Below are 57,071 nucleotides of genomic sequence, written 5' to 3' on the forward strand. Positions count from 1 at the left end.
TTCTTCAAAAAGACCCCGATGGGAATTTCATTCCCCTCGGGGTCTTTTTCGTGCCCATGTCCACTACGCCCCGGTGCGGGGCCTGTGCGGGCCTACCGGTAGAGTCATGGAGCATCATCGGCCTGTTTCTCACGGGAGGCTCCCGGGTGGAGGTACAGGAGACACGCGTCCAGACGGACCGTGTGCTCACCATCCCGAACATCCTCAGCGCGGCGCGCCTCGTCGGCGTGCCGCTTTTCCTGTGGCTGATCCTCCGGCCCGAGTTCGGCGGGCCCAACAGTGACGCCTGGGCGCTGCTGGTTCTGGCGTTGAGCGGTATCAGCGACTATCTCGACGGGAAGCTGGCCCGTCGCTGGAACCAGATCAGCAGTCTCGGCCGGCTTCTCGACCCGGCGGCCGACCGTCTGTACATACTGTCGACTCTTGTCGGTCTCACCTGGCGCGAGATCCTGCCCCTCTGGCTCACCGCGGCCCTTCTCGCGCGAGAGCTGGTCCTGCTGGTGATGGTGGGCATCCTCCGGCGTCATGGCTATCCGCCGCCCCAGGTGAACTTCCTCGGCAAGGCGGCCACCTTCAACCTGATGTATGCCTTCCCGTTGCTCCTTCTGAGTGAGGGAAGTGGCTGGCTTCACACGACCGCCGCTATTTTCGGATGGGCGTTCGCCGGATGGGGTACAACACTCTATTGGTGGGCAGGAGTCCTCTACGTGGTTCAGGTCCGCCGACTCGTCAGGGCGGACACCGCGGCCGACTGAGCTCGCCGTAGCGGCGTCCATAGAGGCCGGGGCCCGTAGCGACTTCAGGTGTAAGGGCCATCGGGCGTGCGCGGTCGGCATGACCGTCGTCTCTTCAAGGAGGACGCTTCCGATATGAAGGCCGTCGTGATGGCAGGGGGCGAGGGGACTCGTCTGCGCCCGATGACCTCGACCATGCCCAAACCGCTGCTGCCCGTGGCCAATCGGCCGATCATGGAACATGTGCTGCGGCTGCTCAAGCGGCATGGTCTCAGCGAGACCGTGGTGACAGTCCAGTTCCTCGCCTCCCTCGTCAAGAACTACTTCGGTGACGGCGAGGAGCTCGACATGGAGCTCACGTACGCGAATGAGGAGAAGCCACTCGGCACCGCCGGAAGCGTCAAGAACGCGGAGGAAGCACTCAAGGACGACACCTTCCTTGTGATCTCGGGTGATGCCCTGACGGATTTCGACCTCACGGATCTGATCAATTTCCATAAGGAAAAGGGCGCCCTTGTCACCGTCTGCTTGACCCGCGTTCCCAATCCGCTCGAGTTCGGTATCACCATCGTCGACGAGGGCGGAAAGGTCGAGCGCTTCCTGGAGAAGCCCACTTGGGGCCAGGTCTTCTCGGATACCGTCAACACCGGCATCTATGTCATGGAGCCGGAGGTCTTCGACTATGTCGATCCCGATGTCCCGGTCGACTGGTCCGGAGATGTCTTCCCCCAGCTGATGAAGGAGGGCAAGCCCATCTTCGGCTATGTCGCCGAGGGCTACTGGGAGGACGTCGGGACCCATGAGAGTTATGTGAAGGCCCAGGCGGACGTTCTCGAGGGCAAGGTCGATGTCGAGCTCGACGGATTCGAGATCTCGCCCGGTGTATGGGTCGCCGAAGGGGCGGATGTGCATCCGGAGGCCGTGCTCCGCGGTCCGCTCTACATCGGCGACTACGCCAAGGTGGAGGCCGGTACCGAGATCCGTGAGCACACCGTCGTCGGCTCCAATGTCGTGGTGAAGAGCGGCGCCTTCCTCCACAAGGCGGTGGTGCACGACAATGTGTACGTCGGCCAGCAGAGCAATCTGCGCGGCTGTGTCATCGGCAAGAACACCGACATCATGCGTGCCGCCCGGATCGAGGACGGGGCCGTGATCGGCGATGAGTGCCTGATCGGCGAGGAGTCGATCGTCCAGGGCAATGTCCGGGTCTATCCGTTCAAGACCATCGAGGCGGGCGCGTTCGTCAACACCTCGGTGATCTGGGAGTCCCGGGGGCAGGCCCATCTGTTCGGCGCCCGCGGCGTCTCCGGCATCCTCAATGTGGAGATCACCCCGGAGCTCGCGGTGCGGCTCGCCGGGGCGTATGCGACGACGCTCAAGAAGGGCTCGACGGTCACCACGGCGCGTGACCACTCCAGGGGCGCGCGGGCGCTCAAGCGGGCGATGATCTCCGCCCTCCAGACCAGCGCCATCGACGTACGGGACCTGGAGAACGTGCCGCTGCCGGTGGCCCGGCAGCAGACCGCGCGCGGCAGCGCCGGCGGCTTCATGATCCGGACCTCGCCCGGGGTGCCCGACTCGGTCGACATCATGTTCTTCGATGAGCGGGGCGCCGATCTCTCCGCGGGCGGTCAGCGGAAGCTGGACCGGGTGTACGCCCGCCAGGAGTACCGCAGGGCGTTCCCGGGCGAGATCGGTGACCTCAGCTTCCCGTCGAGCGTCTTCGACTCGTACACGGGCTCGCTGGTGCGCGCCGTGGACATCAGCGGTATCGCCGAGGCCGGGGTGAAGGTCGTCGTGGACGCGGCCAACGGCAGCGCCGGACTGGTGCTCCCCAGCCTGCTGGGCCGGCTCGGGGTGGACGCGCTGACCATCAACCCGGGCCTGGACGAGTCGCGTCCGACGGAGACCGCCGACGCCCGCCGGTCGGGGCTGGCCCGGCTCGGCGAGATCGTCGCCTCCGCGCGTGCCGCGTTCGGAGTGCGGTTCGACCCGGTCGGTGAGCGGTTCTCGCTGGTCGACGAGCGCGGCCGCATCGTGGAGGACGACCGGGCGCTGCTGGTGATGCTGGACCTGGTGGCCGCGGAGCGGCGGAGCGGGCGGGTGGCGCTTCCGGTGACCACGACCCGTATCGCCGAGCAGGTGGCGGCGTACCACGGCACACAGGTGGAGTGGACGACCACCGCGGCGGACGATCTGACCCGGGTCGCCCGGTCGGAGTCGACCATCTTCGGAGGCGACGGGCGCGGCGGGTTCATCATCCCCGAGTTCAGCAGCGTCTTCGACGGTACGGCCGCCTTCGTCCGGCTGATCGGGTTGGTGGCGCGCACTCAGCTGACGCTGAGTCAGATCGATGCGAGGATTCCGCGGGCGCATGTCCAGCGGCGTGACCTGGCCACCCCCTGGGCGGTCAAGGGCCTGGTCATGCGGCATGTGGTGGAGGCCGCGGGGGACCGTTCCGTGGACACCACCGACGGGGTGCGGGTCGTGGAGACCGACGGCCGATGGGTCATGGTGCTGCCCGACCCGGCCGAGGCCGTCACCCATCTGTGGGCGGAGGGCCCGGACGACGCGTCCGCGCAGGCCCTGCTGGACGAATGGTCCAGCGTCGTGGACAGCGCGGGGCGCTGATCCCGGGGCCGCCCGAGCACGTCTGAGCGCGTAGGGCCGCCGTCCCGAGGTCCCGGATCCGGCACGCCGGAGGGGCCATTCGGTGGCGGCGGCCCCCACGTGCGACGATGTGCGGCATGTCGCAGCAGCCCCCCGTTCGGAGCACAGCATCGCCGCGCCCGCGCCCGCGCCTCGACGCGTCCATGTCGCTGCTGACCAATGTGATGGACCACAGCCTTGACGACGGCTACGCCGAGGCCGCCGCGCGGCGTGGGGAGACCGGTCGCTCGGGCCTGCCGCGCACCGTGCGGGCCAAATTGGGGCTGGCCTTCGGTCTCGTCCTGGTCGCGGTCGTCATCACCATCGGGGCAGCCGAGGCGCGGATATCGGCGCCGACGCTGGCCAAGGAGCGGGGAGAGCTGATCGACCGCATCGAGACGGGGAACTCGAACGCGGACAAGCTCGCCCGGGGCGTGGACAAGCTCCGGGGCGAGGTCGGGGAGAAGCAGCGGCAGGCACTGGAGAAGCACGGCGGGGCCAGGGCCGATCTGGTGGCGCTGCTCTCGGGGGCCAACGAGGTGACGGGCCCCGGGGTGAAGCTGGTGGTCGACGACGCCAAGGGCGCGGCGGGCAGCGGCGGGGGACCACGGGAGAGCGCGGACTTCTCCGACACCGGCCGGGTGCGCGACCACGATATGCAGCGTGTCGTCAACGGCCTGTGGGAGTCGGGCGCGGAGGCCGTCTCGATCAACGGGCAGCGGCTGACGGCGCTCTCGGCGATCAGGGCCGCGGGAGACGCCATACTGGTCGACAACAAGCCGCTGGCGCCGCCGTATACGGTGCTCGCGGTGGGGGACGGGCGGCGGCTGAGCACCGCTTTCCAGAACAGTGCGGACGGACAGTACCTGCATGTACTGCAGCAGAACTATGACATCCGTACGAGCATTTCCGCCCAGGACTCGCTCCGGCTTCCGGCCGCGCCGAGCCTGATCGTACGCACCGCGGAACCGATAGCCGGTGGCTCCGGCAAGGGTGACGCCGACACAGGGAAGGGCACATCGTGATCGCCGTATTGGGGCTCATCGTGGGAGTCGTGGTGGGACTTGTGGTCCGACCCGTGGTGCCGACGGTGGTCGAGCCCTATCTGCCGATCGCCGTCGTGGCGGCACTCGACGCGGTCTTCGGGGGCTTCCGGGCGATGCTGGACGGGATCTTCGACGACAAGGTCTTCGTCGTATCGTTCCTGTCCAATGTGGTGGTGGCCGCACTGATCGTCTTCCTCGGTGACAAGCTGGGCGTCGGTGCCCAGCTGTCGACGGGAGTCGTGGTCGTGCTCGGTATCCGGATCTTCTCCAACGCGGCCGCGATCCGCCGCCATGTGTTCCGGGCGTGAGGCCGATGACGACCGACGACACCCCGGAGAAGCCCGACAGGGCACAGTCGGCCGAAAACCGACCGCAGGCCGACACGCCGCGAGGACCGGTCGACACGCCGCGGCAGCCGGTCGAAACGTCGCGGCAGTCCGCCGACACGCCGCGACAGGAGCCGGCCGACACGCCGCGGCAGTCGGCCGACACGCCGCCTCCGGCCGAGAGGGACGCGAAGGCCGAGCAGCCCGCGAAGGCCGGGCGAGCGGCGAAGGGTGAAACGGCCGAGAAGGCCGCTGAGCCGCCCAGGCGGTCTCCCGAGCCGCCGCGTCGGCCGGAGACGCCCGAGCGGCCCGCGCGCCCCGGGGAGCCCCGCGAGCGGGTCGAGCCGAAGCGGGCCGAGCCCAAGCGGCCGTCGGCGGCCGGACCGCCGCGCCCGGGCGCCCCGTCGCCCGTCCGGAAGCCCGAGCGCCGTGACGCGCCGGCGACGCCCGCGGAGCGGCCGGGCCGGCCCGCCACGCCCCCGCCGGGCGGCTTCAAGGACCTCGCGCTCAGGACGCCCCTGCCCAAGGCCGTACTGCCCGAGGCCCTGCCGCCGCAGGCCCAGGGCCGGTCCGTCACGGCGGACACGCCCGGGGCGCGTGCCGAGGGCCCCGGGCCCGCCGACGGGTCCCGGAGCGGTCCCGGAGAGCGTGTGGGGCCCGCTCCCCGCCCCGGGGGCCCCGGGTCCGAGCGGGGGTCGGCGGACGCCCTGACCGGTCGCCAGCGGCTGGTGAAGGGCGTATGGCCGCCGCGGCTCACCCGTGCGCAGCTGATCGTCGCCCTGCTGCTCTTCGGCCTCGGCCTGGGTCTCGCCATCCAGGTGCGGTCGACCAACGAGAGCAGCGTGCTGCGCGGCGCCCGGCAGGAGGACCTGGTCCGGATCCTCGACGAGCTGGACTCCCGGACCCAGCGGCTCCAGGACGAGAAGCGCCGCCTGGAGAACCAGCGCACCGAGCTGGAGAACAGCTCGGACCAGGCCGAGGAGGCCCGGAAGCAGACGCTTCAGAAGGAGCAGCAGCTGGGCGTGCTCGCGGGTACGGTGGCAGCACAGGGTCCTGGTATCACGATCACCATCGACGACTCCCGGGGCTCCGTGGAGTCGGACATGCTGCTCGACACGGTCCAGGAGCTGCGCGCGGCGGGCGCCGAGGCGATCCAGATCGGCAAGGTACGCGTGGTCGCCGGCACCTACTTCTCGGACAGCGGTGGCGCGATCCGGATCGATGGACGGAAAGTGACGCGACCGTATGTTGTGAAGGTGATCGGCAAGCCGGAGGATCTGGAGCCGGCCCTGAACATCCCGGGCGGGGTGGTGCAGAGCCTGGAGAAGGAGCAGGCCACAGTGTCCGTGCAGCGGGACAAGAAGGTCGTTGTGGATGCCTTGCGATCGGCGAGGCGGCCTGACTACGCTCGGTCGTCATCACGGTGAGGCGGTTCGAAATGAGGGTCTCTCGGGGAGACCATGTGGACGCGGGGGGTCAACGCACCAGAAGATCCGCGCGTGGTGGAAACTGTCTGGTGGTCACGGACGTTGTGAGGATGTCCGGACCGTCTGGTGTGTGCATCGAGGGTTTGTCCTGCCCCACGGGCGGGTCTGTTTCAGTCAAGGGGAATCGCCCGTGAAGTTGTTCGGGAAGTTGTTCGGTAAGAGTGCCCGCCAGGATGGCGGCAGCAGCACCGCTCGCCACCGCGCCTCGCGTGCCGCGGAGGAGAGCGGAGGGGGAACCGGGGAGCGCCCGCTCTTCCGTGACCAGGTCGGCGGGCAGGGCGCGTCTGTTGACCCCTCCGCGGCCGGGCCCATAGGTTTCGGGGACCCATCGGCCGCTCACAGTGGTGGAGGGCCCGGTTTGCCGGTCTGTCAGCGGTGTGGCCACCGGAACGCGGAGGCCAGCCGGTTCTGCTCCAATTGCGGTGCCCCGCTGCGGGGCGGCACGCCCGAGCGTGCCTCGGAGACCACTTCGACCATTTCGATCTCGGGTCTCGAGGCGTACGACTCCGAGGTGACCGGGCAGACGCCGCTGCCGTCACTCAGCCCGGAGGCGCAGGCCGCCGTCGAGGCGCTGCCCCTGGGGTCGGCCCTGCTGGTGGTCCGCCGCGGGCCGAATTCCGGCAGCCGCTTCCTGCTGGACAGTGATGTCACCACGGCGGGCCGTCACCCGCAGAGCGACATCTTCCTGGACGATGTGACGGTCTCCCGCCGCCATGTGGAATTCCGCCGCGGCCAGGACGGCAGCTTCACCGTCTCGGACGTCGGCAGCCTCAACGGGACGTATGTCAACCGGGAGCAGATCGACGCGCCGGTGGTCCTGGTCAGTGGGGACGAGGTGCAGATCGGTAAGTACCGGCTGGTCTTCTACCCGAGCCAGCGGGGCGTCGGCATCTGACCCGTCAGGGGAGGTCCATGCTTCAGACACCGTCGGGCGGTGCCGATACCGGCACCGCCCCCGCGGGCAGCCGGTCGATGAGCATCGGCACCGTGCTGAATCTGTTGCGGGACGAGTTCCCCGAGGTCACCATCTCCAAGATCCGCTTCTTGGAGTCGGAGGGGCTGGTGGAGCCGCGGCGGACGCCGTCCGGCTACCGCAAATTCAGCCAGCAGGATGTGGAGCGGCTCGGCCATATCCTCCGGATGCAGCGTGACCACTACCTGCCGCTCAAGGTCATCCGGGAGCATCTGGAGGCCCTGGAGCGGGGCGAGCCGTTGCAGCTTCCTGCCGCTTCGCAGGGAGCTCAGCAGCCCGGGTCGCTCGACGGCGGCCCCGGCGCGGCCCCGGACGGCCCCACGGCCGCCCGGGTCGGCCGTGCCGAGCTGCTGGCAACGGCCGAGGTCAGCGAGGCGGAGCTGGCCGAATGGGAGTCGTACGGACTGCTCGCGCCGACCGCGGACGGCGGGTACGACATCGAGGCGGTGACCGTCGCCCGGCTCATCGCCGAACTCGGTCGTTTCGGCCTGGAACCACGTCATCTGCGAATCATGAAAGCCTCCGCCGAGCGCGAGGCCGGAATGGTCGAGCAGGTGGTCGCCCCGCTGCGGTTGCATAGAAATCCGCAGACCAGAGCGCATGCGGAGGCCAGTGTGCGGGAGCTCGCCACGCTCTCCGTACGGCTGCACGCGGCCCTGGTGCGATCGGCTCTGAGGGTCCAGGAGCGGTGACCGACCGGGCCCCGACTATCCAAACCGGCCGGGCACGTCCTAGGGTTGCTGTGTGAACGAGCTCGACGTCGTGGGTGTCCGGGTGGAAATGCCCTCCAACCAACCGATCGTGCTCCTGCGTGAAGTGGGAGGCGACCGCTACCTCCCCATCTGGATCGGACCAGGTGAGGCGACCGCGATCGCCTTCGCTCAGCAGGGCATGGCTCCGGCGCGCCCGCTGACCCATGATCTTTTCAAAGACGTACTCGAAGCGGTCGGCCAGCAGCTCACGGAGGTCCGGATCACGGATCTGCGCGAGGGGGTCTTCTACGCGGAGCTGGTCTTCGCCAGCGGCGTGGAGGTCAGCGCCCGGCCGTCCGACGCCATAGCGCTCGCGCTGCGCACCGGAACGCCGATCTACGGCAGCGACGGCGTGCTGGACGACGCCGGTATCGCGATCCCGGACGAGCAGGAGGACGAGGTGGAGAAGTTCCGCGAGTTCCTCGACCAGATCTCGCCCGAGGACTTCGGAACCAGCAGCCAGTGAACCGTATGCCGGTCCTCGCGCGCGCATTCGAGTAGCCTTTCCCGGACGAGGGACACGGGAAACCACCCTTAGGGTGATTATCACTCGGCGTGCCGAGTGTGGCGATCGTTGACGCACCCCGGGTGACTGCCTACCTTCAAGATGGCAGGTCGAGGACGGAGGTCGGCGTGAGAAGCACCGGCGACGGCACGGCGGCCGGAGGTCCGTATGCGCTCCAGGGGAGCGCATCGGCCGATCCGGCATTGAAGGCTCGGGTCGCGGCACAGGCCGCACCGCCGCGTGAGCCCGCCGCAGGGGGGACGGAGCGGATCGGATACCGCGGACCCACTGCGTGTGCGGCCGCGGGCATCACCTATCGCCAGCTGGACTACTGGGCGCGTACCGGGCTGGTGGAGCCGAGCGTCCGGCCGGCGTACGGCTCGGGCAGCCAGCGGCTCTACAGCTTTCGGGACGTGGTCGTCCTCAAGATCGTGAAGCGGCTGCTGGACACCGGGGTGTCGCTCCAGAACATCCGGGCGGCGGTGGTGCACCTGCGTGCCAGGGAGCTCGACGACCTGGCCCAGATGACGCTGATGAGCGACGGTGCGACCGTCTACGAGTGCACCTCGCCCGATGAGGTCGTGGACCTCCTCCAGGGCGGCCAGGGCGTCTTCGGGATCGCCGTGGGCGTCGTCTGGCGGGATGTGGAGAGCGCGCTGTCCCAGCTGCACGGCGAGCGGGTGGACACCGGCGAGACGCTGGTCCGGCACAACCCGACCGACGAGCTCGCGGCGCGCCGCAACCGGGCGGGTTAACACCGTCGGGCGCCCCGGTGGTGAACCGAGTGGCGCCCCCGGGCCCGCCCCCGGCCGTTGATGCCGCCCCATTGTCAGTGGTGTGCGGCAGCATCGGAGGGGTGAGGGGTGCGCCGACGATTCTCCATCTGGACATGGACGCCTTCTACGCCTCGGCGGAGCAGGCGGCCAAGCCCAGCCTGCGCGGAAAGCCGGTGATCGTGGGGGGCCTGGGGCCGCGTGGTGTGGTGGCCACGGCCTCGTACGAGGCCCGGGTGTTCGGGGTGCACTCCGCGATGGCGATGGCCCAGGCCCGCCGCCTGTGCCCGAACGCGGCGTTCCTCATCCCCCGCTTCGCGCTCTACCGCAAGGTGAGCGACGCGGTCATGGCCCTGCTGCACACGCTGTCGCCGCTGGTGGAGCCGCTGAGCCTGGACGAGGCGTTCGTCGATCTGGAGGCGGGCGGCACCGAACCCACCGTGGAGGCGGCGCGCGCCGTGGCGGAGCGGCTGCGGGCCGACATCAAGGCGGTCACCGGGCTGACCGGATCGGTGGGGCTCGCCGGATCCAAGATGCTCGCCAAGATCGGTTCGGAGCAGGCCAAGCCGGACGGTCTGGTGGTCATCGAGCCCGGGACGGAGCGTGATCTGCTCGGCCCGATGTCGGTGCGGACGCTCCCGGGCGTCGGTCCCGCCACGGCGGAGACGCTGCGCCGGGCCGGGATCCACACCGTGGCCGAGACCCGGGAGGCGGGCGAGGCCGAGCTGGTGCGGCTGCTGGGGCGGGCTCACGGCGCGTCGCTGTTCCTGATGGCCGAGGGACGGGACGAGCGGCCCGTCGTCGCCGAGCGGGACGCCAAGTCCATCTCGGTCGAGGACACCTTCGACGTCGACCTCACCGACCGCACCCGGGTGCAGCTGGAGATCGCGCGGCTCGCCGACCGCTGTGTGCGGCGGCTGCGCGAGGCGGGCCGCTCCGGGCGGACGGTCGTGATCAAGGTGCGGCGGTACGACTTCTCCACGCTCACCCGTTCGGAGACCCTGCGCGGGCCGACCGACGACCCGGCGGTGGTGCGCGAGGCCGCGGCGCGGCTGATCGACGGGGTGGACACCACGGCGGGTGTCCGGCTGCTGGGGGTCGGCGTCAGCGGTCTGGCGGACTACACGCAGGAGGATCTCTTCGCACAGGCCGCCCAGGCCGCGCAAGCCGCCCAGGCCGCGCAAGCGGCTCAGACCGCTGACGCCGCTCATGAGGCCGTGGGGGACGCCGGACGCCCGCCGGGCCCCGAGAGGCCGGAGCCCGTGGGAGAGGCCGCGGGAGAGGCTTCTGAGGACGCTGAGAAGCCGCGACGCTGGCTCCCGGGCTCCGATGTACGGCACGCCGAGTACGGGGCGGGCTGGGTGCAGGGGAGCGGAGTGGGCCGGGTCACCGTGCGCTTCGAGGAGCCGTGGTCGCCGCCGGGCCGGGTGCGGACGTTCCCCGTGGACGACCCGGCGCTGCAGCCTGCCGACCCGCTGCCGCTGCTGCGCCCGGACGCGGATGCCGGCGCTGAAGCGGCCGAGGTCCCGTCCGGGCAGGACCCGGAGTCCGGTGGTGGGTCCGAGCGCGGGCCCGAGCCCGGCCGGGGGCGGGGTCAGCCCGTGACGTCCAGGCCGTAGTGGTGGTAGAGCTGAAGCTCCTGCTCGGGGGAGAGGTGGCGGCCCACCCCGAAGTCCGGGGCGTCCTTGATCAGCGACCGGTCGTACGGCACCCGCAGGGTGTCGCCGACGACCTCGCTCGGTTCGAGCGGTACGAAGACGTCCCGGCTGAACAGCCCGGTGCGTACCGCCGCCCATTCGGGCTCGCCGGTCGCGTCGTCGAGATAGACCTCGTCCACGGTGCCGATCTTGGCGCCCTCGCGGTCGAATGCCTTGCGGCCGATCAGGGTCCGCGGGTCGATATCGGTCTGCACGCTCTCTCCCACAGGTGGCAAACAGATGACAAGCAAGTGGCAAGTGCCCATTGCTCCCTACAAAAAGCCACATCGCCGCACTCGGCCACTCGAACGCCCGCGGCCGTCCCCCGCGGCAGACGCGACCGTCCCCCGCGGCAGAACCGCTGGTACGCTGACTGTGGCTGCAGACCCCGTGCGGGAGAGTCCTCCGCCGACGCTGTCGGAGGCGCCGAAGGAGCAAACCCTCCCCGGAATCTCTCAGGCACACGTACCGTGCGGGTGAGGTCACTCTGGAAAGCAGGGCGGGCCACGGGCGAGCAGAGTTCCGGAACCCCTCCTCACCGACGGTGAAAACCGGTCAGGCGGTATGTGGGCCGGTGAAGCTCTCAGGTTGAGATGACAGAGGGGGAGGCCGTCCGGGCACCCGAGCCGCGGTGCCCCTCGTAGGTCGTCACAGACCAGGAGGCCCCCGCAGATGACCGCCAATCGCATCGCACTCTCCGACTTGGAATCCAGTACTCCGTTCGAGCGGCGTCACATCGGCCCGGACGGCGAGGCACAGGCCAAGATGCTCGCCCAGGTCGGCTTCGGCTCGCTGGACGAGCTCACCGAGGCAGCCGTACCGGACGTCATCAAGAGCACCGGGGCGCTGGACGCCCTGCCGTCGGCCCGCAGCGAGCCGGAGGTCCTCGCCGAGCTGCGCGCGCTCGCCGACCGCAACCAGGCGCTGCCGTCGATGATCGGCCTCGGCTACTACGGCACCCACACCCCGCCGGTGATCCTGCGCAATGTGCTGGAGAACCCCGCCTGGTACACCGCGTACACGCCCTACCAGCCGGAGATCTCCCAGGGCCGGCTCGAGGCGCTGCTGAACTTCCAGACCGTCGTCGCCGATCTGACCGGGCTGCCCACGGCCGGTTCCTCGCTGCTGGACGAGGCCACCGCGGCCGCCGAGGCGATGGCGCTGTCGCGGCGCGTCGGCAAGGTCAAGGAGGGCGTCTTCCTGATCGACGCCGACTGTCTGCCGCAGACCACCGCGGTCATACGGACCCGCGCCGAGCCGACCGGTGTCGAGGTCCTCGTCGCCGACCTGGCCGAGGGCATCCCGGACGAGATCGCCGAGCGCGGGGTCTTCGGCGTGCTGCTGCAGTACCCGGGCGCCTCCGGCGCGGTGCGCGATCCGCGCCCGGTCATCGAGCGCGCCCATGAGCTGGGCGCCGTCGTCACCGTCGCCGCCGATCTGCTCGCGCTCACCCTGCTCACCTCGCCCGGCGAACTGGGCGCGGACATCGCGGTGGGCAGCAGCCAGCGGTTCGGCGTCCCGATGGGCTTCGGCGGACCGCACGCCGGTTTCATGGCGGTGCGCGACGCCTACGCCCGCAACCTCCCCGGCCGGCTGGTCGGGGTCTCGGTGGACGCCGACGGCGACAAGGCGTACCGGCTGGCGCTGCAGACCCGTGAGCAGCACATCCGCCGGGAGAAGGCCACCAGCAACATCTGCACCGCTCAGGTGCTGCTGGCCGTGATGGCCGGGATGTACGCCGTCTACCACGGCCCGGACGGACTCGCGGCGGTCGCCCGCCGCACCCACCGCTACGCCTCCGTGCTCGCCGAGGGGCTGCGGGCCGGTGGCGTCGAGGTGGTGCACGGCGCGTTCTTCGACACCCTCACCGCGCGGGTGCCGGGCCGGGCCGCCGAGGTCGTCGCCGCGGCCCGCGAGGCGGGGGTCAACCTCCGGCTGACCGACGCCGACCACGTCGGCATCGCCTGCGACGAGACCACCGGCCGCGCGCAGCTCGCCGCCGTATGGTCCGCCTTCGGGGTGGACGGCGGCAACGGCGACGCCTCCGGGATCCCCGGGATCGACGAGCTGGACGCCTCGGCGCCGGACGCGCTGCCCGCGACCCTGCTGCGCCAGGACGGCTATCTGGCCCACCCGGTCTTCCACCAGCACCGCTCCGAGACCGCGATGCTGCGCTATCTGCGGCGCCTGGCCGACCGGGACTACGCCCTGGACCGGGGCATGATCCCGCTGGGCTCCTGCACCATGAAGCTCAACGCGACCACCGAGATGGAGCCGGTCACCTGGCCCGAGTTCGGCGCGCTGCACCCCTTCGCACCGGCCGAGCAGGCCCAGGGCTATCTGACCCTGATCCGTGAGCTGGAGGAGCGGCTGGCCGAGGTCACCGGCTATGACAAGGTCTCGCTGCAGCCGAACGCGGGGTCCCAGGGCGAGCTCGCCGGACTGCTGGCGGTGCGCGCCTACCACCGGGCCAACGGGGACACCCAGCGCACCGTCTGCCTGATCCCGTCCTCCGCGCACGGCACCAACGCCGCCAGCGCCGTGATGGCCGGTATGAAGGTCGTCGTGGTCAAGACCGGCCAGGACGGCGAGGTGGACACCGACGACCTGCGCGCCAAGATCGAGCAGTACGGCGACCAGCTGGCCGTCCTGATGGTCACCTACCCCTCCACCCACGGGGTGTTCGAGGAGCACATCACGGAGATCTGCGCGACCGTGCACGACGCGGGCGGCCAGGTCTACGTGGACGGCGCCAACCTCAACGCGCTGGTCGGGCTCGCCGAGCCCGGCCGGTTCGGCGGCGATGTCTCGCATCTGAACCTGCACAAGACCTTCTGCATCCCGCACGGCGGCGGCGGCCCCGGCGTCGGCCCGATCGCGGTGCGCGAGCATCTGGCGCCCTACCTCCCCAACCATCCGCTGCAGCCCGCCGCCGGACCGGCCACCGGCGTCGGCCCGGTCTCGGCCGCGCCGTGGGGCTCCGCGGGGATCCTGCCGATCTCGTGGGCGTACATCCGGCTGATGGGTGCCGAGGGGCTGCGCCGCGCGACCCAGGTCGCGGTGCTCGGCGCCAACTACGTCGCCAAGCGCCTCGAGCCGCACTACCCGGTGCTCTACACCGGCCCCGGCGGCCTGGTGGCCCATGAGTGCATCGTGGATCTGCGTCCGCTGACCAAGGCCACCGGTGTGACCGTGGACGATGTGGCCAAGCGCCTGATCGACTACGGCTTCCACGCGCCGACGATGTCGTTCCCGGTGGCCGGGACGCTGATGATCGAGCCGACCGAGAGCGAGGATCTGGCGGAGCTGGACCGGTTCTGCCAGGCGATGATCGCCATCCGGGCCGAGATCGAGAAGGTCGGCTCCGGCGAGTGGGCCAAGGAGGACAATCCGCTGCGGAACGCCCCGCATACGGCGGCGTCGCTGACCGCGGAGTGGGACCACCCGTACTCCCGGGAGGAAGCGGTCTTCCCGGCCGGGGTCTCGGCGGCCGACAAGTACTGGCCGCCGGTGCGGCGGATCGACGGGGCCTACGGGGACCGTAACCTCGTCTGCTCCTGCCCGCCGCTGGAGTCCTACGAGGGCTGAGAGGCCTTGAGCCCGGCGATGCGTCAGTGGGGCCGGTTCGGCGAATGCGCCGGGCCGGCCCCTGATAGTTACGTGCCGTCGACGGCGGAGGTCAGGCCGCGGTGACGACGTGCTCGGAACCCAGCGGTCGGCATGGTGCGATCACACGCCCGTCCGGCAGCAGCTCACCGGTGTCCTCGAAAAGCAGGACGCCGTTGCACAGCAGGCTCCATCCCTGCTCCGGGTGGTGCGCCACGAGATGGGCGGCCTCCCGGTCGGCGGAGTCGGCTGACGGGCAGGGTGGTTGATGCTGGCACATGACAGGGTTCTTTCGCTGCGGAGTGGTGAAGGTCCTGCGGCTCGCTGCGGCGTTCATGGCCGCCCCCCGTGGTTGAGTCGGTCGATTGCTCCAGTGTTGCCCTGCGGCCTGGAATCCGCAGGGATTTCGCGGTACCGGTCTCGCTAGATAATGACGCATCACCCGTCCGGACGGTTCATCGCGGCCGGACTGTTACGAGGATGCTGCGGAGCGCCCCGTGACCCGGCGGTCACGGGGCGCTCCCAATCTGATGAAGGACCAGGTCAGACAGGTGAGCCAAGCAAGGGAGCCCGGGTCAGCCGATGGGTGAGGACGGGCAGCAGATCTGTTGCGCGGTGCGCCCGGTGGGCCGCGATACCGGGTGGGGCCGGGGCGAGCGGCACCAGCAGGTCCCCGGCGCCGAGGCCGCCTTCGGCGCCGTCCGCGGTCAGGTCGCCGTGCAGCCAGAGCGTGACCATGTAGAGCTCGGGGATGGACAGCAGCCGCGGCTGATACGCCGAGGGCAGTGACTCGGCCTCGCTCAGGGCGAGTTCGGCCGAGCTGACGTAGGGGCCCTCGGAGAAGTGCGAGAAGGCCCAGCCGTCGGCGGTGAGCATCGCCTCGGCGGCGGCCACCGTAAGGTCGCCGTCGCGGATCAGGAATCGCCAGCCGGTGAGCCGGGTGCGCGGCGGGGCGTCGGGGGCGGTGATGTCGTCCAGGACATGGACGGGGAGCGGAAGTTCGGGTTGGAAGGGGCCGGTGAGCGTGGAGAGCACGGGGGTGCGGGCCTCGCGGACGGCGGTGGGGGAGTCAAGGGCCGTGAGGACGCTGCGCAGGGCGGGCGCGGGGGCCTGGGGCACATGCAGCGGCATGGTGGGTCGCCTCTCGCTTTGAAGACACGGTGAAGCGATAGCGGGCCGGGTTTGGGCGGCGCTGTCGGTGGAACACGGGTCAGAGGGGAGCCGGAACAGACCGTTCGGGCGTTATCTCTCTGCCTCGTTAGCCGAGTTTATACGACAAGTGTTCCCGTTGTGTTTCGTCTAGCCGCTGCCGATATCGCCGACAAGAGGATATCCGGACCCCGGGAACGCGGGGATTTTCCCCGATTCAGTGCCAGATGAACGGATATGACCTGGCATTTTGAGGCCCGCGCGGTAGGCTGGAACTCGCTGGTCCATTTCCCCAGCGCAATGCGCAGTTTCACAGAGCCTACCGGCTGGGTGGGGATCGCGGGGCGTTATCGATCACATTGGTGGGCATCATCGAGCGTGGTGTGCACACGCCCGGCGCCGATGATCCACTCAGAGGAGGGACGCTTCGATGGGGGAGAAGCTCATAGCCGGTGAGTTCGACCCGTCCGGCCGGCGACGGCAGCGCGTCCGGTTGCGACAGTGCCTCGACGGGCTGGGCCGGCTCCTGGCCGACAAGCGATTCGACCGCCCGAAGAATCTGATGGGGCTGGAGATCGAGCTGAATCTCGCCGGGGCCGACGGGCTGCCGAGGATGATGAACGCGGAGGTTCTGGAGCGCATCGGGAGTCATGATTTCCAGACCGAACTCGGGCAGTGCAATCTTGAAGTAAACATCGTGCCCCACCGTTTGCACGGACGCGTTCTCGATCAGCTCTCCGAAGAGCTCCGAACCGGTTTGTCATATGCCGACCGCAAGGCGCGGGAAGTGTCTTCCGAGATCGTGATGATCGGAATTCTGCCAACTCTCGCCGCGGACGATCTGGGATCCACGAACCTCTCCTATGACGACCGTTACAAACTTCTCAATGAGCAGATGCTGGCCGCCCGTGGTGAGGATTTCCTCATCGACATCGAGGGCCGGGAGCGATTCACCTACGCCAGCTCCTCCATCGCCCCCGAGGCGGCCTGCACCTCCGTCCAGCTCCATCTGCAGGTCACCCCGGGCCGCTTCGCGGACGCGTGGAACGCGGCGCAGGCGGTGGCCGCCGTGCAGATCGCGGTGGGCGCCAACTCCCCCTTCGTCTTCGGCCACGAGGTGTGGCGCGAATCCCGGCCGCCGCTGTTCCTCCAGGCCACCGATGTGCGCCCGCCGGAGATCGCCGCCCAGGGGGCGCGCCCGCGCACCTGGTTCGGCGAGCGCTGGATCGACTCCGCCTACGAGCTGTTCGAGGAGAATCTGCGCTACTTCCCGCCGCTGCTCTCCACCGGCGAGGACGAGGACCCGCTGCGGGCGCTGGACGAGGGCGGGGTGCCCGAGCTCCAGGAACTGGCGCTGCACAACGGCACGATCTACCGCTGGAACCGGCCCGTCTACGACGTCGTGGACGGTGTGCCGCATCTGCGCGTGGAGAACCGCGTGCTCCCGGCCGGGCCCACCGTCACCGATGTCATCGCCAATGCCGCCTTCTACTACGGGCTGGTCAGGGCGCTGGCCGAGGAGTCCCGTCCGGTGTGGACGAGGCTGCCGTTCGCGGCCGCCGCGGCCAACTTCGAGGCGGCCTGCCGGCATGGCATCGACGCCGTCCTGCAGTGGCCCAAATCCGGCCGTTCGGCGTCCCTGACCCGCACCTCCGCCGTACGGCTGGTCCGCGAGGAACTGCTGCCGCTCGCCGCGTCCGGCCTCGACTCCTGGGGCGTGGAGCCCGCCGACCGCGACCGCTACCTCGGCGTGATCGAGGAGCGCTGCAAGCTGGGGGTCAACGGCGCGTCCTGGCAGGCGGCCACCTACCACCGGGCGCTGGGCGGCGGACTGGACCGGGAAGCCGCCCTCGCGGCGATGACCCGCCGCTACTGCGCCCTGATGCGGACCGACGCACCGGTGCACACCTGGCCCACCGATCTCTCCGGGTGACGCCCCCACCGTGGACCATGACCCCGTATTGTCCGGTGAACGGGGCGGGTGCACCGATGAGGCGGAGAGACGGAAGTGGGGACAGGAGTGCGGTCACAGGCGCGGGGCGCGGAGCTGCCCGTGGTCGAGGACGGGCTCTCGCGGCGGATGCTGCGCAATGAGACGCTGCTCGTGCTGGCGCTGTCCCTGGGCGCGAGCGGGCTGTCCGCGCTGATCAGCTTTATCGGCTCGGTGACCAAACCGGGCGGGCTGAAGGACCAGGCGGCCAATCTCAACTCGTCCGCGGCGCCGGGGCGGCCCTGGCTGGATCTCGCCTGGCAGCTGTTCGGCATCACCACCGCGCTGGTGCCGGTCGCGCTCGTGGCCCATCTGCTGCTGCGCGAGGGCGCCGGGCTGCGGGTGATCGGCTTCGACCGCGACCGGCCCCGGTTCGACCTGGCGTGGGGCGCCGCGATCGCGGCCGCGATCGGCGGCACCGGGCTGCTGCTGTACCTCGGGGCGCGGGCCGCCGGGGGCAATCTGACGGTGGTGCCCGAGTCGCTGCCCGACGTCTGGTGGAAGATCCCCGTACTGATCGCCTCCGCCGTGCAGAACGCGGTGCTGGAGGAGGTGGTCGTGGTCGGCTATCTGCTGCGCAGGCTCGGGCAGTTGGGCTGGACCCCGATGGCCGCCCTGCTGGCCGGCTCGGTGCTGCGCGGCTCGTACCACCTCTACCAGGGGATCGGCGGCTTCTTCGGCAATATGGCGATGGGCGTGGTCTTCGTGCTGCTCTACCGCCGCTGGGGGCGGGTCGGGCCGCTGGTCGCCGCCCACGCGCTGATCGACATCGTGGCCTTCGTCGGATACGCCGCGCTGGCGGGCCGGGTGGACTGGCTGCCCACGGCCTGACCCGCCGTCCGGCGTTGTGCGACGGGCCTCAGGTCAGCAGCTCACCGTCGATGACGGTGACGGCGCCGCCCGTCAGCAGCGTACGGTCGCCGCGCAGCGCGGTGCGGACCAGGCCGGTGCGTGCGGACGCCTGGAGCCCCGTCAGCTCGTCACGGCCGAACCGGGCCGACCAGTAGGGCGCGAGCGCGGTGTGCGCGCTGCCGGTGACCGGGTCCTCGTCGATGCCGACGCGCGGGGCGAACATCCGCGAGACGAAGTCATAGCCGCGCCCGGGGTCCTCGGCGGCCGCCGTCACGATGACGCCCCGGTGGCTGATCCGCTTGAGCGCGGCGAGATCGGGGGCCAGAGCGCGCACGGTCTTCTCGTCGGCCACCTCGATCAGGAGGTCGTCGATGAACGGGCCGGCCTGCTGGGCGGACACGATCCGGGCGCCGAGCGCCGCGCCGACCTCGGCCGTCTTCTCGGACACTCGCAGCTCGGCGAGTGAGGCCGTGGGGAAGTCCAGTGTGATCGAGCCGCCGTCGTCGGCCGTCGCCGACAGCACCCCGCTGAGGGTGGCGAAGCGGACCGTGCCGGTCGCGGCCCCCGTGGCCTTCAGGACATGGGTGGTGGCGAGCGTGGCATGGCCGCACATGGGTGCCTCGGTGACCGGGGTGAACCAGCGCAGCGCCCAGTCGGCCTCCGCGGCCCGGGGGAGGGGGTGGGCGAAGGCGGTCTCGGCGAGGTTGACCTCGGCGGCGACCTGCTGGAGCCAGTGGTCGTCCGGGAAGGCGTCGGTGTCGAGGAGGACGACCCCGGCCGGGTTTCCGGCGAAGGGGCGGTCGGTGAACGCGTCGACGATTCGTATCCGCATAGGCCGACCGTAGGCGGCGGGCGGCGGGTGGGCCATGGCCAATCGCCCGGATGTGGCTCCTTTCGGGGCAGGGCAGGGCGGGCGATGAGGGAGCCGCGGTGCGGGAATCGGCCCTCAGGGTGCCCGAGGGGCTCGGCGTGGCGGGAGAAGGGGGTTGGCATCCGATCGGTTCCGATATATCGTTGAAGTGTCGTGATGGATCGACGATAGAAAGGAGCGTCACGATGCGTTCTCATGGACATGGACACGGACGTGAGCACTGCGGACCCGGCCACCGTGGCTGGGGCGAAGGCGAGGGGCGTGAGGGGCGGCGCGCGGCGTTCGGCCCGTTCGGCCCCGGGTTCGACGGTCCGCCCTTCGGTGGCCCCCCGTTCGGCGGCCGTGGCCGCGGCGGACCGGGTGGCCGGGGGATGCGCGGCCGGGCGCGGCGCGGCGATGTGCGCGCCTCGATCCTGGCCCTGCTGAAGGACCGCCCGATGCACGGCTACGAGATGATTCAGGAGATCACCGAGCGCAGCGGGGGAGCCTGGCGGCCCAGCCCCGGCTCGGTGTACCCCACCCTTCAGCTGCTCGAGGACGAGGGGCTGATCGGCAGCGAGAGCGAGGGCGGCAAGAAGCTGTTCGCGCTCACCGACGCCGGCCGCGCCGAGGCCGAGGCGGTGCCCGCCGCCCCGTGGGAGGAGGTCGGACGCGGTATCGACTGGGAGGCCATGCAGGAGGTCCGCCAGGCGGGCTTCGGGCTGATGGAGGCGTTCGCCCAGGTCTGGCGGACCGGCAGCGCGGAGCAGCGGCAGAAGGCCGTCTCCGTCATCAATGAGTCGCGCAAGCGGCTGTATCTCATCCTCGCCGAGCAGGAGGCGGCGAACGGCGACGCCGAGCGCGGCGGCGAGAGCTGAGCCCCGTCGGAGGGGGGTACGGCCGCGCGGGGGCGGCGGAGCGGGGCGGGGGAGGCGGGGGAGTTCAGGCGACCAGTGCGCTCAGCTTGCGCAGCGATTCATTGAGCGCGGTGGACGCCGAGTCCTTCAGCTTCCCCGCCATCAAGGAGACCGCCGCCCCCGTGAACTCCCCGTCGATCCGCACCGTGGTGGCATCGCCGTCCGGTGTCAGCGAGTAGCGCATGGTGAGGTTCACGCCCATCGGGCCCTTGCCCCGGGTGGTCAGCAGCCGGGCCGGTTCGCACTCCTCGACGGTCCAGGTCACCTCGGCCGGAAAGCCCATCAGCTTCATGTTCTCCTGATAGGTGGCCCCCACCTCCAGTGTGGCCGGGCCGCCCTGCGGGAAGCCGGTGTGGGTGGCGTTCCAGTCGCCGTACGTGGAGAAGTCCGTCAGCCGGGCCCAGACCTTCTCGGCCGGTGCCTCGATGCGTGTCTGCGCGCTGACCTCGGCCATGAGGGAGTCCCTTCGGCGCGTTGCTGCGGGGTGTGGTGCGACGGTGCCGGGCAACGTAGCCCCGGGCCGCGGAACATTCAATACTGACGGGTCATCAGTTCCCGTCCGTCAGGGTCGGTCTCCGCCCCTCTCCTCCCCGAGGAGGAGAACCGGTCATCCACGCCCAACCACGGTGGGATGCGCACATGCTTCCCGGCGAGGATGCTCCGGTCCGAAGGGACTGATGGGGTGAGAGTGTGCAAAGTCCTACCCTTTCCGCCGGCCCGGACGACACCGGATGCGAGGACCGGGTGAGCGACGCGGTGGCCGACGTGATCGCGGGAGCCCGCCGGCGCGCCGTACGCGACGGTGACGCGCAGATCGACACCGCCCATCTGCTGCACGGCCTCCTGGAGTCCGACCCGGACGTACGGGACGCGTTTCCCGGTGGCCTGCCCCAGGTGATCCGGCTGCTGGGGTATCTGGTGCAGCGCGCCATCGGCTACGGGCTCCGGTGGAGCGGCGGCGTCGAGGACTCGGGGGCGGTGCCGTCGGAGGGGAGCGGATTGGCCGGATGGTCGCCCGCCGCGGCGGCCGCCCTCGATACGGCGGTCCGCCGCGCCGCTTCCCGTGGCGCGTCCCGCGCCGACGGCCTCGATCTGCTCGCCGCGTTCGTCCGTGACCGGGAGTGTCGTGCCATGGAAGTGCTGCGGCGCGCGGGTGTCGCCGTCGCGCCACTGGTCAGCGCGTTGGAGGGGGAAATCTGACAGCAGTCACAGGGGTGACGGTGCTGACGCGAGCTGACATGATGGCCCGGTGCGCGTATCCGGAGATCACTCACAGCAGAGGAATGCCGGCCTGGGGCTCGCCCTGCTGTCGGCGTTCACGTTCGGCGGATCGGGTGTCGCCGCCAAACCGCTGATCGAGGCGGGGCTCGCGCCGCTCGAGGTCACCTGGCTGCGGGTGACGGGCGCGGCCCTGGTCCTGCTGCCCCTGGCCTGGCGCCATCGCGGGCTGCTGACCCGCCGCCCCGGACTGCTGGTGGGCTTCGGCCTGCTGGCCGTCGCGGGGGTGCAGGCGTGTTTTTTCGCGGCGCTCTCCCGGATCCCCGTCGGCGTGGCGCTGCTCATCGAATACCTCGCGCCCGCGCTGGTGCTGGGGTGGGTGCGGTTCGTCCAGCGGCGGCCGGTGAGCCGGGCCGCGGCGGTCGGGGTCGTGCTGGCCGTCGGCGGACTCGCCTGTGTGGTGGAGGCCTGGTCCGGGCTGAGCTTCAACCCCCTCGGAGTGCTGCTCGCCCTCGGCGCGGCGTTCTGTCAGGTGGGCTATTTCGTCCTCTCCGACCACGGCAGCGACGGCCAGGACCCGGCGGATCCGCTCGGTGTCATCGCCCATGGACTGCTGATCGGGGCCGTGGTGCTGACCGTGGTCAGCCGCCCCTGGGGCATGGACTGGACGGTCCTCGCCGGGCGCGCCGACCTGGCGGGCTCCCGTGTCCCCGCGGCGGCGCTGCTCGCCTGGATCGTGCTGGTGGCGACGGTGCTCGCGTATCTCACCGGGGTGGTGTCGGTGCGTCGGCTCTCGCCTCAGGTGGCCGGGGTGGTGGCCTGTCTGGAGGCGGTGATCGCGACCGTTCTGGCATGGGTGCTGCTGGCTGAGCACCTGGGCGTGGCGCAGGTCGTCGGCGGTGCGGTGGTGCTGGCCGGCGCCCTGATCGCCCAGACCTCCACCCCGAAGGCCGCGGCGGCCGAGCCGGTGGCCGCCTCGGCGCCGGTGGAGGGGGATCGGGAGTTCACGGCGCGGGGATGACCGGCCCCGCCGCCCCGCGTGCCACGACATGAGCGAAGCCCCGGAGGGCGGCGGGGCGGCCCGGTCAGAGCCGGGTGAGGTAGCCGGGCACCGGCGTGTCGGGTGCGAGGTCGTCGGCGGGGACCGGCGTGCCGTAGGTGTGGGACACCGGCACCACACCGCTCCAGTGGGGGAGTTCCAGGTCCTCGTCGTCGTCGCTGGGCCCGCCGGTGCGGAGCTTCGCGGAGACCTCTTCGAGGTCGAGGCGGAGCACCGCGGTGGCGGCCAGCTCCTTGGCGTTGGCGGGCCGGGAGTCGGCGGCGCGGCCCGGCACCACATGGTCCACCAGGGCGTCCAGGGCCGCGGTGCGCTCGGCCGGATCGGTCACCGGGCGGGCGGTGCCGTGCACCACCACCGAGCGGTAGTTGATGGAGTGGTGGAACGCCGAGCGGGCCAGGACCAGCCCGTCGACATGGGTCACGGTGAGACACACCGGCAGCCCCGGTTCCTCGGTCCCCGGCCCGCCCGCCATGCGCAGCGGCCGCGCCCCAGTCGAACCATGAACGTACAGCCGCTCCCCGACCCGGCAGTAGAGGGTGGGCAGGACGACGGGGGCGCCATCGCGTATGAAGCCCAGATGGCAGACGTAGCCCTCGTCGAGGATCGCGTGCACCACCTCCCGGTCGTACGAGGCGCGCTCGCGGGAGCGGGTGGGCACGGTGCGGTCGGTCGGCGGGTAGGCGTTGTCGGGCGCGTTGGTCGCGGCGGTGGCGTCCGGGGCGGGCATTTGCGTCCTCCATTGCACTAGTGCAAAATAGCGTTTGTGCTAGGAGAATATCCGATCGCGGGTCGTCGCGCAGCCGAGATCGCGGCCAGTGTGGAGCGCGCGGTCGGCGCCGGTGAGCTGCCGCCGGGCCAACTACTGCCTCCCCTGAGGGAGTTGGCCCAGCGGCTGAGCGTGAATCCCAATACGGTCGCGGCCGCCTACCGCGTGCTGCGCGAACGGGGCGTGATCGAGACGGCGGGGCGCCGGGGCAGCCGGGTGCGCTCCCGTCCGTCCAGCACGCCCCGCGAGTGGATCGGCGTCGAGGCCGCCGGTGCGCGCGATCTGTCGAGCGGCAACCCCGACCCCGCGCTGCTGCCCCCGCTCGGCGCGCCGCTCGCGGCGGCCGCGGCGCGCGCGGCGGAGCGCCCCACGCTGTACGGCGCGCCGGACGTCGTCCCCGAGGTGGCCGAGCTCGCCCGGGCCGCCTTCGCCGCGGACGGGGTGCCGCCCGGGCCGGTCGCCGTCACCTCCGGCTCGCTCGACGCGATCGAGCGGGTGCTGGCCGCGCATCTGCGGCCCGGTGACGCGGTCGCGGTCGAGGACCCGGGCTGGGGCAGTCTGCTGGACCTGATCCCGGCGCTCGGACTGCGCGCCGTCCCGGTCGGGGTCGACGACGACGGACCGCTGCCCGAGCGGGTGGAGCGCGCGCTGGCCCAGGGCGCGCGGGCGCTGGTGGTCACCGACCGGGCGCAGAACCCGACGGGCGCGGCGGTGAGCGCGACACGCGCACGTGAGCTGCGGGGCGTGCTCGCCGCCCACCCCGATGTGCTGCTGATCGAGGACGACCACGGGCACGGCATCGTGGACGTCCCCCTGCGCCCCCTGGCCGGGGGCACCGACCACTGGGCGCTGGTCCGCTCCACCGCCAAGGCGTACGGCCCCGATCTGCGGCTCGCCGTGCTCACCGGCGACGCCGTCACCCTGGACCGGGTGCGCGGCCGCCAGCGGCTGGGCCCGGGCTGGGTCAGCCATCTGCTGCAGGACGCGGTCGCCTGGCTGTGGCGGACGGGCGCGGTCGATCCGGCGGTGGTGGCCGCGTCGTACGACACGCGGCGCGCGGCGCTGGTGCGGGCGCTGCGCGAGCGGGGGATCGCCGCGCACGGGCACGGCGGGATGAATGTGTGGGTGCCGGTCCCGGACGAGACCGGCGCGGTCGCCCGGCTGCTGGCCGCGGGCTGGGCCGTCGCCCCCGGGGCGCGCTTCCGCGTGGCCTCGCCACCGGGGGTGCGGCTGACGGTCTCGCCGCTGGCCGCCGACGAGATCGGGCCGGTCGCCGACGCGGTGGCCGCGGCGGTGGGGGCGACGGTATCGGGACGGCTGGACTGAGCGCTCCGCTGGAAGTGTCGCGATGTGTCGGTCGGGCCGACTGCGGCGCCGTCGTGGCTGGTCGCGCCCGCGCGGCGGAGCCGCATATCGACACGGCCCCGCGCCCCTTCGGGGCGCTGCCGAACCGTAGCGGACTTCCTCCGACCTGCTCAGGAGCCTGTGCGATGGACCCGTATGGTTCGGCCACGACCGCCGGACGGGGCCCGGGACGCGCCGGAGCGCCGCTGGGTCAGGGCCGCGTCGATGAGGACGATCACGGCGCCCACCGGCGTGTTCCAGGTGAGGTGCTCCCCGAGGATCGCCACGCCCGCGGTGGTGGCGATCACCGGGACGAAGTATGTGACCATCATCGCCGTCGTCGGGCCGACCTCGTCGACGAGCCCGTACTGGACCAGGAACGCCACCCCGGTGCCCAGCGCGCCCAGGGCGAGCACCGAGAGCAGGGGCAGGACCGGGAAGGAGGTGGGCGTCGTCGCGAACACCGGTGCCACGAGGGCGAGTTGCACCGTGCCGAGCAGCAGCTGCCCGCCGGACATCGACAGATGGGAGTGGCCGGTGTCGCTCAGCGTGCGCCGGACGTACTGCCAGCCGACCGCGTAGCTGGCCGAGGCGATCAGCGCCAGCGCCGTTCCCAGCGGATCCTGGCCGGAGAAGCCCTGCCAGGCGCCCAGCACGATCAACACGCCGATGAAGCCGAGCCCGAGGCCCGCGACACGCTGACGGGTCGGCCGGTCGTCGGAGACCACGACCACCGCGAGCAGCATCCCCCACAGCGGCGAGGCGGCGTTGCAGATCCCGGCCAGAGTGGAGGGGATGGTCAGCTCGGCGTAGGCGAACAGCGAGAACGGCAGCGCGTTCAGGAAGAACGCGGCCACCGCCAGATGGCCCCAGACCCGCGCCCCGCGCGGCAGCCGCTCCCGCTTCACCACCAGCGTGACCAGCAGCACGGCGGTGCCGAACAGCATCCGCCCGAGCGTGACGTACAAGGGGGCGAACGCCTCATTGCCCACCTTGATGAAGAGAAAGCTGAAACCCCAGACCAGGGAGAGCGCGCCGAAGCGGACGCGCCAGTCGAGGAGCGGTCGGCGGACGGGTTCGGAGGGGGAGGGCTCCGCGGTGGAGGCGGCGGCAGGGGGCGCCGAGGCGGCGGCTGAGGTCATGCCTTTACGATGTAGGCCGCAACCTCTTAGGACAAGCGAGAATTCGTTCGCGATATCGCGTAGTATTCCTTACATGAACCTGGATCGCCTCCGCACGCTGCACGCCGTGGCCCGCCACGGATCCGTGAGCGGGGCGGCCGAGGGGCTGCATGTCACCACCTCCGCCGTCTCGCAGCAACTCGCCAAGCTGGAGCGGGAGACCGGTCAGCAATTGCTCGCCAAGAACGGGCGCGGGATCCGGCTCACCGACGCCGGGCGGCTGCTCTCCGACCACGCGGCGCGCATCCTCTCCCAGGTGGAGCTGGCCCAGGCGGATCTGGAGGCGCAGCGCGGCCACGCCGTCGGCGAGCTGCTGCTGGGCGCGTTCCCGACCGCCGTCCGCGGTCTCTTCCCGGACGCGCTGAGCCGGCTGCGCACCGAGCATCCGCAGCTGAATGTGCGGCTCCAGGAGATGGAGCCCGATGAGTCGGTGCCCTCGGTGGTGCGCGGCGACATCGATCTGGCCGTGGTCCTGGACTGGTACAACAAACCGCTGCCGATGCCCGGCGGGCTGGTGAAGGCCGCCCTGCTGGACGATCCGGTGGATGTCGCGATGCCCGCCGACCACCCCCTCGCCGGCCGGCACGCGGTCGAGCCGGAGGACTTCGTGGACGACGAGTGGATCTCCTGGCCCAAGGGCGGGTTCTGCTATGACTGGCTGATGGTGACCCTGCGCGGCAAGGGCATCGAGCCGAGGATCCGGCACACCGCGCATGAGCACCACACCCAGCTCTCGCTGATCGCCGCCGGGCTGGGCATCGCCGTGGTGCCCCGGCTGGGCCGCGGCCCGGTGCCCGAGGGGGTGCGGATGGTGCCCGTCAGCCAGCCCACGATGCGGCGGCACATCTACGCGATCTGGCGCGCCGACGCCGATCGCAGGCCGTCGATCCGGGCGGCGGTCGAGGTGCTGCGGTCGGTCGGCGAGAAGATCATCGACTGACCGTCCCCCGACCCGGGCCGCTCAGCCCTGCGGCATCTTCCGGAAGTCCCAGGAGCGGATCGCCTCGGGGACCAGACGCAGCCAGGCATGGCGCCCGTCGTGCGGCATGGCGTCCAGGTCCAGGCCGAAGTACTTCGCCGCGAACATCCGCTCCGGCGTGTCGAGTTCGGGGCACGACACGCCGGTGCGCGGCTGCTCGCCGACGGGGACCGCCTCGCCGGAGAGCTCCACCCCGCGCAGTTCGCCGTAGTCGTGCCCGTCGTCGACCACCACCGCGATCCGCGGATCGCGGCGCAGCTCGGCCCAGCGGCGGCTGCGGGTCAGGGAGTACAGCCACAGGGTGGTGCCGTCCCAGCAGAACCACAGCGGGCTGATATGCGGCCGTCCGTCCGCGGATACGGTCGCCACCCGGCAGATGCGCTGTTCGGCGAGGAAGGCGTCCAGCTCGTCCTGGCTCATCATGATGCGGCGCCCTCGCCGCTGGGTGACGGTCATCCGACCTGTACCTCCCGGTAACCCGTTGTGGGGCACAGGATGATGGCTCTTCCTTGATGACGCAAGGGACGCTACTCTCCCGCGCCGTGACCCCGAGCCCCCACGAAGACGCCGTGACCCCACGCGAAGACGCCGCGCACCCGCGCCCCCGCGAAGACCTCGTGGAACTGCTCCGGCCGGAAGGCTGCGCCCTGCTCACCGTCGAATGCCAGCGCGGTGTGGTGGGGCCGGACAGCGCGCTGCCCGAACTGGCCGCCGTGGCCCAGGAGTCCGGTGCGCTCGGGCGTGTCGCCCAGTTGGTGGCGGCCGCCCACGACACGGGCGTCCAGGTGCTGCACGCGGTGGCCGAGCGACGCGCCGACGGACGCGGCGCGAGCCGCAACGCACCGCTGTTCCGGGCCGTCGAACGGCTGCCGGTCCGGCAGCTCACCGGAAGCGCGGCGGTGGAGATCGCCGAACCGGTTCCGGTGGCGCCCGAGGACCTGGTCGTACGGCGGCTGCACGGTCTCTCGCCGATCGCCGGGACCGACGTGGACGCGCTGCTGCGCAATCTGGGCCGCCGCACGCTGGTCATCACCGGCGTGTCGGCCAATGTGGCGATCCCGGCCGCCGTCTTCGACGCCGTCAACCTCGGCTATGCGGCCGTGGTGCCCGAGGACGCGATCGCCGGGGTGCCCGCCTCGTACACCCCGGCGATGGTCCGTCACACCCTCGCCCTCGTGGCCGCCGTCACAACGGCCGACGAGGTGGCCGCCTGCTGGCGGCAGACGGCCGTCACGCCATCCAGATCGAACTTCCCTGCACCTTGATCTGCGCGCCCGGCAGCGGCTTCTGCGCCGGGCCGCCCTTCACGCTGCCGTCGGTGATGTCGAACTTGCTCTGGTGGCAGGGGCAGTTGATGGTGCCGCCGCTCACATCGCCGACCGAGCAGCCCTGGTGCGTACAGATCGACGAGAACGCCTTGAAGTCACCCGCCTTGGGCTGGGTCACCACGACCTTGTGGTCCTTGAAGACCATGCCGCCGCCCTCGGGGATCTGGGAGGTCTTGGCCAGCTCCATGCCGTCCCCGCCGCCCGACTGGCCGCCCTCCGCGCTCTGCGACGCGCTCTGCGACGGCTGCGCGCCCCCGGCGTCCTGGGCGCTGTCCGCGCTGCCGCCGCCCGAACCGCCGTCGTCGTCCTTGCCGCATGCGGCAAGCGTGGCGGCCAGCCCGGCCGCTCCGGCCGCGGTGACGACGGCACGGCGGGTGGTGCCCTGCCCGGGGATTGCCGACTGCGTCATGGTGGTGCCTCCTGCTAGGGGGACGTTTCACGGTTCTGTACGGACGGCGGGGCCGCCGCGTTCAGCCGAACCCGGGCATCCTCGCGCGCCGGGCCGGAAAATCGCTTTGCCGACCGCCCGGCCGTGCCATGAGAATGCCGGTCTATGGGACATCTGGAGGCCGCGCACCTCGCCTACTTTCTGCCCGACGGCCGGCTGCTGCTCGGCGATGTGTCGTTCCGCGTCGCCGAGGGCACGGTGGCCGCCCTGGTCGGGCCCAACGGGGCGGGCAAGACCACGCTGCTGCGGCTGGTCTCCGGCGAGGCGGAGCCGCACGGCGGCACGGCCACGGTCAGCGGCTCCCTGGGGGTGATGCCGCAGTTCATCGGCTCCGTGCGCGATGAGCGGACGGTGCGCGACCTGCTGGTGTCGGTGGCCCAGCCCCGGATCCGCGAGGCCGCCCGCGCGGTGGACGAGGCCGAGCTGGCGATCATGGAGCGGGACGACGAGGCCGCCCAGCTGGCCTACGCCCAGAGCCTGAGCGACTGGGCCGAGGCGCGCGGCTACGAGGCCGAGACCGTGTGGGACATGTGCACCACCGCCGCGCTCGGAGTGCCGTACGAACGGGCCCAGTGGCGCGAGGTGCGCACGCTCAGCGGCGGCGAGCAGAAGCGGCTGGTGCTGGAGGCGCTGCTGCGCGGGCCCGACGATGTGCTGCTGCTGGACGAGCCGGACAACTACCTGGACGTACCGGGCAAGCAGTGGCTGGAGGAGCGGCTGCGCGAGACCCGTAAGACCGTGCTGTTCATCAGCCACGACCGGGAGCTGCTGGCCCGCGCGGCCGCCCGGATCGTCAGCGTCGAGCCGAGCCCGGCGGGCAGCGACGTGTGGGTGCACGGCGGCGGCTTCGCCACCTACCACGAGGCACGCGAGGAGCGGTTCGAGCGCTTCGAGGAGCTCCGGCGGCGCTGGGACGAGAAACACGCCCAGCTCAAACGGCTGGTGCTGGACATGCAGCGGTACGCGGCCCGCAGCGACGAGATGGCCTCCCGCTACCAGGCCGCCAAGACCCGGCTGCGGAAGTTCGAGGAGGCCGGGCCGCCACCGGAGCCGCCGCGCAAACAGGACATCACCATGCGGCTCGCGGGCGGACGCACCGGGGTGCGGGCGCTGACCTGCCGGGCGCTGGAGCTGGAGGGGCTGATGCGCCCCTTCGACCTGGAGGTCTTCTACGGCGAGCGGGTGGCCGTACTGGGCTCCAACGGCTCGGGCAAGTCCCACTTCCTGCGGCTCCTGGCGGGGCAGAGCGTCGCCCACCGGGGGGAGTGGAAGCTGGGCGCGCGGGTCGTGCCCGGCCACTTCGCCCAGACCCACGCCCATCCGGAGCTCTTCGGGCGCACGCTGGTGGACATCCTGTGGACCGAACACGCCCGGGACCGGGGACGCGCGATGAGCGCGCTACGGCGCTATGAGCTCGACCGCCAGGGCGACCAGACCTTCGACCGGCTCTCGGGCGGTCAGCAGGCCCGGTTCCAGATCCTGCTGCTCGAACTGTCCGGGACGACGGCGCTGCTGCTGGACGAGCCCACGGACAACCTGGACCTGGAGTCGGCCGAGGCGCTGCAGGAAGGGCTCGAAGCCTACGAGGGCACGGTGCTCGCGGTCACCCACGACCGCTGGTTCGCGCGGTCCTTCGACCGCTATCTGGTCTTCGGATCGGACGGCGTGGTCCGCGAGACGGCGGAGCCGGTCTGGGACGAGCGCCGCGTCGACCGGGTCCGCTGAGCGCTCCGCGGGAAGTGGCGCGAGGCGCGGTCGTTCATCCGCGGCCGCGTCGTGTTCAGCGAGGCCGCTTGGCCGCGCCGCTACCGCGTTACGGAAATCCGGGCCGGACACGGCGCCTCCACTGGTGGTTGACGTCGAAGCCGCCGCGCGGCGCCGCGATGAGTATCTGGGCGGCCACCGCCGGCGCGCCGATCAGCCCGGTGGTCCGGGGACCGGCGAACGACGGGGCGATGGCCGGGGCGACCACCAGCAGGGGGCCGAGGTGGATAGGTGACGGGGCCAGCAGATCGACGACGGTGATCACCACGATCAGCCCGACGGGGATCGCCACCAAGGCGTGCCCAGGTGCCCAGATTGCCATGGCCTCGTCAGGTCGGTGGGCCGCCGGCGCACTCCCACGTCTTCCCCTGTGCACCCTCCCGGCTACCGGGGCTCCCTCCCCACCGGGCCCCACGCCCCCTGCCGGCCGGCCCGGACCCGGCCGATCGCCGCCGGAAGCACCGGGACGGCGGCTTCCCGGTCCGCCAGGCGCCGCAGCTCCTGGGCCGCCGCGCGTTCGATCTCCGACGCCTCCGCTTCCGCCCGCTCCCGGGCGTAGGCGGAAACCAGGCCGGGCAGCCAGAACCGGGGCACGGCGCCGGGGGTGCCCGGGTGGACGACCTTCAGCAGCCGGGTGTCCGCCAGCCGTTCCAGCGCTTCCGCCACGTCGGGCACGGCGAGGCTCGGCAGCTCGGTCCCCGGGGGCGCGGACAGCACCCGGACACCGGACCGTCCGAGCATGCGGAACAGCCGGCGATCGTCCTCGGCCAGCCGGTGGTAGGCCGGGGCGAAGCAGGAACGCACGCTCAGCGGGCCATGGGTGAGCTCGTCCAGCGGCCTGGACCGGTGCGTCAGCCGGTGGGCGAGGTCACCGAAACTCCAATGGGGCCGGGCCGCGAGCCTGGCCGCGGCGATGCGCAGGGCGAGCGGCAGACAGCCGCACAGCCGGGCCACCTCGCGCGCCGCCGCGAGGTCCCGGTCCACCCTCGATGTGCCCAGGACCCGCCGGAAGAGCAGCAGGGCCTGGTGCGGGCTCATATCGGCGTGCTCGACCCGGGAGGTGAAGGGGAGACTGGTCAGCCGCGCCCGGCTGGTGATGATGACCGCGCTCTCCACATTGCCCGGCAGCAGATGCCGGACCTGCGCCTCGTCGGCCGCGTCGTCGAGCACCGTGAGGACGCGCCGGCCGCGGAGGCTGTCACGGAAGCAGGCGGCCTGGGCCCCGATCCCCTCGGGCAGCGCCGACATCGGGTGGTCCAGCGCGAGAAGCATCTGGGCGAGCGCCGCCGCGGGGTCGGTGGGGTGCCCGGTGCTGCCCCCGAGGTCGACGTAGAGCTGGCCGTCCGGGAACCAGGGGCGCAGCCGGTGCGCCAGATGGACGGCGGTCGCCGTCTTCCCCGCTCCGCCCTGGCCGGTGATGGCGGTGACGGCCGTGGCGGTGCGGTCGCTCGCCGTCAGGGCGGGCGCCAGTACGTCCGTGGTCTCACAGGGCACGAAGTCGGCTATGTCGCCGGGGAGTTGGGAGGGCGTCCGGCGGCTCGCCAGCACCGCGAACGGCGGCCATACGGCGGTCGGTCCGTGGTGCTTCGCCTGCGGTGACAGCAGGGCCCGGTACAGGCGCTGCACATCGGGGGTCGGCTCGGTGCCGAGTTCCTCGGCGAGCTTGGCCCGCAGATCGGCGTAGACGGCCAGGGCCTCGGCGGGACGGCCCGACTGGTGGAGGGCCGACATCAGGTGGCGGTACAGGGTCTCGCGCAGCGGATACCGCTCGATGAGCGGCTTGAGCCTGCTCACCACCTGGGCGTGGGCGCCCATGGCCAGCATCACATCGGTCTGCTCCTCCAGGGCGACCAGCCGCAGTTCGGCCAGCCGGTCGGCCTCCGCCGCGACGCAGTCGCCCGCGTCGGCGTCGCTGAACGCGTCCCCTTCCCAGAGGGAAAGCGCGCGCTTGAGCCTGACCGCCGCCCCGTCGAGATAGCCCTTGTCCCGTTCCCGCATGGCGGCGGCGAGCAGCTTCTCGAACTGCTCGGAGTCGACTTCGGCGGGCACCAGCCGATATCCGCCCGGCTGGGTCGATATTACGGACGTGACGGTGTCCGATCCGGCCAGGGACCGGAAAAGCGACCTGAGCCGGGACACCCTGACATGCACCGCGTTGACCCGTTTGGTCGGAGGCGGATCCGGCGTTGTCGCCTCGACAATGTGATCGGTCGAGACCGATTGTCCCGCATGGGCTAAGAGTTCGGCCAAGAACGCCCTGTCTCGCCTCCCGACCAGGGTTATCGGCGGGCCTTCCCCGTCGGAGACTCGCAAGGATCCCAGAACGTAGAACTTCACGGCGCGATCGTTGCACGGCACTCGCCCGAAAACCATCCTTGCTGATGGGAGAGTTGATCGGGAACTTGCTCGGGAAGTCGACCGGGGAAGTCGACCGGGGAAGTCGACCGGGAAATGGCCCGCACCTGGCGTGCGCGGCGATACCCGGCGCGCGCGGCGATTGACGCTACGCCACGCCCAATTGCGCAGCAAGCCCCGTGGACACTACCGGTCACGTTGATCGCCGCGCTCGTGATCCCCGCATCGCCGGTGCTAATTTCGGCCGTATGACATCCGCGACTCCGGAGGAACACGTGCCCGCCGGGCAAGGGGCGATCTCCGGCTAAAGCCAACCGGCCTGTTCACTCTTGTCGCCGTTCGCGGTTCGGTGTTCGCCGGTCGTCGGTGCTGCTGCAATTCCTATGGCCGCGCGCCGTTGTCTCCCAGGGTTCCCGGAAGCGGAGAGCGCGGGCTCATATCGCGAGGAACCGTCTTGCTGTCTTCTTTCGGAGTGCTACTGTGACCCGTTCTGGAATGACCCCGGACGAACTGCGGGAACGTCTGGCTCCACTGCCGCGGCACGAGCGGCTGGAGATTCTCCTCGGGCTCGTGTGCAGCAAGGTCGCCGAACAACGGGAAACCGGCGACGCGCGGTCCATCGACGCCCACACCCCCTTCCGCGCGCTCGGCCTCGTGCGTGACAAGGCGGCGGCCCTGCTGAGGAGTCTCACCGCGGCCACCGGTGTTCCGCTCTCCTCCGTCGCCGTCTTCGACCACCCCGATCCCGCCGCGCTCGCCGCTCATCTGCTCACCCGGCTCACCGGCCCGGAAGAGGAACTGGCGGAAGAGGAGAGGAGGGAGGACGAGAAGGCGGCGCGCCTGCCGGTGGCGCGCGTCCATACCGGCGGCCGGGCCGAAGACCCCATCGCCATCGTGGGAATGGCCTGCCGCTTCCCCGCCGGGATCACCTCCCCCGAAGAGCTGTGGGAGTTCCTCGAGCAGGGTGGCGACGCCGTAACCGGCTTCCCGGTGGACCGTGAATGGGACGTGGCGGGCATCTATCACCCCGACCCGGAGCACATGGGCACCTCCTACACCCGTTCCGGAGCCTTCATCGGCGATGTCGCCGACTTCGACGCGGATTTCTTCGGCATTTCACCCCGCGAGGCCGTGGCGATGGACCCGCAGCAGCGGCTGCTGCTGGAAGTGGCCTGGGAAGCGGTGGAGCGGACCGGAATAGCACCGCACACCCTGCGCGGGAGTTCCACCGGGGTCTTCATCGGCACCAATGAGCAGGACTATCTGTCGCGCTTCTTCCAGCCCCCCGAGGAGAGCGAGGGATTCCTCATCTCCGGCAACGCGGCGAGCGTCCTGTCCGGCCGCGTCTCCTATGTGCTGGGCCTCCAGGGCCCTTCGGTGAGCGTGGACACCGCGTGCTCCTCCTCCCTCGTGGCCCTGCACCAGGCGTGCCGGTCGCTGCGCGACGGGGAGTGCGACCTGGCGCTCGGCGGGGGAGTGGCGCTGATGTCCTCACCCGGCGCCTTCATCGACTTCGCCCGCAAGCGGGTGCACGCCGCCGACGGCAGGTGCAAGGCGTACGCGGACACCGCCGACGGCACCGGCTGGGGCGAGGGAGCGGGGGTCCTCGTACTGGAGCGGCTGGCCGACGCCCGCCGCGCCGGTCACCGCGTCCTCGCCCTGATCCGCGGCACCGCGGTGAACCAGGACGGCGCCTCCAACGGGCTCTCCGCGCCCAACGGGCCCTCCCAGGAACGGGTGATACGGCAGGCGCTCGCCGACGGCGGGCTGGAGCCGGGCCAGGTGGACGCGGTCGACGGCCACGGCACCGGAACGCCCCTCGGCGACACCATCGAGGCACAGGCGCTGCTGGCCACCTACGGCCGGGGCCGGGACGGGGACCGGCCGCTGTGGCTGGGGTCGATCAAGTCCAACATCGGGCACACCCAGGCGGCCTCCGGTGTCGCCGGTCTCATCAAGATGGTCAAGGCCATGGAGCACCGGTGGCTGCCGAAGACCCTGCATGTCGACACCCTTTCCCGGCGGGTCCCGTGGGACTCGGGCGCGGTGCGGGTGCTGGACAGCGGCCGCGCCTGGCCGGAAGGCGAGGAGCCGATGCGGGCCGGCGTGTCGTCCTTCGGCGTCTCCGGGACCAACGCCCACCTCGTCGTCGAGCAGCCCCCCGCGGCGACCGCCGCGGAGCCCGCCACCGGCCCCGCGTCCGCCACTGGCCCCGCGTCCGCCACCGGCCCCGCGTCCGCCACCGCGGTGCCGTGGGTGCTGTCCGCCCGGTCCGCCGACGCCCTGCGGGAGCAGGCCGGGCGGCTGCGGACCACGGTGGCGCGGAACACCGCGGCCTCCGTCACCGACATCGGAGCGGCCCTGGCCACCACCCGCTCGCCCTTCACCCACCGGGCGGTGCTCGTCGGATCGGACCGGGAGGCGTTCGAGGACCTCCTCGCGGCCGTCGAGCGGGGCGAAACCGCCGAGCACGCGGTGACCGGCGCCGCTCGCCCCGGCCTCGGCCGCCCCGTGTTCGTCTTCCCCGGACAGGGTGCCCAGTGGCCCGGGATGGGCGCCGACCTCCTCGACTGGTCGCCCGCCTTCGCCCGTGCCCTCCGCGCGGTCGACGCCGCCTTCGCCCCCCTGGTGACCTGGTCGGTGGAGGACATCCTGCGGCAGCGCCCCGGCGCGCCGTCGCTGGACGAGCCCGAAGTGCTCCAGCCGGTGTCGTTCGCCGTGTCGGTCGCCCTGGCCGAGCTGTGGCGGGCCCACGGTGTGGAACCGGCCGCCGTGCTCGGCCACTCCCAGGGCGAGGTGGCCGCCGCCGTGGTCGCCGGAGCCCTCGGCCTGGAGGACGCCGCCCTGATCATGGTCGTCCGCACCCGGGCCCTGATGCGGCTGCTCGGCAACGGAGCCATGGCGGCGGTGGACCTGCCCCTGGACGAGGTGGAGCGCCGGCTCGGCGGCTACGACGGCGAGATCTCCGTCGCGGCCGTCAACGGCCCCACCCAGATCACCGTCTCCGGCACCCCCGGGGCCGTCGACGCCCTGCTGGAGGAGGTGCGCGCGGAAGGCGTCCGGGTACGCAGGATTCGCGGCGCCGCCGCCGCGGGCCACTCCGCGCAGGTCGAGGCGTTGCGCGAGGAACTGGTCTCCGGACTGGCCGCCGTGACGCCGCGTTCGACGCATGTCCCGTTCTACTCCTCGGTGACCGGGGAGCCGGTGGACACCACGCGGCTGGACGCCGGGTACTGGTACGACAACGCCCGCCGGACCGTGCGCTTCGACCTGGCCGTACGGGCCGCGATGGCCGAGGGGCACACGGCGTTCCTGGAGGCCGGTCCGCATCCGCTCCTCACCGCGGCCGTCCAGGACCTGGCGTTCGACGCCCGGGTCCCGGCGGTAGCCGGTGGCTCGCTGCGCCGGAACGAGGACGGGCCCATGTGCTTCCGGCGCGCCGCGGCCGAGTTCTACACGGCCGGGGTCGACATCGACTGGACCACGGCCTTCCCCGACCCGCCCCGCACCCGCGTCGACCTGCCCACCTACCCCTTCCAGCGGGGGCGCTTCTGGCTCAAGGCCGCGGCTCCCACCCCGGTTCCCGCGGCAGGTCCGTCGTCCGCCGCCGCGGACCCGGCACGGGACTCCTTCTGGCGCGCCGTCGAGGACGAGGACCTCACCGCGCTCACCGGTGTCCTCGGCCTGGCCGGCGACGGCCTGGCCGCCGCCCTCGCGGACGTCCTCCCGGCCATGGCCACCTGGCACCGGCGCCACCGTACCGACGCCTGGCGCTACCGGATCGCCTGGGAACCCCTCGGGCCGGCGCGCCCGGACCCCGCGGGCGACCGCGGCCCCTGGCTCGTGGCCGTACCGGCGGAACACGCCGAACACGCCGTCCCCCGGGCCGTGGTGGACGCGGTGCGCGGGCGCACCGAGACGGTGCTGACCCTGGCGGTCGAGGCCAAGGACGACCGGGTGTCCCTCACCGACCGGATCCATGACCTCCTCCCCGGCCGGCCGCTCTCCGGGGTGGTGTCCCTCCTCGCGCTGGACGACGACACGCCGTCCGAGGCCGCCCCCGGCGTACCGGCGGGCACCGCGCACACCGCCGCGCTGATGCAGGCGCTCGGGGACGCGGGGACGGACGTGCCCCTGTGGCTGATCACGCGGGGCGCCGTCGCCACCGGCGACGGCGATCCGGTGACCCGCCCCGTCCAGGCGCAGACCTGGGCCCTGGGCCGGGTGCTCGCCCTGGAGCACCCCGACCGGTGGGGCGGTGTGATCGACCTGCCCGCCGAGCCGGGTCCGGCCGCGGTGCGCACCCTCACCGCACTGCTCGCCGGCGGCGACGACGACCAGCTCGCCATCCGGGACGCCGGTGTGTTCACCCGCCGCCTGACCCGCGCGACCGACGCCGCACCGGGCACCGGCGGATGGCGCCCGGACCCCGACGGCACGGTCCTCATCACCGGTGGCACCGGTGCGCTGGCCGGTCATGTCGCCACCTGGCTGGCCGACCAGGGCGCCGGGCACCTGATGCTCGCCGGCCGGCGCGGCCCCGAGGCCCCGGGCGTGGCGGAACGCGTGGCCGAACTCAGGGCGCGCGGCACCGAGGTCACCGTGGTCGCCTGCGACATGCGCGACCGGGACGCGGTACGCGACCTGCTCGCCGACGTCCCCGGGCGCCACCCGCTCACCGCCGTCGTGCACTGCGCGGGGATCGGCCGCCTTCAGGCCCTGGCCGACACCACACCACAGGACTTCTCCGACGTCTTCGCCGCGAAGGCCGAGGGCGCGCGCCATCTGCACGAACTCACCGAGGAGATGGGCATCCGCCTGGACGCCTTCATCCTCTTCTCGGCCGTCTCCGCGGTGTGGGGCGTCGGCCGCCAGGGCCACTACGGGGCGGCCAACGCCTATCTGCTCGCGCTCGCGGAGCACCGCCGGAGCCGGGGCCTCGCCGCCACCGCGGTCGCCTGGACCGGCTGGACCGGGGACGGTATGGCCGTGGCGGACGCCTCGCGGGAGACCCTGCGGCGGCACGGTCTGCCCGACGGCGCCTTCGACCGCCTCGGCATGACCGAGGAGGAGGCCGCCGCCGAGACCGGAGAGCTCTGGGGGCTGCGCGGTATCGACCCGCGGACCCAGCTGGAGGTCCTGCGCACGGCCCTGGACCGCGGCGACGCGGTCACCATGGTGGCCGACGTGGACTGGGAACGGTTCACCACCGGTTACGCGTCCGCGCGCCGCCGGCCGCTGCTCGCCGGGATCCCGGAGGCGCTGGCGCTGATGGAGCGTCTCGACGCCCCACCCACCGAGCCGACCGGCGAGGGCGACGGCTCCGGCGCGGCGCGGACGCCCGAGGACTGGCAGCGCGGGCTGGCCTCCGCCACCCCCGAGGAGCAGCGGGCCAGGGTCCTGGAGCTGGTCCGCGACCGGCTCGCCGAGGTCCTGGGGCACGGCTCGCCCGAGGACGTCGACCCCGACCGCCCGTTCCTCGAGATGGGCCTCGACTCCGTCTCGGCGGTCCAGCTGCGCAACCGCCTCGGCACCGCGGTGGGGCTGCGGCTGCCCGCGACCATCGCCTTCAACCACCCGACCCCGCGCGAACTCGCCGGATACGTATGGTCCAACGTGGCGCCGCCCGCCGCCGAGGCCGACGGCGCCGCGACGGAGGGCACCCCCGCCGAAGCACCGGCCGCCGCCCCCACCGCGGCGTCCGACGACACCCTGGTCCAGCTCTACAACTACGCCTGCGCCCACGGCCACGTGGACGAGGCGGTGAAGATGCTGTACGTCGCGGGCCGGCTGCGCCCCGCCTACTCCGCCCCGGACGAGCCGGCCACCCGCCCCGTACCGGTGCGTCTGGCGGAGGGCCCGGACCGCCCCTCGCTCATCTGCCTCACCCCCTACGTCGCACCCGCGGGCGCCCACCAGTACGCGCGCTTCGCCGCGCCCTTCCGGGGCGTCAGGGATCTGTGGGCGCTCTCCCACCCCGGTTTCGCCAAGGGCGAGCCGCTCCCCGCCGACCTCGACACGCTCTTCGCCACCCAGGCGCGGACGGTGCTCGACACCGCGGGGGACACGCCGTTCGTCCTGCTCGGCTACTCCTCCGGTGGCTGGGTCGCCCATGGCACCGCGGCCCGGCTCGAGGAACTCGGCCGACCGCCCGCCGCGGTGGTGATGCTGGACAGCTTCAGCCTCCGCCACCGCGAGGACAACCGGGTCTTCTCCACGATGATGAACCAGCACCACGAGCGGGAGGGGGACCTGGAGGTCCCGCCCGAGGAGCTCACGGCCATGGGCCGCTACCTGCCGATGTTCCACCAGTGGAGCGACATCCCCGCCCTCTCCGTACCCACCCTGCTGGTACGGGCCGAGGAGCAGGCCGTGCTCAACCCCGAGACCGGGGCCGTCACACCGCCGCCGGAGCACGTGGACATCACGGTTCCGACCCCCGGCAACCACTACTCGATGATGCAGGAACACGCCCCGCGCACCGCCGAGGCCGTCCGGACCTGGCTGGCGGACACCTTCGCCACCCGATGAGCCCGCACCCGGTCCGCGCCCTGCCGTCCGCAGCACGTCAACCCAGCATGTGAACGAGGAGCCCCTTCCATGGTCAAATCCCTCTACGAGCTCGGTGAACTGCCCCCGCTGGGCGAGGTCCCCCAGCAGATGTACGCCTCCCTCATCCGCCAGGATCGCTTCGGAGAGCCGGTCAAGGCGTTCCGCACCGAGGTGGTCGACGTCCCCGCGGTCGGGCCCGGCCAGGTGCTGGTCTATGTGATGGCCGCGGGCATCAACTACAACAACGTCTGGGCCGCCGGCGGCCAACCCGTCGACGTCATCGCCGCACGGCAGAAGTTCGGTCTCCCCGAGGACTTCCACATCGGCGGTTCGGAAGGCTCCGGGGTGGTGTGGGCGGTCGGCCCCGGCGTCCGCCACGTCCGGCCCGGAGACCAGGTGGTCCTCTCCGGAGGGCAGTGGGACGAGACGGCCGAGGACATCCGCCTCAGCGGCGAGCCCCCGTTCTCCAGCTCCGCCCTGGCCTGGGGATATGAGACCAACTACGGCTCCTTCGCCCAGTTCTGCCTGGTCAACGAGGTCCAGTGCCACCCCAAGCCGGAGAACCTCTCCTGGGAGGCGGCGGCCTGCTTCATGCTCTCGGCGCCCACCGCCTACCGCCAGCTCTTCGGCTGGCCGGGCCATACGGTACGCCCCGGCGACCCGGTGCTCATCTGGGGCGGCGCGGGCGGCCTCGGCTCCAGCGCCATCCAGCTGACCCGGATGGTCGGCGGCATCCCCATCGCCGTGGTGTCCGACGACCGGCGTGCCGAGTTCTGCCTCGAACTCGGCGCCCGGGGGGCCATCAACCGCAATGACTTCGACCACTGGGGCCGGCTCCCCGACGCGGACGACGAGGAGGGCATGGCCCGCTTCCTGCGCGGTGCGCGGGCCTTCGGCAAGAAGATCTGGGAGATCCTCGGCGAGCGCGCCGCACCGAGGATCGTCTTCGAGCACAGCGGCCGGGCGACCCTGCCCACCTCCGTCTACCTGTGCGCCACCGGCGGCATGGTGGTGATCTGCGGTGGCACCTCCGGCTACAACGGGGACATCGACCTGCGCCACCTCTGGATGCGGTCCAAGCGGCTCCAGGGTTCGCACGGCGCCAACACCCGGGAGTTCCGCGAGGTGACCAAGCTGGTGAGCGAGGGCGTCCTCGACCCCTGCCTCACCCGCTGCGACGACTTCGAGGGAGTCGGCCGGCTGCACCAGCTGATGCACGACAACACCCACCCCGGCGGCAACATGTCCGTCCTCGTCAACGCCCCCGAGCGCGGCATGAACACCCTGCCTGCCTGATCGGGCCACCCATACGCCCAGGAGAACACCGTGCACCAACCCCCTCATGCCGCCGAGCGGCCGGCACCGGAGCCGGGGGCGGCGCCCGCCCCCCGCACCGTCCATCCGCTCGAGATGGCGAACGGCACCAGACTGTGGCTCGTCACCGGATACGCGCCGGTGCGCCAGGCGCTGTCGGACCCCCGGTTCGCCAAGGACTCCTGGCAGATCATGCGGATCCTGCGGGACCGCCGGATCCAGGCCCATCAGGAGATCTTCAGCCAGGCGCTCAGCCACCACATGCTCAACACCGATCCGCCCGAGCACCACCGGCTGCGGCACATGGTGAACAAGGGCTTCACCCAGCGCCGGGTGCGGCGGCTGCGGCCCCGTATCGAGCAGATCACCGATCAACTGCTGGACGCCGTCCAGGGGCAGGACTCGGCCGACCTCATCGACGCCCTGGCCTTCCCGCTGCCCATCACCGTGATGTGCGAACTGCTCGGCGTGCCCGAGGAGGACCGGCGCACCTTCAGGTCCTGGACCAACGCCTTCGTCCTGGCGGTCGAGCCCGAGGTCTTCAGGGACGCGAGCGTCTCCATGGACGCGTATATCCGTGAGCTGGTGGCCGCCAAACGCGCGGCGCCCGGGGACGACATGATCTCGGCCCTCGCCACCGAGGACAGCGAGTCGGCGCTGGACGACGAGGAAATCGCGGCCATGGCCGTGCTGTTGCTCGCGGCCGGCCATGAGACCACCGTGAACCTCATCGGCAACGGCGCACTGGCCCTGGTGACCCACCCCGACCAGTTCGCCGCCCTGCGCGCCGACCGCTCCCTGCTGCCCGGGGCCATCGAGGAGTTCCTGCGCTACGAGAGCCCGGTCAACCAGGCGACCATGCGCTTCACCAAGGAACCGGTCGAGATCGGCGGCGTGCTCATACCGCAGGACGAGTTCGTGATGGTGAACGTGGATTCCGCCAACCACGACCCCGAGCGGTTCCCCCAGCCCGGTCGGCTGGACCTGCAGCGGGACGCCCGGGGCCATGTCTCCTTCGGGCACGGCATCCACTTCTGCCTCGGCGCGCCGCTGGCCCGGCTGGAGGCCGAAGTCGTCTTCACCAAGCTGCTCGACCGCTTCGAGACGATCGAACTCGCCACTCCGGTGGCCCAGCTGGAATGGCGCAGCAGCACTCTGATGCGCGGGCTGGAAAGCCTGCCGCTGCGCATGGCATAAGCCGGAACATGGACAACTCGCCGCTATTGGCGGGGCGTTGTTGGCAGCATGTGTCCGAAACTCTTGAATCCCTTGATCGGCCGAACGTAATGTCCTGGAGCGTCGGCCCCAACACATGCGAAGAAGGCAGAGGAAGAGCAAATGAACGCACTTGTGCAGGAGCGCCGCGATGACATCAGGGAAATCGTCTGCGACATCCTCGAAATCGATTCGGAGGAATTGAAGGACAGCAGCCTTCTGAAGGAGGACCACGACGCCGACTCCCTGCGGGCCATCGAGATCCTGGCCGCCCTGGAGAAGACGTTCGGAATCTCCATCGACCAGGCGGAGATGGCGCGCATGGTGAACCTCGACGGCATTTACGCGGTGGTCGCCGAGGCGGGCGAAAAGTAGGAGCGGAACGGGACTTCGATCGGCCGGCCGGGAGTTGAGGAGAGAGCGGGATCATGCGGAGCGAGGCCCCTCACCGAGTCGTCGTCACCGGTATGGGAGCGATATCCAGCATCGGCATCGGAACGGCTGACTTTCTCACCGGGCTGCGCTCCGGGCGCAGCGCGGTGCGGCCCATCACGGCGTTCGACACCGAGGGATTCGCCCACGCCATGGGGTGCGAGGTGACGGGCTTCGCCCCCGAGGACCACATCCGCAACGTCCCCCCGCACACGCTGGGCCGGGCGGGCCAGTTCTCGGTGTCGGCCGCCCGGATGGCCGTCGAGGACGCCGGGCTGGACGAGGCGGAGCTGCGGGCCCGCCGGGGTCTGACCGCGATCGGCACCACCGACGGCGAGGCCCGGGACATGGACCGGCTGGTCGAGACCGAGGTGTCGAAGGGGCCCGAGGCGATGGACCCGGTGGTGGCCGAGCGGGTCACCGCGGGCCGGCTGTCGTCGGCGGTGGCGCGCGAGTTGGGCCTGCGGTCGGTGGAGGCGGTCACCCTGCCCACCGCCTGCGCCGCCGGGAACTACGCCATCGGCTACGGGTACGACGCCATCAGCTCCGGGGACGTGGACTACGCGCTGTGCGGCGGCGCCGACGCGCTCTGCCGCAAGACGTTCACCGGCTTCTACCGGATCGGCACCATCGCGCCCGAGAAGTGCCGGCCTTTCGACAAGGACCGTCAGGGAATACTCACCGGCGAGGGCGCGGGGGTACTGGTCCTGGAGAATCTGGAGTCCGCCCGGGCGCGGGGCGCGCGCATCCACGCCGAAGTGCTCGGGTTCGCCTTGAACTGCGATGCGCACCATCCGGTCGCACCCGATGAGGACAGCGTGGCCGACTGTATGCGGCTCGCGCTGGAGAATGCCGGAGTGGGGCCCGGAGATGTCGATTTCATCTCCGCCCACGGCACCGGGACCCGGGCCAACGACGTGACCGAGGCCGCCGCCGTGCGCCGGGTGTTCGGGGCGGACACGGCCCCGCGCACGATTTCCATGAAATCGATGCTGGGTCACAGCATGGGGGCCGCGAGCGCGCTCGCCTCGATCGGCTGTGTGCTCGCCATCGTCGAAGGGTTCATCCCGCCCACGATCAACCATGTCGAGACCGACCCCGAATGCGGCCTCGACTGTGTGCCCAATGAGGCCGTCGCCGCCAAACCGAGAGTCGTGCAGAACAACGGCCTCGCCTTCGGGGGAAACAACGCTGTGCTGATCTTGGGCAAATACGAGGAGGAACAGACGTGGCACGGGTGAACGACCGCACGCGACGGTCCCGATGAACTGGGCGATAACCGGCACCGGTGCGGTGGCCAGCATCGGGAGGGACGCCGACGAGGTCTTCGACGCCCTCTGCGCGGGGCGCAGCGGACGCGCCCCGCTGCGCGGCTTCGACAGCCGCGCCTACCGGGCCGCACACGCCTACGAGATCGACGACCGCCCCGCGGACGGCACCGATGTGCCGTCCCGCGCGACCGCCTGGCTGCTGCGGGCGGTGGCCGAGGCACTGCGCGACGCCGGTCTTGACGAGGACCTCTCCGCCACCCCGGTGATCGTCGGCACCGGACTGCGGGAACTGCGGTCCGTCGAGCTCAAGTGGTGCGAGGACGCCGACTTCGACCTCGGCGGACTCCACTTCGGGACCGCGCTGCGCGAGCGCTTCGGGGCCACCTGGACCTACACGATCTCCAACGCGTGTTCGGCGTCCCTGCACGCCCTGGCCATGGGGAGCGACCTGCTCACCGCGGGCACCGCCGAGGCGGTGGTGGTGGCCGGTGTGGACACCATCACCGCGAGCATGTTCGGGCTGCTGGACCGGGTGCAGCTGGACCCCCCGGACCGGGTGCGGCCCTTCGACCGGAACCGCCGGGGCACCCTCATGGGCGACGGCGCCGCGGCCGTGGTGCTCACCCGGGCGGACCACCCGGCGGCCCGCCTGGCCAGGGGCCGGCTCCGGGCCGCGAGCATGAACTGCGACGCCTCCCACCCGACCGCACCCGACCCGGCCGGCATCGCCCAGGCCATCCGCCTGGCGCATGAGCAGGCCGGCATCAAGGCCGACGACGTCGACCTGATCCTGCTGCACGGCACCGGAACCTCCCTCAACGACGAGGCGGAGGCCACGGCCCTGTGCGACGTCTTCGGCGGCGGGATCGGCCGGCCGCTGATGACGGCGGTGAAGTCCATGACCGGGCACACCTCGGGCGGATCGGGACTGCTCGGCCTGATCGTCGCCGCCCGTGCCCTGGCAGCGGGCCGGGTCCCGCCGACCATCGACCTGGACACCCCGGCCGGGGCCGCCGGGCAGTTCCGCTTCGCGACCGGGTCCACCCCGCCGGAGGAGACCGAGCGGCTGCGGATCGCGCAGGTCGACGCGTTCGGCTTCGGCGGGGTCAACGCGGTCGCCATCGTGGAAGGAGTGGCCGCGTGACATCCGCACCTGACGCCGTCGTGACCGCGCCTGATGCCGTCGTGACCGCGCCCGACGCCGTCGTGACCGGCGTCGGCCTGGCGCTGCCGGGCGCCCGCCACGCCGCGGACCTGCTGCGCACCACCCAGGAACCCGCCGAGCCGGTGGACCCCGGCACCCTGATCGGCCGCCGGGGCCTGCGCTACAAGGACCGGGCCACCCAGCTCGCCCTGTGCGCCGCACAGGACGTCCTGCGCTCATCCGGGCTGCTGCCGGCCGACGGCGAGGGCGGCCTGACCGTTCCCGGGGACTCGGTCGGCGTCGCCGTCAGCTCCAACCTCGGCAACCTGGACACCGTCTGCGAAGTGGCCTCGGCCATCGCGGCGGAGACGACCTCGCGCATCAGCCCCATGGCGCTGCCCAACGCGTCGAGCAATGTGATCGCCTCCTCGGTGGCGCTGCAGCACGGGCTGCGCGGCCCCAACCTGATGTTCTGCAACGGGCCGACCTCGGGGCTCGACGCGGTGTACTGGGCCGCGGCCCTGGTCGCCGCCGGCCGGTGCGACCGGGCGGTCGTCATCGGTGTGGAGACCGCCAACCCCGTGGTGGCAGGGCTGCTCGGCGAGGCGGCGGAGCACCTGCTGGACGGCGCCGTCGCCCTGGTCGTCGAGAGCGGTCCGGCCGCCCGCGCCCGCGGCGCGCGGCCGATGGCCGCCCTGGGGCCGTACACCCGGCAGGGAAGTGTCCGGGCCGTGGTCGAGCGGGTGCTCCCCGAGGGACGCCCCGCCCCCGGTATCTGGTTCACCTCCCAGGAGAAGCCCCCGGCCCCCGGCACGCCCGGCTTCCCCGACGCGCCACGCCATGACCCGACCGGCGTGTTCGGACGGGCCGACGGCGCCCTGGGCGTGCTCCAGTGCGCCGCCGCCGTCGGCCGGTTCGGCTCCTACCCCACCGGAACGGCGCTGATCACCACGGGTGATGACACCGATGACGCGGTCGCGGGCCTGCTGCTGCACTCCGCCCGGGAGGAGCACAGGTGAGCGTGGACCCCGGCCGGTACGCCACCCCGGTACGCCGGTCCGGCGGCGAGACGGAGCAGCAGCCGGTGATCGTGCGGTGCGCCCGGCGGGCCCTGGCCCCCGACCCGCTGCGGGTGCTGCTGCTGCACGGGCTGTGCAGCAACGGCGGCGTCTGGGACCCCTTCCTGCCGCTGGCCGACCCGCGGTGCGAGCTGTGGACCGCCGACCTGCCGTGGCGGGGCACCGGGGTGCACGGCTGGACCGGCCGCCCCGTGGAGACCTGGGCCGATCAGGCGGTGGCCGCCGTACCGGGCGGGCCCGACGTCGTCATCGCGCACTCCTTCGGCACCAGCGCCGCGCTGACCTGGCTGGACCGGTGGAGCACCGGCGGCGCGGACACCCGGGGGCCGAGCGCCGTGGTGCTCGTCTCCCCGCTGTACCGGGCCACGGCCGAGGAGTTCGACTGGAACTCGCTCGCCTACTACGTCAACAACTTCGACCGGATCCTCATCGAGGGCATGCACATGGGTCCCAGCAGGCGTCTCCCCGAGGAGCGCCGGCACACCATCGCCATGAAGATCCGCGATCTGGTCAGCCCCTACGGGTGGTTCCAGTTCTTCGGCACGTATCTGCGGATGCCGCAGATGCGCACCGAACGGATGACGATGCCGTTCCTCCTCGTCAGCGGCGGCGAGGACATGGTGGCCGCCCCCTCCGACGCGGAGGCGCTCGCCACGTCGCTTCCCGACGCGTCCGTACACGTCCTGCCGTGCCACGGACACTTCCCGATGGTCACGGCGGCCGAAGAGTTCGCCGACCTCACCAACACGTTCCTGCGGACCCGGCTGCCGGTTCCGCCGTCAGGATCCCCTCACCTCACCATGGAGCACAACCGATGACCACCGACACCGAGCCCGCGCTGGAACCGCTGCTCGCCAAGAGCACACAGGTGGCCCTGCGGCCCCGGTACGAAGGCTCGAACATCTGCACCTGGATCGGGTTCAAGCATGTCAACTACCTGATCGAGGAAGCCGTTCTCGAGCACTTCCGCAGCGCCGGGATACCCGCCCGCGCCCTGTTCGAGGACTACGGCCTGGGGCTGGACCTCGTCGGTCTGGACACCCGCATCCTGCACGCCGTGCACATGGACGACCTCGTGGAGACCCGGGTCGAACCGGCGACCAAGGACACCGACGACGTCCTCCGCTTCCGGGTCACACTCACCCTGGAGCGGGGCGGGCAGCGGCTCAAGGCGGCCACCTCCAAGGTCGCGGTCTCCCTGCGGCGCGGTGACTTCCTGCCCTCCGAGGGGGAGCCGCCGGCCGAACTCGCCCGGTTCGTGGTGTCCAGGCTGGGCACCGGGCAGGCGCAGTCGCCCCCCGCCGCCGTGCCCGCCGACGACCGCGCGCTCTCCCTCGGCCGGGGCACGACCGGCGCCGACCCGGTGCTGGACCAGCTGACCGCCGGGGAGAACGCCTTCGGCTGGAAGTGGCGCATCCCGTACCCGTACTGCCACTTCAGCGAGCGCATCCAGATGTCCGGCTATCTGCGCCAGATGGAGGAGGTGGTCGACCTCTTCCTGGCCGACCGGGGCATCTCCATCAAGCAGTTGCTCGAGGACCGCAAGTGGATACCCGTCGTCCCGCACTCCGCCATCCACGTCCTCGACGAGGCGCTGATGGAGGAGGACCTCTACACCGTCTACACGGTCGAGGACGTGTTCAAGGACTTCACCTACACCTCCCGCATGGACTGCTACGTGGTGCGTGAGGGCCGGCTGGTGCGGACCGCCACCGGCACCATCACCCACGGCTACGCGGAGATCGAGAGCCGCCGCGACTGGTCCCTGGTCACCTTCGACGACCGCGTCCTGCGCGCCCTCGGCGGCGAGTCGGCCGCCGGCTGACGGCCAGGGCACGGACGGACGCTGACGGACCGGACGCCGACGGACCCGGAGACATCTGAAGCCATGAACGAATACCTGCTGATCGAGAGCGGCGGCCCACCGGCCGGTCCGGGCAGCCACCGGTTCGCCGGCGACGCCGCCCAACTGGTGCGGGAGGGCGAGGACGTAGCGCTGTTCCTGGTCGAGAACGGCGTGGCCGGGGCGGTGCGGGGGGCCATGCCCGAACTCGACGCCCTGCTGCGGCTCGGCGGCCGGCTGTGGGTGGACGCGTTCTCGCTGCGCCGGCGGGCCGTCGACGCCGGGGATCTGGTGCCCGGCGCCCGGCTGGTGGAGATGCGGGACGTGGCGCGGAAGCTGCTGAGTCCCGCGGTGCGAGTGGTGTGGCACTGACATGGTCTTCGCCGTCCGCCACACCGATGTGATGCTGAAACTGCTGGGCGCGCCCCACCAGACCGATCTGGTGACCAGCGCGCTCCGGCTGGCGCAGGCCCTGCTGGACGAGGGTGCCGCCGTACAGGTCTGGGCCTGCGGCGACGCCACCGCGCTCACCTGCGCCGCCTTCGGCGACAGCAAACCCGTCAACGTCGCCGAGCGCACGGTGGACCACCCCTCCACCGTCACGGTGATACGGGAACTGCTCACCGCCTACCCCGACCGACTGGACTGGTACGTCTGCCGCTTCTGCTGTGCGGAGCGCGGCAGGTCCGAGCAGATCGCCGAGGTGCTCAAGCGCCCGCCGAGCCAGTTCTGGCAGCACATACGGGCCACCGACAAGGTCGTGGCGATGGGGGTCTGCTGAACCGTGGCCACGACCGACAACACCCTGCTGATCATCGAGCGCGCCCATCGGGGTGCGGTCGAGACCCAGTTCGCCGACACCCTCTTCTTCGTCCGTGAGCTGCACCGGCAGAGCGGTGGCGTCCATGTGGTGCTGCGCGGGCTCGCCGCCTCGTACGCGGTGGACACCACGTACGAGGCGGCCCTGCGCATCGCCGGGCGGACGCTCGACACGCTCCCCGACCCGCGCCGGCTGCTCCGGCAACTCCTCGACGACGGCGCCACCGTGTTCGTGGCGGAGGCCGATCTGTCCGCGCTGGGCGCCCGAGCGCGGGAGCGGTTGCTCCCCGGAGTGCGCCGCGTGACCGGGGCCGAACTGGTGAGCCGCTGGTCCGACTACGCGCGGGTGTGGTTCTTCTGACCCCCGCCCGCGCCCACCCCCATCCGCCCCCCGCCCGCGCCCGCGCCCGCGCCCGAAGGAAACAACCGTCCATGGTCTCCACCGACACGGCCGGCAGCCCGGTCATCTCCGCCTGGTCCGCGATCTCCCCGCTCGGGCTGGGCAGCGCCGAGTTCTCCCGGGGGCTGGGCTCCGGCCGCCGGGCCGCGGTCCAGCTGGACCGCGCGGAGTGGCAGGTGCCGTTCGAGGAGGCGTGCCTGGTCCCCGGCTTCGACATCCGGGGGCTGCTGGGCCGCAAGGGCACCCGCTCGATGGACCGGATCACCGGCCTGGCCGTGGTCGCCCTCGGCCGGCTGCTCGCCACCGGCGACACCGGTCGGCTGCCGGGGATCGACGAGGGCACCGGCCTGGTGCTCGGCACCAGCACCGGAAGCGCCCAGAGCATGATGAACTTCACCCGGGACTCCCTGGTGGGGGACCGTCCCTATCTGGTCGACCCGGCGCGCTTCCCCAACACCGTGATGAACTGCGCCGCCGGGCAGTCGGCCATCTGGCACCGCCTCAAGGGCCCCAACACCACGATCGCCGGGGGCAGGGCCACCGGACTGCTGGCCCTGCGGTACGCGCTGCGGCTGCACCGGGCGGGCCGCGCGCGGACCCTGCTGTGCGGCGCGGTCGAGGAGTTCTCCACGGCCCGCGCCTGGCTCGCCTGGCACGCGCGGGGAGTCACCGGCGACGATGGGCGGCGCGACGCGGTCCTCGGCGAGGGCGCCGCGGTGTGGCTGCTCGAGGACGCCGAGGACGCCCGGACCCACGGCCGGCGCGGTATCGCGGAGGTCCTGGGGCTGGAGTTCGGCTTCGCCGAGGACCACTCGGCGATCCGGCCGGTGCTGGCGGACTGTCTGCGCCGGCTGCTGGACCGGCCGGGCCTCGCCGCGGACGGCGTCGACGCCCTCGCCGACACCCAGTTGGCCGGGCCCGACGGCGACGCGGAGCGCGCCGCCGTCACCGAGGTGCTCGGCACCCGCCTGCCGCCCCGGGTGGCCTGCGCCGATTCCATCGGCGACACGTTCGCGGCGTCCGCCGCCTTCCAGATCGCCGCGGTGCTCGCCCGCGCCGGCTCCGGGGAGGCCGATGCCGGGGCCCGGACCGTCCTGATCACATCCGCCGAGGCGAACGGCATGGTCGGAGCCGCCCTGCTGAGGCTCGCGGGTTCATGACCCCGTGCGCCATGTCCGACGGCGACCCGCAGCCGACGGCGACCCGCAGCCGATGGCGACCCGCAATCTTTGGCGACCCGCAACCGATGGAGAGGCGAGGCACGATGCCCGACACCCAACCGACCCCCCTCGACCTGGAGGATCTGCGGCGCACCATCGCCGAGGTGTTCTGTGTGGACCCGGGCGAGGTGACCGACGAGACCCGCTTCGTGGAGGATCTGGGCGGCGATTCGCTGCTGGCGCTCGAGGTGATCGTCGCCCTGGAGAAGAAGTACGCCGTGCGGTTCGCGGAGTCGGATGTGCGCGGGCTGACCACGCTGCCGCGGACCTACGACGTGCTCGCCGACAAGCTCGGGGCCCGGGGATGAGCCCGGTGTGCACTCCGGTGGCGGGTCGGATCGAGCACGGCGGCACGGCCCCGGACGGGACCACGCTCGTGTCGATGACCGTCGGGCCCGAGGAGCCGGTGTTCCCCGGCCACTACCCCGGATTCCCGATCTTCCCCGGCGTCTGCGTCATCGAGTTCCTGCACCGCGGAGCGCTGGCCGCCGCCCCCGGACCGGACCACACCTGGGTGTTGTCCGGCATCGAGAGCGCGCGGTTCATGCACCCCGTCCTCCCGGGCGACCCGCTCACCGCCGAGCTGACCTGGCGCCGCGACGGCGCGAGCGGGCGCTGCTCGGCCGCGGTCACCGGCCCGCGCGGCACCATCGCCCGGATCGCCCTCCGCTTCGAGGATCGGATCGCCCTCCGCTTCGAGGACGAGGGGGCGCGGTGACCGGGATGTCCGCCGGTGTCGCCGAACTCAAGCGACGTCTGCCGCACCGCCATCCGATGCTGCTGCTCGACCGGGTCGTCCGGGTGGAGCCGGGCGCGCGGCTCATCGCCCGCAAGGCCGTCACCTGCAACGAGCCCTGGTACGAGCGCCTCGCCGACGACGCGGCCGAACGGGACCACGACTACCCGGCGGTGCTGCTCGTCGAGTCCTGCTGCCAGGCCGCCGGCCTCCTCGCCACCTGGGACGCCCCGGTGCCCGACGCGCGGGGCGATCGCGTGATGCTGTTCGGCGGCATCTCCGGGGTCCGGTTCACCGGGCGGGTCCGCCCGGGTGATGTGGTGGAACACCAGGTGCGGCTGGTCCGGAGCTTCGCGGACACCGTGCTCTTCGAGGGGCGGAGCACGGTCGGGGACGAGACCGTCATGGAGATCGAACAGCTGGTCATCGCGTTCCGGCCGGGATCCGGGCTGGCCCCGGCCACCCCGGCCACGGCGGACCGGGCCTGAGGGGAGGCGGACGACATGACCGGCACCGACAACCGGGTGGCCGTGGTCACCGGTGGTACGCGCGGCATCGGACGGGCCACGGTGCTGCGCCTGGCGCGCGAGGGGTACGACGTGGCGTTCTGCCACGCCTCACCCGATCCGGAGCCCGGCGCACTGCTGGCGAAGGAGGTCGAGGAGCTGGACCGGCGGGCGATGGCCCTGCGGACCGATGTCTCGGACGCGGACGAGGTGCGCCGCTTCATGACCGCCGTCCAGGAGGAGTTCGGCCCCATCGACGTCACGGTCACCTCCGCGGGCATCGTGCGCGACAACCCGCTGCTGCTCATGAAGGACGAGGAGTGGCACCAGGTCCTGGACACCAACCTCGACGGCACCTACCACGTGTGCCGCGCGGCCGTCTTCGAGATGATGAAGCGCCGACGGGGCTGCATCGTGAACATCTCCTCGGTCGCCGGAGTCCACGGACACCCCACCCAGACCAACTACTCGGCCTCCAAGGCCGGGATCATCGGGTTCACCAAGGCGCTGGCCAAGGAGGTCGGCAGATACGGCATCCGCGCCAATGTGGTGGCACCCGGATTCATCGAGACCGACATGACCGCCGCGCTGGCCGACAGCGCCCGCGCGGACGCCGCGAAGAAGATCCCGCTGCAGCGCTTCGGACGCCCCGAAGAGGTCGCGGACATGGTCGCGTACCTGGCCTCGGCCGAGTACGTGACCGGAAGCGTGCTGCAGATCGACGGCGGCATCGTCATCTGAGGAAAGGCCGGCCATGCCCCGGAGGGACCGTACGCCCCGCTTCTACTTCTCCCTGCGCAGCCCGTACTCCTGGCTCGCCTACCGCCAACTGCGCGACGACCACCCGGAGGTGGCCGACACCATCACCTGGCGGCCCTTCTGGGAGCCGGACGCCCGCAGCCTGCTGATGCTGGAAAAGGCGGGCGGCGGCTTCCCGTACGTCGGCATGTCCCGCGCCAAGCACCTCTACATCCTCCAGGACGTGCGCCGGCTGTGCCACGAGCGCGGGCTCGAGCCCGCGTGGCCGGTCGACCGGGACCCGGTGTGGGAGGTCCCGCATCTGGCCCATCTCGCCGCGGTGGACGAGGGGAAGGGCCCGGAGTTCATCGAACGCGTCTACCGGGCCCGCTGGGAGGAGGGCAGGGACATCTGCGCGCCCGCCACCATCGCGGAGGTGGCGGCCGAACTGGGGCTGTCCGAGGACCGTCTGGCGGGTGCCGCGGGCGACGACGGACTGCGGGAACGCGGGGTCGAGGCGTTGCTGCGGGTCGACGCGGACGGCGTGTTCGGCGTGCCGTTCTTCATCCATGGCTTCCACAAGTTCTGGGGTGTGGACCGGCTCGCTCCGTTCATCGCGTCGGTGACGGGCGCCGCGCCGGGGCGATCGGCCACCGGACCGTCGGCCACCGGACTGTCGAACGCCGGACCGTCGGACGCCGCACCGTCCGCCGCGGCGCCGGGCCGGGGCGGAGACCAGGGGCACGCGGGCGGCTGCGGCTGACCGCGACCCGACGATCGGCGAAGAGGAACCGATGAAGGAACAGAACCTTGGCTCGGCGGCGGCGGTCCACTACTGGGCCGGAACCACCAGGGACACCACCGCCATCGTGTACGAGTCCAGCCGGATCAGCTACGGGACGCTGTCCGCCCGGGTGCGATCGCTGGCGGCGGCCCTGTCCGGCGGTGGGGTGCGCACGGGCGACCGGATCGCCTTCCTGGGGCGCAACGGCCCGGTGCTGCTGGTGGCGGCGCTGGCCGCGGCCCACCTCGGAGCGGTCTTCGTGCCGCTCAACGTCCGGCTGGCCGGAAGCGAGGTGGCGTACCTCCTCGGCGACTGCCGCCCCCACACCCTCATCGCCGAGGACGCCAACCGGCCCCTGATCGACGGCATCGCGGACACCGTGCCCGTCCAGCGGTTCCTGCTCGCCGACGGTGACCCCGCCGCCTCCGGGGCGCACCCTCGCTGGGAACCGCTGCCGACGGGGGAGGCGGCGGAGGCGGCGGAGACGGCGGAAGCGGCGGACGCCGCGCCGCCGGTCGCGGTCCGGCCCACCGACCCCGCGGTCATCATGTACACCTCGGGCACCACAGGACGGCCCAAGGGGGCGGTGCTCACCCACGGCAATCTGTGGTGGAACCACATCAACACCGCCGCCGTGATCCGCACCCGGCCGGGCGACACCACCCTGGTGCTCGCGCCCATGTTCCACATCGCCGGGCTCAGCGGCTTCACCCTGGGCTCCCTCTGCCACGGCGGCACCCTGGTGATCCGGCGCTCCTTCGCTCCCGAACAGTGCCTGGCGGACCTGGTCGAGCACCGGGTGGCCAATCTCATCGCGGTGCCGACGATGTTCGCGGCCATCGCCGCGACGGCCGGTTTCCCGCGCGCCGATCTCTCCGCGCTGCGCGCCGCGATCGTCGGCGGGGCCCCGGTGCCCCTCACCCTGGTCCGCGACTACCTCGCCCACGGCATCCCCCTGCACCAGGCGTGGGGGATGACCGAGACCGCGCCACTGGCCAGCCATCTGCCGACGGAGCTGGTGGCCTCCCACCCCGACGCGGCCGGATTCCCGCTGCCCCACACCGAGATACGGCTGGCCGATCCGGCCACCGGCGATGTGGTCACCGAACCGGAGGTGGCCGCGGAGATCTGCGTCCGGGGACCCCATGTCTTCGCGGGCTACTGGAACAACCCGGAGGCGACCCGCCGGGTGCTGGACGACGCCGGATGGTTCCGGTCCGGGGACATCGGCCGCGTCGACAAGAACGGTCTGCTGTACATCGTGGACCGGCTCAAGGACGTCATCATCAGCGGCGGGGAGAACATCTACCCCGCCGAACTGGAGCGGCATCTTGCCGAGTACCCCGGCGTGCGCGAGGCGGCCGTGGTCGGGGTGGAGCATCCGCGGTGGGGCGAGAGCCCGGTGGCGGTGCTGTGCCAGGACGGGGACGGCCGGGCCACCCTGGAGGAGATCCGGGCGTTCACCGGGCAACGGCTGGCCCGGTACAAGCTCCCCACGGCCGTTCACCATGTCGGCGCACTGCCCCGGAATGGCAGCGGAAAGGTGGACAAAGCCGCCTTGCGTGCCCTGGTGCTCGGTGGAGAGCGGTCATGACACCCCCCTGAAGCGCCGCCGGAACCCCACCGTGCCCGAACACGCGGAAAACACCCTGTCCCACGAAGCCGAAACGGCCCGTGTCCCGTGCGTGTAAGCAAAGTGAAAGCGCGTGAAAAGTACCGAGACGTAGACTCCTCGACACCTGCCCGGAGTTGCCTGAGTCCGGGTGTAAGAAGTGTTGGCACGGGGGTTCCACATTGATAAGAAATACAGGCGGAGTTCCGTCCTTGGCGGACCCGGTGACGACCGATCCGCTGGAAACGGGGACGCGGCAGGCCGCCGCGTTCCAGCGGCTGGACACCGAACTTCTGGTGGCCGCCGCCACGGCCCTGGCCGACCAGGCCACAAGTAGTGTGAACGTCACGATTCCCAGCGATCGACGAGGTTTGTCGGAATTCGGTCCGGCGCTCCACGCCATGGCGAAGACGGTGCGCCCGGACGTCGAATTCCGGGTTCTCTTCCCCTCTCGTGCTTTTGACGGCGAGGTCCTGCGACGACTGACCACGGAGCGGGCGAACGTCGCTGTCCGAATTGCCGAGAGTCCACTGCAGGGCGTGGTGATGGCCGACTTCCGCAGCGCGTTGCTGTGGTCGCCCATCGCCCTCAAAGGGGGAAGTGTGGCGCTTTTCGACAAATCCGCGGAGATCGGCGCACTGGGCTCTCTCTTCCTCGGTGCCTGGGGAAGTGCCATACCGCTGACCGAATTCCTGAAGCGGCGGGAGCTGGTCCGGCACGAGGACCAGCGGCAGGTCCTGGGGCATCTGCGGGACGGGCACACGGACCGGGTCGCGGCCCAGAAGATGGGCATCTCCTATCGCACCTATCGCCGCCGGGTCGCGGAGATCCTGGAGGGGCTGGGCGCGGAGTCCCGCTTCCAGGCCGGGGTACGGGCCAGTGAGCTCGGGCTGCTGTCGCCGCTGGAGGACGCCCAATGACGGCTCTTCCGCTTTCCACGGCCGCCCCGGTTCCGATCGGGTCTCCACCGCGGCCGTCCGCCGCACCGCTGAGCCGGGACCCCGGTCCGGCCGAGGACGCCCGGGCGATCGTGCGCGAGGCCGGGCAGCATGTGTCCATCATCCTCGCGTTGCCCCAAGGGACGCAGCGCGAGGTACTGCGGTCGCTCCTCCCGGCGCTCCTGGACCAGGTGAAACCGGACGTCCGGGTGCGGATCCTGTGCACCCGCCACACCTATGACCGCCGCCTGCCGCACACCAACGGTGGCGACGGCGGCGGGGCGGAGGTGAGACTTGCCCGTCTCGATCCGATCGAGGCGGTCATGGCGGACGGCCGTACGGCCCTGGCCAATCTGCGGGCGGAAACCGGCTCGCAGATCTTCACCACCCAGGAGGTGCTGCCCGTCCAGGCGTTGCACACGCTGTTCAACTCCATCTGGAAGAGGTCGGTCCCGCTCTCGGCGCGGCCCGACTTCGGCGACCGCCGCCGCACCCGGCTGGTCGCCGAGATCCTCGGGATGCTGCGCGTCGGAGCCACCGACGAGGTCGCCGCGCGGGCGCTGTCCATCTCCGTGCGGACCTACCGCAGACATGTCGCGGACATCATGGAACGGCTCGACGCGCGCTCGCGCTTCGAGGCCGGGCTGCTCGCCGCCGAGCTGGACATGCTTCCGCCCCCGGCGGAGAGAGACTGACGGACCCCACCCGGCCGGTGCCACCGGCCGGGTGGGCCGGCATGTATTCCCGGTCGGCGTCGTGGCGGTGGAGCCGTCCCCAGCTCCACCGTCGTGGTGACGCTCCGTCCGCCGGGCGTGTCGTGACGCGGGTACGGGGCGCTGAGAGACGATGGGCGTTCCCCGGGCAGCCACGAGAGCGGGCGGAAGGGAGGGTCCGCATGGATCAGCGGGTCACCACCACGGACGTACGACGGCGGATTCCCCGCACCGACGCCGTCCTGGGTGACCCACGCCTGACCGAGGCGGCACACCGGCTGGGACCCGGGGCGGTGAAGGCCGCGGTGCGGCGGGCCCAGGAGCGGGTGCGGGCCGGTGCCATCGCGCCGGACGAGGTGGCGGACACGGCGGTGGCCCTGCTGCCCCGCACCGCCGGTGGACTGCGGCCGGTCATCAATGCCACCGGGGTGGTGCTGCACACCAACCTCGGCCGGGCTTCGCTGTCGGCGGCGGCCCGGCGGGCGGTGGGGGAGGCCGCCGGGCCCACGGACGTCGAGCTGGATCTGCGCACCGGGGTCCGGGCCCGCCGCGGGCGGACCGCCCTGGCCGCGCTGCGCGAGCGGGTGCCCTCGGCCGCCGCCGCGCATGTGGTGAACAACGGCGCGGCGGCGCTGGTCCTGGTGGCGACCGCGCTCGCCGCCGGGAAGGAGATCGTCATCAGCCGGGGCGAGATGGTGGAGATCGGGGACGGCTTCCGCCTGCCGGACCTGCTGGTGTCCACCGGAGCCCGGCTGCGCGAAGTGGGAACGACCAACCGCACGTCCGTCGCCGACTACGCCGCCGCGATCGGCCCGGAGACGGCCTTCGTGCTGAAGGTGCACCCCTCCAACTTCCGCGTCACGGGGTTCACCCGCGCCGCCGGTACCGGGGAACTCGCCGCTCTCGGCGCTCCGGTGGTCGTCGACATCGGCTCCGGGCTGCTCGCGCCCCACCCTCTGCTGCCGGATGAGCCCGACGCCGAGACCCGGCTCCGGGCCGGAGCGTC

At 71.8% G+C, this 57,071-nt stretch carries 53 protein-coding genes and 2 riboswitches (1 of these 55 running past the window's edge); of the genes, 42 read left to right on the forward strand and 11 right to left on the reverse strand.

The genetic code is table 11. The annotated features are described in order from the left end of the window. The first annotated feature begins 146 nt into the window (after positions 1-146). The 10 genes from clsA to JK364_RS31295 all read left to right on the forward strand — a co-directional run bounded on the left by clsA (position 147) and on the right by JK364_RS31295 (position 10,864). Positions 147-755 (forward strand): cardiolipin synthase ClsA, encoded by a 609-nt coding sequence (clsA, locus tag JK364_RS31250; protein WP_201854713.1) that lies wholly within the window; start codon positions 147-149, stop codon positions 753-755. A 114-nt stretch (positions 756-869) separates the two neighbouring features. After that, a complete protein-coding gene (locus JK364_RS31255) occupies positions 870-3,365 on the forward strand; it encodes a mannose-1-phosphate guanyltransferase (RefSeq protein WP_201854714.1) in 2,496 nt (831 codons plus the stop codon). 116 nt (positions 3,366-3,481) lie between these two features. Then, positions 3,482-4,408, forward strand: coding sequence for a DUF881 domain-containing protein (locus tag JK364_RS31260; RefSeq protein WP_201854715.1), 927 nt, complete (start codon positions 3,482-3,484; stop codon positions 4,406-4,408). Then, positions 4,405-4,737 carry a small basic family protein gene (locus JK364_RS31265; RefSeq protein ID WP_014058688.1) on the forward strand — a complete coding sequence of 111 codons (333 nt, stop codon included), beginning with the start codon at positions 4,405-4,407 and terminating at the stop codon, positions 4,735-4,737. Before JK364_RS31260 ends, JK364_RS31265 begins: the two co-directional genes overlap by 4 nt. Positions 4,738-5,300: 563 nt before the next feature. Continuing rightward, a complete protein-coding gene (locus JK364_RS31270) occupies positions 5,301-6,182 on the forward strand; it encodes a DUF881 domain-containing protein (RefSeq protein WP_372462022.1) in 882 nt (293 codons plus the stop codon). Between the two features lie 130 nt (positions 6,183-6,312). Next, positions 6,313-7,137, forward strand: a complete 825-nt coding sequence (locus JK364_RS31275; protein ID WP_307841432.1) for an FHA domain-containing protein — start codon at positions 6,313-6,315, stop codon at positions 7,135-7,137. Between the two features lie 17 nt (positions 7,138-7,154). After that, positions 7,155-7,907, forward strand: coding sequence for a transcriptional regulator FtsR (ftsR, locus tag JK364_RS31280; RefSeq protein ID WP_201854716.1), 753 nt, complete (start codon positions 7,155-7,157; stop codon positions 7,905-7,907). A gap of 52 nt (positions 7,908-7,959) precedes the next feature. Continuing rightward, on the forward strand, positions 7,960-8,433 hold the full coding sequence (locus tag JK364_RS31285) for a bifunctional nuclease family protein (RefSeq protein ID WP_014058684.1): 474 nt from the start codon (positions 7,960-7,962) through the stop codon (positions 8,431-8,433). Positions 8,434-8,600: 167 nt separating this feature from the next. After that, complete coding sequence (locus tag JK364_RS31290; protein WP_182467177.1) at positions 8,601-9,227, forward strand: MerR family transcriptional regulator; 627 nt, start codon at positions 8,601-8,603, stop codon at positions 9,225-9,227. A 101-nt stretch (positions 9,228-9,328) separates the two neighbouring features. Continuing rightward, positions 9,329-10,864 carry a DNA polymerase IV gene (locus JK364_RS31295; RefSeq protein WP_201854717.1) on the forward strand — a complete coding sequence of 512 codons (1,536 nt, stop codon included), beginning with the start codon at positions 9,329-9,331 and terminating at the stop codon, positions 10,862-10,864. Here the strand turns inward: JK364_RS31295 and JK364_RS31300 are convergent. Continuing rightward, complete coding sequence (locus JK364_RS31300; RefSeq protein WP_020873604.1) at positions 10,840-11,157, reverse strand: PRC-barrel domain-containing protein; 318 nt, start codon at positions 11,155-11,157, stop codon at positions 10,840-10,842. The genes JK364_RS31295 and JK364_RS31300 overlap by 25 nt on opposite strands. Before the next feature lie 168 nt (positions 11,158-11,325). Continuing rightward, a riboswitch (glycine riboswitch) is annotated at positions 11,326-11,423 on the forward strand. A 1-nt stretch (position 11,424) separates the two neighbouring features. Continuing rightward, positions 11,425-11,549, forward strand: a riboswitch (glycine riboswitch). A 65-nt stretch (positions 11,550-11,614) separates the two neighbouring features. Between JK364_RS31300 and gcvP the strand changes: the two genes are divergently transcribed. Next, complete coding sequence (gene gcvP / locus JK364_RS31305; protein WP_201854718.1) at positions 11,615-14,530, forward strand: aminomethyl-transferring glycine dehydrogenase; 2,916 nt, start codon at positions 11,615-11,617, stop codon at positions 14,528-14,530. Between the two features lie 91 nt (positions 14,531-14,621). On the opposite strand, the gene JK364_RS31310 is transcribed toward gcvP, so the two are convergent. Both JK364_RS31310 and JK364_RS31315 read right to left on the reverse strand, forming a co-directional pair. Further along, positions 14,622-14,828, reverse strand: a complete 207-nt coding sequence (locus tag JK364_RS31310) for a DUF5999 family protein (RefSeq protein WP_037964925.1) — start codon at positions 14,826-14,828, stop codon at positions 14,622-14,624. 263 nt (positions 14,829-15,091) lie between these two features. Beyond that, positions 15,092-15,679: a hypothetical protein gene (locus JK364_RS31315; RefSeq protein ID WP_201854719.1), complete on the reverse strand. Its 588-nt coding sequence runs from the start codon at positions 15,677-15,679 to the stop codon at positions 15,092-15,094. Positions 15,680-16,127: 448 nt separating this feature from the next. On the opposite strand from JK364_RS31315, the gene JK364_RS31320 reads away from it, so the two are divergent. Together JK364_RS31320 and JK364_RS31325 are read left to right on the forward strand one after the other, a co-directional pair. Further along, positions 16,128-17,630: a glutamate-cysteine ligase family protein gene (locus JK364_RS31320; protein ID WP_201854720.1), complete on the forward strand. Its 1,503-nt coding sequence runs from the start codon at positions 16,128-16,130 to the stop codon at positions 17,628-17,630. A gap of 147 nt (positions 17,631-17,777) precedes the next feature. Continuing rightward, the gene (locus JK364_RS31325; RefSeq protein WP_230992810.1) at positions 17,778-18,518 is read left to right on the forward strand and encodes a CPBP family intramembrane glutamic endopeptidase; all 741 of its coding nucleotides are present in this window, start codon (positions 17,778-17,780) and stop codon (positions 18,516-18,518) included. 28 nt (positions 18,519-18,546) lie between these two features. On the opposite strand, the gene JK364_RS31330 is transcribed toward JK364_RS31325, so the two are convergent. Continuing rightward, positions 18,547-19,371 (reverse strand): PhzF family phenazine biosynthesis protein, encoded by an 825-nt coding sequence (locus JK364_RS31330; RefSeq protein WP_201854722.1) that lies wholly within the window; start codon positions 19,369-19,371, stop codon positions 18,547-18,549. Positions 19,372-19,595: 224 nt separating this feature from the next. On the opposite strand from JK364_RS31330, the gene JK364_RS31335 reads away from it, so the two are divergent. Continuing rightward, complete coding sequence (locus JK364_RS31335) at positions 19,596-20,267, forward strand: PadR family transcriptional regulator (RefSeq protein ID WP_201854723.1); 672 nt, start codon at positions 19,596-19,598, stop codon at positions 20,265-20,267. A gap of 64 nt (positions 20,268-20,331) precedes the next feature. Here the strand turns inward: JK364_RS31335 and JK364_RS31340 are convergent, their stop codons facing one another. Continuing rightward, entirely contained in the window at positions 20,332-20,760 is a 429-nt protein-coding gene (locus JK364_RS31340; RefSeq protein WP_201854724.1) for a type II toxin-antitoxin system Rv0910 family toxin, read from the reverse strand. 236 nt (positions 20,761-20,996) lie between these two features. On the opposite strand from JK364_RS31340, the gene JK364_RS31345 reads away from it, so the two are divergent. Then, complete coding sequence (locus JK364_RS31345) at positions 20,997-21,506, forward strand: Clp protease N-terminal domain-containing protein (protein ID WP_201854725.1); 510 nt, start codon at positions 20,997-20,999, stop codon at positions 21,504-21,506. A 49-nt stretch (positions 21,507-21,555) separates the two neighbouring features. Then, on the forward strand, positions 21,556-22,545 hold the full coding sequence (locus tag JK364_RS31350; protein ID WP_201854726.1) for an EamA family transporter: 990 nt from the start codon (positions 21,556-21,558) through the stop codon (positions 22,543-22,545). A gap of 64 nt (positions 22,546-22,609) precedes the next feature. Here JK364_RS31350 and JK364_RS31355 read toward each other — a convergent pair whose 3' ends face one another. After that, positions 22,610-23,311 (reverse strand): pyridoxamine 5'-phosphate oxidase family protein, encoded by a 702-nt coding sequence (locus JK364_RS31355; protein WP_201854727.1) that lies wholly within the window; start codon positions 23,309-23,311, stop codon positions 22,610-22,612. A 36-nt stretch (positions 23,312-23,347) separates the two neighbouring features. On the opposite strand from JK364_RS31355, the gene JK364_RS31360 reads away from it, so the two are divergent. Further along, entirely contained in the window at positions 23,348-24,676 is a 1,329-nt protein-coding gene (locus tag JK364_RS31360; protein ID WP_201854728.1) for an aminotransferase class I/II-fold pyridoxal phosphate-dependent enzyme, read from the forward strand. 149 nt (positions 24,677-24,825) lie between these two features. Here JK364_RS31360 and JK364_RS31365 read toward each other — a convergent pair whose 3' ends face one another. Further along, entirely contained in the window at positions 24,826-25,836 is a 1,011-nt protein-coding gene (locus tag JK364_RS31365) for a DMT family transporter (RefSeq protein ID WP_201854729.1), read from the reverse strand. Positions 25,837-25,909: 73 nt separating this feature from the next. Here JK364_RS31365 and JK364_RS31370 point away from each other — a divergent pair, with 73 nt between their 5' ends. Beyond that, entirely contained in the window at positions 25,910-26,815 is a 906-nt protein-coding gene (locus tag JK364_RS31370; protein WP_201854730.1) for a LysR family transcriptional regulator, read from the forward strand. Positions 26,816-26,836: 21 nt separating this feature from the next. On the opposite strand, the gene JK364_RS31375 is transcribed toward JK364_RS31370, so the two are convergent. Further along, complete coding sequence (locus JK364_RS31375) at positions 26,837-27,310, reverse strand: pyridoxamine 5'-phosphate oxidase family protein (RefSeq protein WP_201854731.1); 474 nt, start codon at positions 27,308-27,310, stop codon at positions 26,837-26,839. A 56-nt stretch (positions 27,311-27,366) separates the two neighbouring features. Here JK364_RS31375 and JK364_RS31380 point away from each other — a divergent pair, with 56 nt between their 5' ends. Beyond that, on the forward strand, positions 27,367-28,119 hold the full coding sequence (locus tag JK364_RS31380) for a cysteine hydrolase family protein (RefSeq protein ID WP_230992795.1): 753 nt from the start codon (positions 27,367-27,369) through the stop codon (positions 28,117-28,119). Here the strand turns inward: JK364_RS31380 and JK364_RS31385 are convergent. Then, positions 28,085-28,591, reverse strand: coding sequence for a Rieske (2Fe-2S) protein (locus tag JK364_RS31385; RefSeq protein WP_201854732.1), 507 nt, complete (start codon positions 28,589-28,591; stop codon positions 28,085-28,087). The genes JK364_RS31380 and JK364_RS31385 overlap by 35 nt on opposite strands. Positions 28,592-28,735: 144 nt before the next feature. Between JK364_RS31385 and JK364_RS31390 the strand changes: the two genes are divergently transcribed. Beyond that, positions 28,736-30,355 (forward strand): ATP-binding cassette domain-containing protein, encoded by a 1,620-nt coding sequence (locus tag JK364_RS31390; protein ID WP_201854733.1) that lies wholly within the window; start codon positions 28,736-28,738, stop codon positions 30,353-30,355. 88 nt (positions 30,356-30,443) lie between these two features. Here the strand turns inward: JK364_RS31390 and JK364_RS31395 are convergent, their stop codons facing one another. Together JK364_RS31395 and JK364_RS31400 are read right to left on the reverse strand one after the other, a co-directional pair. Next, complete coding sequence (locus JK364_RS31395) at positions 30,444-30,716, reverse strand: hypothetical protein (protein WP_230992796.1); 273 nt, start codon at positions 30,714-30,716, stop codon at positions 30,444-30,446. 62 nt (positions 30,717-30,778) lie between these two features. Next, positions 30,779-32,443, reverse strand: a complete 1,665-nt coding sequence (locus JK364_RS31400) for an AfsR/SARP family transcriptional regulator (RefSeq protein WP_201854734.1) — start codon at positions 32,441-32,443, stop codon at positions 30,779-30,781. Between the two features lie 801 nt (positions 32,444-33,244). Between JK364_RS31400 and JK364_RS31405 the strand changes: the two genes are divergently transcribed. The 22 genes from JK364_RS31405 to selA all read left to right on the forward strand — a co-directional run. After that, the gene (locus tag JK364_RS31405; RefSeq protein WP_201854735.1) at positions 33,245-39,280 is read left to right on the forward strand and encodes a type I polyketide synthase; all 6,036 of its coding nucleotides are present in this window, start codon (positions 33,245-33,247) and stop codon (positions 39,278-39,280) included. A gap of 69 nt (positions 39,281-39,349) precedes the next feature. Beyond that, entirely contained in the window at positions 39,350-40,597 is a 1,248-nt protein-coding gene (ccrA, locus tag JK364_RS31410; protein WP_201854736.1) for a crotonyl-CoA carboxylase/reductase, read from the forward strand. Positions 40,598-40,627: 30 nt separating this feature from the next. After that, entirely contained in the window at positions 40,628-41,812 is a 1,185-nt protein-coding gene (locus JK364_RS57655; protein WP_201854737.1) for a cytochrome P450 family protein, read from the forward strand. A 141-nt stretch (positions 41,813-41,953) separates the two neighbouring features. After that, on the forward strand, positions 41,954-42,205 hold the full coding sequence (locus JK364_RS31420; RefSeq protein ID WP_201854738.1) for an acyl carrier protein: 252 nt from the start codon (positions 41,954-41,956) through the stop codon (positions 42,203-42,205). A gap of 53 nt (positions 42,206-42,258) precedes the next feature. Further along, a complete protein-coding gene (locus JK364_RS31425; RefSeq protein WP_201854739.1) occupies positions 42,259-43,503 on the forward strand; it encodes a beta-ketoacyl-[acyl-carrier-protein] synthase family protein in 1,245 nt (414 codons plus the stop codon). 22 nt (positions 43,504-43,525) lie between these two features. Then, a complete protein-coding gene (locus JK364_RS31430) occupies positions 43,526-44,677 on the forward strand; it encodes a beta-ketoacyl synthase N-terminal-like domain-containing protein (RefSeq protein ID WP_201854740.1) in 1,152 nt (383 codons plus the stop codon). Then, positions 44,674-45,696 carry a beta-ketoacyl synthase N-terminal-like domain-containing protein gene (locus tag JK364_RS31435; protein ID WP_307841433.1) on the forward strand — a complete coding sequence of 341 codons (1,023 nt, stop codon included), beginning with the start codon at positions 44,674-44,676 and terminating at the stop codon, positions 45,694-45,696. Before JK364_RS31430 ends, JK364_RS31435 begins: the two co-directional genes overlap by 4 nt. After that, positions 45,693-46,574 (forward strand): alpha/beta fold hydrolase, encoded by an 882-nt coding sequence (locus JK364_RS31440; protein ID WP_201854741.1) that lies wholly within the window; start codon positions 45,693-45,695, stop codon positions 46,572-46,574. The genes JK364_RS31435 and JK364_RS31440 overlap by 4 nt, the downstream gene beginning before the upstream one ends. Next, a complete protein-coding gene (locus JK364_RS31445) occupies positions 46,571-47,581 on the forward strand; it encodes a thioesterase family protein (RefSeq protein WP_201854742.1) in 1,011 nt (336 codons plus the stop codon). The genes JK364_RS31440 and JK364_RS31445 overlap by 4 nt, the downstream gene beginning before the upstream one ends. A 63-nt stretch (positions 47,582-47,644) precedes the next feature. Further along, positions 47,645-47,971: a DsrE family protein gene (locus JK364_RS31450; protein ID WP_201854743.1), complete on the forward strand. Its 327-nt coding sequence runs from the start codon at positions 47,645-47,647 to the stop codon at positions 47,969-47,971. Position 47,972: 1 nt separating this feature from the next. After that, on the forward strand, positions 47,973-48,380 hold the full coding sequence (locus JK364_RS31455) for a hypothetical protein (RefSeq protein WP_201854744.1): 408 nt from the start codon (positions 47,973-47,975) through the stop codon (positions 48,378-48,380). 3 nt (positions 48,381-48,383) lie between these two features. Next, on the forward strand, positions 48,384-48,779 hold the full coding sequence (locus JK364_RS31460) for a hypothetical protein (RefSeq protein ID WP_201854745.1): 396 nt from the start codon (positions 48,384-48,386) through the stop codon (positions 48,777-48,779). 71 nt (positions 48,780-48,850) lie between these two features. Further along, positions 48,851-49,978 (forward strand): beta-ketoacyl synthase N-terminal-like domain-containing protein, encoded by a 1,128-nt coding sequence (locus JK364_RS31465; protein WP_201854746.1) that lies wholly within the window; start codon positions 48,851-48,853, stop codon positions 49,976-49,978. A gap of 104 nt (positions 49,979-50,082) precedes the next feature. Beyond that, the gene (locus JK364_RS31470) at positions 50,083-50,346 is read left to right on the forward strand and encodes an acyl carrier protein (protein ID WP_201854747.1); all 264 of its coding nucleotides are present in this window, start codon (positions 50,083-50,085) and stop codon (positions 50,344-50,346) included. After that, entirely contained in the window at positions 50,343-50,756 is a 414-nt protein-coding gene (locus JK364_RS31475) for a 3-hydroxyacyl-ACP dehydratase FabZ family protein (RefSeq protein WP_201854748.1), read from the forward strand. Before JK364_RS31470 ends, JK364_RS31475 begins: the two co-directional genes overlap by 4 nt. Positions 50,757-50,761: 5 nt before the next feature. Then, positions 50,762-51,262 (forward strand): 3-hydroxyacyl-ACP dehydratase FabZ family protein, encoded by a 501-nt coding sequence (locus tag JK364_RS31480; protein WP_201854907.1) that lies wholly within the window; start codon positions 50,762-50,764, stop codon positions 51,260-51,262. 15 nt (positions 51,263-51,277) lie between these two features. Beyond that, a complete protein-coding gene (fabG, locus tag JK364_RS31485) occupies positions 51,278-52,021 on the forward strand; it encodes a 3-oxoacyl-[acyl-carrier-protein] reductase (RefSeq protein WP_201854749.1) in 744 nt (247 codons plus the stop codon). Between the two features lie 13 nt (positions 52,022-52,034). Then, a complete protein-coding gene (locus JK364_RS31490) occupies positions 52,035-52,781 on the forward strand; it encodes a 2-hydroxychromene-2-carboxylate isomerase (protein WP_201854750.1) in 747 nt (248 codons plus the stop codon). A 31-nt stretch (positions 52,782-52,812) separates the two neighbouring features. Further along, a complete protein-coding gene (locus JK364_RS31495) occupies positions 52,813-54,396 on the forward strand; it encodes a class I adenylate-forming enzyme family protein (protein WP_201854751.1) in 1,584 nt (527 codons plus the stop codon). 230 nt (positions 54,397-54,626) lie between these two features. Further along, positions 54,627-55,334 (forward strand): helix-turn-helix transcriptional regulator, encoded by a 708-nt coding sequence (locus JK364_RS31500; RefSeq protein WP_201854752.1) that lies wholly within the window; start codon positions 54,627-54,629, stop codon positions 55,332-55,334. After that, a complete protein-coding gene (locus JK364_RS31505) occupies positions 55,331-56,047 on the forward strand; it encodes a helix-turn-helix transcriptional regulator (RefSeq protein WP_201854753.1) in 717 nt (238 codons plus the stop codon). The genes JK364_RS31500 and JK364_RS31505 overlap by 4 nt, the downstream gene beginning before the upstream one ends. Positions 56,048-56,247: 200 nt before the next feature. After that, positions 56,248-57,071 carry the 5' portion of an L-seryl-tRNA(Sec) selenium transferase gene (gene selA / locus JK364_RS31510; protein WP_201854754.1) on the forward strand. The gene runs 517 nt beyond the window's last position, so 824 of the gene's 1,341 nt are visible here — the first part of the coding sequence; it begins with the start codon at positions 56,248-56,250; its stop codon lies off the right edge, out of view.

The organism is Streptomyces endocoffeicus, assembly GCF_016741935.1.
GTDB lineage: Bacteria > Actinomycetota > Actinomycetes > Streptomycetales > Streptomycetaceae > Streptomyces > Streptomyces endocoffeicus.

Coding starts and splice junctions, on each gene's coding strand:
- JK364_RS31255 (WP_201854714.1), top strand. CDS start 870: ATGAAGGCCGTCGTGATGGCAGGGGGCGAGGGGACTCGTCTGCGCCCG.
- JK364_RS31260 (WP_201854715.1), top strand. CDS start 3,482: ATGTCGCAGCAGCCCCCCGTTCGGAGCACAGCATCGCCGCGCCCGCGC.
- ftsR (WP_201854716.1), top strand. CDS start 7,155: ATGCTTCAGACACCGTCGGGCGGTGCCGATACCGGCACCGCCCCCGCG.
- gcvP (WP_201854718.1), top strand. CDS start 11,615: ATGACCGCCAATCGCATCGCACTCTCCGACTTGGAATCCAGTACTCCG.
- JK364_RS31310 (WP_037964925.1), bottom strand. CDS start 14,828: ATGTGCCAGCATCAACCACCCTGCCCGTCAGCCGACTCCGCCGACCGG.
- JK364_RS31315 (WP_201854719.1), bottom strand. CDS start 15,679: ATGCCGCTGCATGTGCCCCAGGCCCCCGCGCCCGCCCTGCGCAGCGTC.
- JK364_RS31320 (WP_201854720.1), top strand. CDS start 16,128: ATGGGGGAGAAGCTCATAGCCGGTGAGTTCGACCCGTCCGGCCGGCGA.
- JK364_RS31325 (WP_230992810.1), top strand. CDS start 17,778: ATGCTGCGCAATGAGACGCTGCTCGTGCTGGCGCTGTCCCTGGGCGCG.
- JK364_RS31330 (WP_201854722.1), bottom strand. CDS start 19,371: ATGCGGATACGAATCGTCGACGCGTTCACCGACCGCCCCTTCGCCGGA.
- JK364_RS31335 (WP_201854723.1), top strand. CDS start 19,596: ATGCGTTCTCATGGACATGGACACGGACGTGAGCACTGCGGACCCGGC.
- JK364_RS31340 (WP_201854724.1), bottom strand. CDS start 20,760: ATGGCCGAGGTCAGCGCGCAGACACGCATCGAGGCACCGGCCGAGAAG.
- JK364_RS31355 (WP_201854727.1), bottom strand. CDS start 23,311: ATGCCCGCCCCGGACGCCACCGCCGCGACCAACGCGCCCGACAACGCC.
- JK364_RS31365 (WP_201854729.1), bottom strand. CDS start 25,836: ATGACCTCAGCCGCCGCCTCGGCGCCCCCTGCCGCCGCCTCCACCGCG.
- JK364_RS31370 (WP_201854730.1), top strand. CDS start 25,910: ATGAACCTGGATCGCCTCCGCACGCTGCACGCCGTGGCCCGCCACGGA.
- JK364_RS31375 (WP_201854731.1), bottom strand. CDS start 27,310: ATGACCGTCACCCAGCGGCGAGGGCGCCGCATCATGATGAGCCAGGAC.
- JK364_RS31380 (WP_230992795.1), top strand. CDS start 27,367: ATGACGCAAGGGACGCTACTCTCCCGCGCCGTGACCCCGAGCCCCCAC.
- JK364_RS31385 (WP_201854732.1), bottom strand. CDS start 28,591: ATGACGCAGTCGGCAATCCCCGGGCAGGGCACCACCCGCCGTGCCGTC.
- JK364_RS31390 (WP_201854733.1), top strand. CDS start 28,736: ATGGGACATCTGGAGGCCGCGCACCTCGCCTACTTTCTGCCCGACGGC.
- JK364_RS31395 (WP_230992796.1), bottom strand. CDS start 30,716: ATGGCAATCTGGGCACCTGGGCACGCCTTGGTGGCGATCCCCGTCGGG.
- JK364_RS31405 (WP_201854735.1), top strand. CDS start 33,245: ATGACCCCGGACGAACTGCGGGAACGTCTGGCTCCACTGCCGCGGCAC.
- ccrA (WP_201854736.1), top strand. CDS start 39,350: ATGGTCAAATCCCTCTACGAGCTCGGTGAACTGCCCCCGCTGGGCGAG.
- JK364_RS31420 (WP_201854738.1), top strand. CDS start 41,954: ATGAACGCACTTGTGCAGGAGCGCCGCGATGACATCAGGGAAATCGTC.
- JK364_RS31425 (WP_201854739.1), top strand. CDS start 42,259: ATGCGGAGCGAGGCCCCTCACCGAGTCGTCGTCACCGGTATGGGAGCG.
- JK364_RS31430 (WP_201854740.1), top strand. CDS start 43,526: ATGAACTGGGCGATAACCGGCACCGGTGCGGTGGCCAGCATCGGGAGG.
- JK364_RS31445 (WP_201854742.1), top strand. CDS start 46,571: ATGACCACCGACACCGAGCCCGCGCTGGAACCGCTGCTCGCCAAGAGC.
- JK364_RS31450 (WP_201854743.1), top strand. CDS start 47,645: ATGAACGAATACCTGCTGATCGAGAGCGGCGGCCCACCGGCCGGTCCG.
- JK364_RS31455 (WP_201854744.1), top strand. CDS start 47,973: ATGGTCTTCGCCGTCCGCCACACCGATGTGATGCTGAAACTGCTGGGC.
- JK364_RS31465 (WP_201854746.1), top strand. CDS start 48,851: ATGGTCTCCACCGACACGGCCGGCAGCCCGGTCATCTCCGCCTGGTCC.
- JK364_RS31470 (WP_201854747.1), top strand. CDS start 50,083: ATGCCCGACACCCAACCGACCCCCCTCGACCTGGAGGATCTGCGGCGC.
- JK364_RS31475 (WP_201854748.1), top strand. CDS start 50,343: ATGAGCCCGGTGTGCACTCCGGTGGCGGGTCGGATCGAGCACGGCGGC.
- JK364_RS31480 (WP_201854907.1), top strand. CDS start 50,762: ATGTCCGCCGGTGTCGCCGAACTCAAGCGACGTCTGCCGCACCGCCAT.
- fabG (WP_201854749.1), top strand. CDS start 51,278: ATGACCGGCACCGACAACCGGGTGGCCGTGGTCACCGGTGGTACGCGC.
- JK364_RS31490 (WP_201854750.1), top strand. CDS start 52,035: ATGCCCCGGAGGGACCGTACGCCCCGCTTCTACTTCTCCCTGCGCAGC.
- JK364_RS31495 (WP_201854751.1), top strand. CDS start 52,813: ATGAAGGAACAGAACCTTGGCTCGGCGGCGGCGGTCCACTACTGGGCC.
- JK364_RS31505 (WP_201854753.1), top strand. CDS start 55,331: ATGACGGCTCTTCCGCTTTCCACGGCCGCCCCGGTTCCGATCGGGTCT.